Annotated in this window: 44 protein-coding genes, 2 tRNA genes and 2 pseudogenes (2 of these 48 cut by a window edge); 27 read left to right on the top strand and 21 right to left on the bottom strand. The window is 47.7% G+C overall.

Annotation, left to right across the window (positions count from 1 at the left end; genetic code table 11):
- Nucleotides 1-208, bottom strand: partial view of a DUF4922 domain-containing protein gene (locus KUA49_RS01150; protein ID WP_218412125.1) — the beginning only. It extends 3665 nt beyond the left edge of the window; 208 of the gene's 3873 nt are visible here — the first part of the coding sequence; it begins with the start codon at nucleotides 206-208; the stop codon falls past the left edge of the window.
- A 136-nt stretch (nucleotides 209-344) separates the two neighbouring features.
- Between KUA49_RS01150 and rlmN the strand changes: the two genes are divergently transcribed.
- The 9 genes and pseudogenes from rlmN (at nucleotide 345) to KUA49_RS01105 (ending at nucleotide 7504) form a co-directional block, all read left to right on the top strand.
- On the top strand, nucleotides 345-1412 hold the full coding sequence (rlmN, locus tag KUA49_RS01145) for a 23S rRNA (adenine(2503)-C(2))-methyltransferase RlmN (protein WP_218412124.1): 1068 nt from the start codon (nucleotides 345-347) through the stop codon (nucleotides 1410-1412).
- A 211-nt stretch (nucleotides 1413-1623) separates the two neighbouring features.
- Nucleotides 1624-2598: a DUF4837 family protein gene (locus KUA49_RS01140; protein WP_218412123.1), complete on the top strand. Its 975-nt coding sequence runs from the start codon at nucleotides 1624-1626 to the stop codon at nucleotides 2596-2598.
- Nucleotides 2599-2604: 6 nt separating this feature from the next.
- Nucleotides 2605-3693: pseudogene (locus KUA49_RS01135) on the top strand (PdxA family protein); the annotation flags it as partial.
- A 389-nt stretch (nucleotides 3694-4082) separates the two neighbouring features.
- Nucleotides 4083-5450, top strand: a complete 1368-nt coding sequence (locus KUA49_RS01130) for a sigma-54 interaction domain-containing protein (RefSeq protein ID WP_218412121.1) — start codon at nucleotides 4083-4085, stop codon at nucleotides 5448-5450.
- The gene (gene lptE / locus KUA49_RS01125; RefSeq protein ID WP_203040819.1) at nucleotides 5447-5968 is read left to right on the top strand and encodes an LptE family protein; all 522 of its coding nucleotides are present in this window, start codon (nucleotides 5447-5449) and stop codon (nucleotides 5966-5968) included. The genes KUA49_RS01130 and lptE overlap by 4 nt, the downstream gene beginning before the upstream one ends.
- A gap of 37 nt (nucleotides 5969-6005) precedes the next feature.
- Nucleotides 6006-6803 carry a tetratricopeptide repeat protein gene (locus KUA49_RS01120; protein ID WP_218412120.1) on the top strand — a complete coding sequence of 266 codons (798 nt, stop codon included), beginning with the start codon at nucleotides 6006-6008 and terminating at the stop codon, nucleotides 6801-6803.
- Nucleotides 6804-6832: 29 nt separating this feature from the next.
- Entirely contained in the window at nucleotides 6833-7246 is a 414-nt protein-coding gene (gene secG / locus KUA49_RS01115) for a preprotein translocase subunit SecG (RefSeq protein ID WP_218412119.1), read from the top strand.
- A gap of 75 nt (nucleotides 7247-7321) precedes the next feature.
- Nucleotides 7322-7397, top strand: a tRNA-His gene (locus KUA49_RS01110).
- Between the two features lie 31 nt (nucleotides 7398-7428).
- Nucleotides 7429-7504: transfer RNA gene (locus KUA49_RS01105), tRNA-His, on the top strand.
- A 204-nt stretch (nucleotides 7505-7708) separates the two neighbouring features.
- Here KUA49_RS01105 and KUA49_RS01100 read toward each other — a convergent pair.
- Nucleotides 7709-8878 carry an ATP-binding protein gene (locus tag KUA49_RS01100; protein ID WP_218412118.1) on the bottom strand — a complete coding sequence of 390 codons (1170 nt, stop codon included), beginning with the start codon at nucleotides 8876-8878 and terminating at the stop codon, nucleotides 7709-7711.
- Between the two features lie 549 nt (nucleotides 8879-9427).
- Here KUA49_RS01100 and KUA49_RS01095 point away from each other — a divergent pair.
- Entirely contained in the window at nucleotides 9428-10876 is a 1449-nt protein-coding gene (locus KUA49_RS01095) for an AAA family ATPase (protein WP_218412117.1), read from the top strand.
- Nucleotides 10877-11318: 442 nt separating this feature from the next.
- On the opposite strand, the gene KUA49_RS01090 is transcribed toward KUA49_RS01095, so the two are convergent.
- Nucleotides 11319-11900 carry a type IV toxin-antitoxin system AbiEi family antitoxin domain-containing protein gene (locus KUA49_RS01090; RefSeq protein ID WP_218412116.1) on the bottom strand — a complete coding sequence of 194 codons (582 nt, stop codon included), beginning with the start codon at nucleotides 11898-11900 and terminating at the stop codon, nucleotides 11319-11321.
- Between the two features lie 610 nt (nucleotides 11901-12510).
- Here KUA49_RS01090 and KUA49_RS01085 point away from each other — a divergent pair.
- From KUA49_RS01085 to KUA49_RS01075, 4 genes and pseudogenes are all read left to right on the top strand, one after another.
- Nucleotides 12511-15705, top strand: a complete 3195-nt coding sequence (locus KUA49_RS01085) for a SusC/RagA family TonB-linked outer membrane protein (RefSeq protein ID WP_218412115.1) — start codon at nucleotides 12511-12513, stop codon at nucleotides 15703-15705.
- Nucleotides 15706-15754: 49 nt separating this feature from the next.
- Nucleotides 15755-17509, top strand: a complete 1755-nt coding sequence (locus KUA49_RS01080; RefSeq protein ID WP_218412114.1) for a RagB/SusD family nutrient uptake outer membrane protein — start codon at nucleotides 15755-15757, stop codon at nucleotides 17507-17509.
- A gap of 56 nt (nucleotides 17510-17565) precedes the next feature.
- A pseudogene (locus tag KUA49_RS17595) lies at nucleotides 17566-17676 on the top strand (DUF5018-related domain-containing protein); the annotation flags it as partial.
- Nucleotides 17677-17753: 77 nt separating this feature from the next.
- Complete coding sequence (locus KUA49_RS01075; protein ID WP_218412113.1) at nucleotides 17754-19847, top strand: hypothetical protein; 2094 nt, start codon at nucleotides 17754-17756, stop codon at nucleotides 19845-19847.
- Between the two features lie 184 nt (nucleotides 19848-20031).
- On the opposite strand, the gene KUA49_RS01070 is transcribed toward KUA49_RS01075, so the two are convergent.
- Complete coding sequence (locus tag KUA49_RS01070) at nucleotides 20032-20484, bottom strand: hypothetical protein (protein ID WP_218412112.1); 453 nt, start codon at nucleotides 20482-20484, stop codon at nucleotides 20032-20034.
- A gap of 556 nt (nucleotides 20485-21040) precedes the next feature.
- Between KUA49_RS01070 and KUA49_RS01065 the strand changes: the two genes are divergently transcribed.
- The 5 genes from KUA49_RS01065 to KUA49_RS01045 all read left to right on the top strand — a co-directional run bounded on the left by KUA49_RS01065 (nucleotide 21041) and on the right by KUA49_RS01045 (nucleotide 25305).
- Nucleotides 21041-23272: a VapE domain-containing protein gene (locus KUA49_RS01065; RefSeq protein ID WP_218412111.1), complete on the top strand. Its 2232-nt coding sequence runs from the start codon at nucleotides 21041-21043 to the stop codon at nucleotides 23270-23272.
- A 126-nt stretch (nucleotides 23273-23398) separates the two neighbouring features.
- Nucleotides 23399-23605, top strand: a complete 207-nt coding sequence (locus tag KUA49_RS01060; RefSeq protein WP_203040826.1) for a DUF4248 domain-containing protein — start codon at nucleotides 23399-23401, stop codon at nucleotides 23603-23605.
- 465 nt (nucleotides 23606-24070) lie between these two features.
- Entirely contained in the window at nucleotides 24071-24631 is a 561-nt protein-coding gene (locus KUA49_RS01055) for a DNA-binding protein (protein ID WP_218412110.1), read from the top strand.
- Nucleotides 24632-24682: 51 nt separating this feature from the next.
- Nucleotides 24683-24781, top strand: coding sequence for a smalltalk protein (locus tag KUA49_RS01050; RefSeq protein WP_218412109.1), 99 nt, complete (start codon nucleotides 24683-24685; stop codon nucleotides 24779-24781).
- Nucleotides 24782-24870: 89 nt separating this feature from the next.
- Complete coding sequence (locus KUA49_RS01045) at nucleotides 24871-25305, top strand: N-acetylmuramoyl-L-alanine amidase (protein WP_203051369.1); 435 nt, start codon at nucleotides 24871-24873, stop codon at nucleotides 25303-25305.
- A gap of 92 nt (nucleotides 25306-25397) precedes the next feature.
- Here KUA49_RS01045 and KUA49_RS01040 read toward each other — a convergent pair whose 3' ends face one another.
- The 8 genes from KUA49_RS01040 to KUA49_RS01005 form a co-directional block, all read right to left on the bottom strand.
- Nucleotides 25398-25733, bottom strand: a complete 336-nt coding sequence (locus KUA49_RS01040; protein ID WP_218412108.1) for a transposase — start codon at nucleotides 25731-25733, stop codon at nucleotides 25398-25400.
- Between the two features lie 149 nt (nucleotides 25734-25882).
- Nucleotides 25883-26035 carry a hypothetical protein gene (locus tag KUA49_RS01035; protein ID WP_203049026.1) on the bottom strand — a complete coding sequence of 51 codons (153 nt, stop codon included), beginning with the start codon at nucleotides 26033-26035 and terminating at the stop codon, nucleotides 25883-25885.
- A gap of 547 nt (nucleotides 26036-26582) precedes the next feature.
- Nucleotides 26583-27155, bottom strand: a complete 573-nt coding sequence (locus KUA49_RS01030; RefSeq protein WP_218412107.1) for an L-threonylcarbamoyladenylate synthase — start codon at nucleotides 27153-27155, stop codon at nucleotides 26583-26585.
- A 20-nt stretch (nucleotides 27156-27175) separates the two neighbouring features.
- Nucleotides 27176-28252, bottom strand: coding sequence for a methionyl-tRNA formyltransferase (fmt, locus tag KUA49_RS01025; protein WP_218412106.1), 1077 nt, complete (start codon nucleotides 28250-28252; stop codon nucleotides 27176-27178).
- A 12-nt stretch (nucleotides 28253-28264) separates the two neighbouring features.
- Nucleotides 28265-30070 carry a chloride channel protein gene (locus KUA49_RS01020; RefSeq protein WP_218412105.1) on the bottom strand — a complete coding sequence of 602 codons (1806 nt, stop codon included), beginning with the start codon at nucleotides 30068-30070 and terminating at the stop codon, nucleotides 28265-28267.
- A 15-nt stretch (nucleotides 30071-30085) separates the two neighbouring features.
- Complete coding sequence (locus tag KUA49_RS01015) at nucleotides 30086-31672, bottom strand: peptide chain release factor 3 (protein WP_203040833.1); 1587 nt, start codon at nucleotides 31670-31672, stop codon at nucleotides 30086-30088.
- Nucleotides 31673-31756: 84 nt separating this feature from the next.
- On the bottom strand, nucleotides 31757-32311 hold the full coding sequence (locus KUA49_RS01010) for a DUF4924 family protein (RefSeq protein WP_218412104.1): 555 nt from the start codon (nucleotides 32309-32311) through the stop codon (nucleotides 31757-31759).
- Nucleotides 32312-32366: 55 nt separating this feature from the next.
- Nucleotides 32367-33044 (bottom strand): LysE family translocator, encoded by a 678-nt coding sequence (locus KUA49_RS01005; RefSeq protein ID WP_218412103.1) that lies wholly within the window; start codon nucleotides 33042-33044, stop codon nucleotides 32367-32369.
- 595 nt (nucleotides 33045-33639) lie between these two features.
- Here KUA49_RS01005 and KUA49_RS01000 point away from each other — a divergent pair.
- Nucleotides 33640-34617, top strand: a complete 978-nt coding sequence (locus KUA49_RS01000) for an ROK family protein (protein WP_203051359.1) — start codon at nucleotides 33640-33642, stop codon at nucleotides 34615-34617.
- 100 nt (nucleotides 34618-34717) lie between these two features.
- Here KUA49_RS01000 and KUA49_RS00995 read toward each other — a convergent pair whose 3' ends face one another.
- The 7 genes from KUA49_RS00995 to trpD all read right to left on the bottom strand — a co-directional run bounded on the left by KUA49_RS00995 (nucleotide 34718) and on the right by trpD (nucleotide 42480).
- Nucleotides 34718-35281 carry an anthranilate synthase component II gene (locus tag KUA49_RS00995; protein WP_218412102.1) on the bottom strand — a complete coding sequence of 188 codons (564 nt, stop codon included), beginning with the start codon at nucleotides 35279-35281 and terminating at the stop codon, nucleotides 34718-34720.
- Nucleotides 35282-35373: 92 nt separating this feature from the next.
- Nucleotides 35374-36831, bottom strand: a complete 1458-nt coding sequence (locus tag KUA49_RS00990; RefSeq protein ID WP_218412101.1) for an anthranilate synthase component I family protein — start codon at nucleotides 36829-36831, stop codon at nucleotides 35374-35376.
- A 103-nt stretch (nucleotides 36832-36934) separates the two neighbouring features.
- A complete protein-coding gene (gene trpB, locus KUA49_RS00985) occupies nucleotides 36935-38134 on the bottom strand; it encodes a tryptophan synthase subunit beta (RefSeq protein WP_218412100.1) in 1200 nt (399 codons plus the stop codon).
- Nucleotides 38135-38652: 518 nt separating this feature from the next.
- Nucleotides 38653-39429 (bottom strand): tryptophan synthase subunit alpha, encoded by a 777-nt coding sequence (gene trpA / locus KUA49_RS00980; protein ID WP_218412099.1) that lies wholly within the window; start codon nucleotides 39427-39429, stop codon nucleotides 38653-38655.
- Between the two features lie 133 nt (nucleotides 39430-39562).
- The gene (locus KUA49_RS00975; RefSeq protein WP_218412098.1) at nucleotides 39563-40282 is read right to left on the bottom strand and encodes a phosphoribosylanthranilate isomerase; all 720 of its coding nucleotides are present in this window, start codon (nucleotides 40280-40282) and stop codon (nucleotides 39563-39565) included.
- A 342-nt stretch (nucleotides 40283-40624) separates the two neighbouring features.
- On the bottom strand, nucleotides 40625-41434 hold the full coding sequence (trpC, locus tag KUA49_RS00970; protein ID WP_218412097.1) for an indole-3-glycerol phosphate synthase TrpC: 810 nt from the start codon (nucleotides 41432-41434) through the stop codon (nucleotides 40625-40627).
- A gap of 44 nt (nucleotides 41435-41478) precedes the next feature.
- Nucleotides 41479-42480 (bottom strand): anthranilate phosphoribosyltransferase, encoded by a 1002-nt coding sequence (gene trpD, locus KUA49_RS00965; protein WP_412178591.1) that lies wholly within the window; start codon nucleotides 42478-42480, stop codon nucleotides 41479-41481.
- A gap of 481 nt (nucleotides 42481-42961) precedes the next feature.
- Between trpD and KUA49_RS00960 the strand changes: the two genes are divergently transcribed.
- Together KUA49_RS00960 and rpe are read left to right on the top strand one after the other, a co-directional pair.
- Complete coding sequence (locus KUA49_RS00960; RefSeq protein WP_256624782.1) at nucleotides 42962-43090, top strand: hypothetical protein; 129 nt, start codon at nucleotides 42962-42964, stop codon at nucleotides 43088-43090.
- A 42-nt stretch (nucleotides 43091-43132) separates the two neighbouring features.
- Nucleotides 43133-43798 carry a ribulose-phosphate 3-epimerase gene (gene rpe / locus KUA49_RS00955; RefSeq protein ID WP_217763783.1) on the top strand — a complete coding sequence of 222 codons (666 nt, stop codon included), beginning with the start codon at nucleotides 43133-43135 and terminating at the stop codon, nucleotides 43796-43798.
- Between the two features lie 134 nt (nucleotides 43799-43932).
- Here rpe and KUA49_RS00950 read toward each other — a convergent pair whose 3' ends face one another.
- The gene (locus tag KUA49_RS00950; RefSeq protein ID WP_218412095.1) at nucleotides 43933-44529 is read right to left on the bottom strand and encodes a sigma-70 family RNA polymerase sigma factor; all 597 of its coding nucleotides are present in this window, start codon (nucleotides 44527-44529) and stop codon (nucleotides 43933-43935) included.
- Between the two features lie 272 nt (nucleotides 44530-44801).
- Here KUA49_RS00950 and KUA49_RS00945 point away from each other — a divergent pair, with 272 nt between their 5' ends.
- Nucleotides 44802-47438, top strand: a complete 2637-nt coding sequence (locus KUA49_RS00945) for a glycoside hydrolase family 88 protein (protein ID WP_218412094.1) — start codon at nucleotides 44802-44804, stop codon at nucleotides 47436-47438.
- Nucleotides 47439-47494: 56 nt separating this feature from the next.
- Nucleotides 47495-49318, top strand: coding sequence for a pectate lyase (locus KUA49_RS00940; RefSeq protein ID WP_218412093.1), 1824 nt, complete (start codon nucleotides 47495-47497; stop codon nucleotides 49316-49318).
- Nucleotides 49319-49486: 168 nt separating this feature from the next.
- Here the strand turns inward: KUA49_RS00940 and KUA49_RS00935 are convergent, their stop codons facing one another.
- Complete coding sequence (locus tag KUA49_RS00935; RefSeq protein WP_218412092.1) at nucleotides 49487-50149, bottom strand: hypothetical protein; 663 nt, start codon at nucleotides 50147-50149, stop codon at nucleotides 49487-49489.
- A gap of 348 nt (nucleotides 50150-50497) precedes the next feature.
- Between KUA49_RS00935 and KUA49_RS00930 the strand changes: the two genes are divergently transcribed.
- The 3 genes from KUA49_RS00930 to KUA49_RS00920 all read left to right on the top strand — a co-directional run.
- Entirely contained in the window at nucleotides 50498-53743 is a 3246-nt protein-coding gene (locus KUA49_RS00930) for a pectinesterase family protein (protein WP_218412091.1), read from the top strand.
- Nucleotides 53744-54079: 336 nt separating this feature from the next.
- The gene (locus KUA49_RS00925; RefSeq protein WP_203051429.1) at nucleotides 54080-57316 is read left to right on the top strand and encodes a SusC/RagA family TonB-linked outer membrane protein; all 3237 of its coding nucleotides are present in this window, start codon (nucleotides 54080-54082) and stop codon (nucleotides 57314-57316) included.
- A gap of 19 nt (nucleotides 57317-57335) precedes the next feature.
- Nucleotides 57336-57671: the 5' portion of a RagB/SusD family nutrient uptake outer membrane protein gene (locus tag KUA49_RS00920; RefSeq protein ID WP_203051428.1), read on the top strand. The gene runs 1602 nt beyond the window's last position; the window shows 336 of its 1938 coding nt (coding positions 1-336); it begins with the start codon at nucleotides 57336-57338; its stop codon lies beyond the right edge, outside the window.

Below are 57671 nucleotides of genomic sequence, written 5' to 3'. Positions count from 1 at the left end.
CGGCGATGCTCTCCACGGTGTTGCTACTCTCCAGTCGGTCGATAACCACGAAGGTACAGCCGTCTGGCACCTGATGGTGGGCAGCGAAATCGGCGCTCACCATCAGGTTGATATGCTGAACTGTCTTGTTGTCATGAAGTTCTCCGAGTGCTTCTTGGGCCACCTCCAGGTCTTCACATGGCAAGAAAAGGTCTATTTTTTCTCTCATTTCTTTGTTCCTTATTTTCTGTTTTTCACCCCGTTTTGAGGCTTGAAACTATGTTTTTTATCTTTATTTCAACTTATTATCTTAAAATATGTGGCAAAGATAACACTTTTTCGGCAAAAAACACTATCTTTGCAGTATGAATAATGAAAAAAAATATCTTTTGGGCCTTACACTTGCCGAATTGAAGCAGGTGGCTAAGGATCTCGGCATGCCTGCCTTCACAGGCGGACAGATGGCGAAGTGGCTCTATGAGCAGCATGTGAAGAGCATTGATGAGATGACCAATATCTCGAAGGCCAACCGTGCCAAACTCGCTGCCGAATACGAAATAGGATGCGCAGAATATTCTGACGCACAACATTCCGTGGATGGTACCATCAAGTATCTCTTCCCTACCCGAAGCGGAAAGTTCGTGGAAACGGTGTATATTCCTGATAAGGACCGCGCCACGCTCTGCGTCTCTTCGCAGGTGGGCTGCAAGATGAACTGCCTCTTCTGCCAGACCGGAAAGCAGGGATTCGAGGGGAGTTTGCCTGCCGGCGACATCCTGAACCAGATTTACTCGCTGCCTGAGGTGGATAAGCTCACCAACATCGTGTTCATGGGACAGGGCGAGCCGATGGATAATCTCGACAATGTGCTTCGTGCCACCGAGATTCTCACCGCCGATTACGGTTGGGCGTGGAGTCCAAAGCGCATCACGGTAAGTTCTGTGGGCGTGAAGAACAAGCTGAAGCGATTCCTGGAAGAGAGCGAGTGCCATGTAGCGATTTCGATGCACGACCCTATTCCATCGGAGCGTGCCGAACTGATGCCTGCCGAAAGGGGCATGAGTATCGAGCAGGTGGTGGAGTTGCTGAAGAACTACGATTTCTCCCATCAGCGCCGCCTGAGTTTCGAGTACATCGTGTTCAAGGGCGTGAACGACAGCATGCAGCATGCCAAGGCCATCATCAAACTGGTGAAGGGTCTGGATTGCCGTTTCAATCTCATCCGTTTCCATCAGATTCCCGACATCCCGTTGCAGGGTGTGAACGACGAAAAGATGGAGCAGTTCCGTGATTACCTCACCCAGCATGGTGTTTTCACCACCATCCGTGCCAGCCGCGGCCAGGACATCTATGCCGCCTGCGGCTTGCTCAGCACCTCGAAGAAGATTGGAGAAATCCGACAGCACGAGGATGAGGAGCAGAAGCATAAATAAAAGGAGGGGGAGTATGGACATGTTTACATTTACAATGGTTACGAGTTGCATCATCTCATTATGCATATTGGGATGGTTATACACAAAACCTGGTCAAAAATGGCTTGATGGATTTAAATAAGATCATGAATTTGTTTACATTTACAATGACGATAAGTCTCATCATAGCTCTCAGCTTTCTGGCTTGGCTTTATACAAAACCAGGAAAGAAATGGTTAGAGAATCTTTAAAGACTCTTCTTGCTGGCTGCCTCCTGTTACTCTTCCTGGCAAGCTGCAGCACAGGAGGGCGAAATGGGAAACTGCCCAAAAGCACGGGAATGCCTTACGAGGTGGTGCTTGAGGGAGATACCGACAGCATCGTAACCAAGATGCTGACGGAGGATGTGACAGGACTGCCCCAACCCGAACCACTCTGCCGACTGATTCAGGTAAAGAAGGGCAAGACCCGGGGAAACTATCTGCTCGTAAGAACCCGAATCGTCGTGAATATCGGAGAACGGGATTTCGGAGAACAGAATATCGGAGAGCGGGATTTCTCCGTCACACTTCACCACGACGAGAATGCAGCGCCACAGAATATCATTCGCATAACCGCCCAATCGGCACAGCAGTTGCGGGAAAGGCTCAATGGCGAGAAACTCCGCCACATCGTGGATGAAGTGGAACTGAAACATCTGGCAGATATCATCTCCGGCAACCCCAGCAAACAAAACAGGGAGATGCAGGACGAAATCAAAAAGATGTTCGGCATCGACATGAAGATTCCTGCAGCGATGAACGCCAGCAAAAAGGCGAAAGACTTCATCTGGATCTCGAACAACGCCAGTTCGGGCATGCAGAACCTGCTCATAATGAAAGTGAAGAGTGAAGAACGAAGAATGAAGAATTCAAATGCTTTTCATGTAAATGACAAGGCTTTGATTGATAGCATTCTCCGAACCAATATGCCGGGTGAAACCGACAGCATGTATATGGTGATTCCTCATCTCTCAGAAAGAGGACTCTGGGAGATGAAAGGAGATGCCATGGGAGGGCCTTACGTAATGCATCGCATTCATAGGCAAACAAGCCAGGCAGCAAAGCAAGGCTATAACCTCTACATCATCGCCTTTGTCTATGCACCCGAAATGAAAAAGAAAATATTAATCAAGCAGCTCGAAGCTGCGATTTCTACTATAAAATAAAATTTCATGGACAACAAAAGAATCAAAGTGGCTATCACCCACGGCGATACCAACGGTATCGGATATGAACTCATTTTTAAGGCATTCAACGAACCGGAGATGCTGGAGTATTGCACCCCTATCATCTACGGCTCGCCAAAAGTGGCAGCCTACTATCGCAAGGCGATGAACCTGCCAGCCCAGTTCTCCATCATCCAGAAAGCTGAAGATGCTGAGGATGGAAGAATCAACCTCCTCGCTGCCATAGAAGAGGAAGTGAAAGTGGATATGGGTATGCCTACTCCGGAATCAGGAGCAGCAGCAGTCAAGGCTCTCGACCGTGCCATGACCGACTATCGCGACGGTCTCTACGATGTGCTCGTCACTGCCCCGGTAAGCAGTCAGAACATCAAGATTGAAGGCTACACCTTCGTGGATCACAAAGACTACATCGAAACCTGTCTGGGCGACGGCAGCCATGCCCTGAGCCTGCTCGTAGGCGACGACCTGCGCATTGCCTCCGTCACCGGCAAGACACCACTCACCCAGGTGGCCAAGTCAATCACCCAGGAAAGCATCGTGGAGAAAACCACCCTGCTCTGGCACACCCTGAAGCGCGACTTCCTCCTCACCAACCCACGCATCGCTGTGCTCGCCCTCAACCCAAGCATCAACGAGGAACAGAGCTGCGGCACCGAGGAGCGCAACATCATCATCCCAGCCATCGATGCACTCGCCGAGAAGGGCATCCAGGCATTCGGTCCTTACCCAGCCGACGATTTCTTCGGCAACGGATACTACAACGAGTTCGATGGCGTCATGGCGATGTACCACGACCAGGCAGCCGTGCCATTCCACTCCCTCTTCAACGAGGATGGCGTGCTCTATACCGCCGGCCTCCCTATCATCCATACAGCAGCCAACACCACCCCATGCTACTATATGGCAGGCTACAACGAGGCAGATGCCATCTCGTTCCGCCACGCCATCTTCCTGGCACTCGATGCCTTCCGCCATCGTGAAACCAGCGAAGAGGCCTACCAGAACCCACTGCCAAAGCTCTACCACGAGAAGCGTGATGAGAGCGAGAAGGTTCGCTTCTCCATCCCAAAGAAGCACGTTCCTTCCCCATTCCCTCCAAAGGGCGGAAACAAGCAGAACGGCACCAAGGGAAACAACGAGCAGAATGCCCCTAAGGGAAACAACGGCAACAACAATGGTGGCAACAATGGTAAAGCCAACAACAATGCCAACAACAATGCCCCTCAGCCTGCCCAGCAGACTGATAAAAAGTTGACACAGCAGCCTAATCCTGCCGAAAAACAGGCGCAGCCGGCTCCTCAGAAGCCAGCAGAACAGCCTGCTCCACAACCAGCAGAATAGGCTCGAAATACGTAGAGAATAGGCGAAATATCACATTTTCGCCTATTTTCTACCTTATTATACCCACTTTTTGGGCAAAAAAGGCAGTTAATTCAAAAAAAATGTGTAATTTTGGCAGCTAAATGGATAATTCTGAACTACAGAAAATAAAACAACGCTACAATATCGTCGGAAATAGCGACGGATTGAACCGTGCTCTCGATGTCGCCCTGCAGGTGGCACCGACCGACCTTTCCGTGCTTATCATCGGAGAGAGCGGTGTGGGTAAGGAAATCATCCCACGAGTCATTCACGATAACTCGCCGAGAAGACGCGAAAGATATTTCGCCATCAACTGCGGCAGTATCCCAGAGGGTACCATCGACAGCGAACTCTTCGGTCATGAGAAAGGTTCCTTCACCGGAGCCATCGGCGAAAGCGAAGGATATTTCGGCATCGCCAACAAGGGTACCATCTTCCTCGACGAGGTGGGTGAACTGCCGATACAGACGCAGGCCCGGCTGCTTCGTGTGCTCGAAACGGGTGAATACATCCGTGTGGGCGGCACCGAAATCAGAAAGACTGATGTGAGAATTGTGGCAGCCACCAATGTAAACATGCGCAAGGCTGTGAGCGAGGGAAAATTCCGCGAAGACCTCTACTATCGCTTGAATACCATCCCTATCCAGATGCCTCCGCTGCGTGAACGCGGCAACGACATCCTCCTGCTCTTCCGCCTCTTCGCAATGCAGATGGCTGAGAAATATCGATTGCCTAAGATTTCACTCACCGAGGATGCCAAGGCGCTCATGCTGAAATATAAGTGGCCAGGCAACGTGCGACAGCTCAAGAACATCACCGAACAGATGTCGGTGCTGAGCCGGGAAAGGGAAATCAATCTCGAAACCCTCTCGCAGTTCATCCCAAGAGATGAGGAAACTACCCAGCTCGCCACCATTCCGCAAGCCGGAAACGACCAGCATAGCTACGAAAGCGAGCGGGAGATGCTCTACAAGATTCTCTACGAACTCAGGGGCAACGTGAGCGACCTGCGAAGAGAGATGAAATCGCTGCGCGACCAGCTAGATGAAGCTCGGGGACTCAGCGGAGCCAATGGCTTCAGCCATCCGAAAAACATCTCAGGCATGCCTCCAGCCACGGTTTCAGGCGTACCATCGGTTTCAGGAATGCCAGCATCGGTTTCGGGAATCACATCCCCATCGGTTTCGGGAATGTCTGAACCCCACTACCCTTCCGAATTCGGCAATCTGCAGGAAGGCAGAATCTATGCCGAACCAAGACGGGATGCCGAGGATATCGAGGCAGAGGAAATCAAGGACATGGAGAATGAGAATGAGAGCGAGAACGAATCGCTCAACCTCAGTGAACTGAGCCGACAGATGATAGAGCGTGCCCTGGAACGCAACAACGGCAACCGCAAGAAGGCTGCCGAAGAACTGGGCATCTCCGACAGAACGCTCTACAGAAGAATTAAAAAATACAATTTATGAAGCATCTACGCGCGTACATATATATAATAGGCATCGTCCTGGTGATGGGTGTCACAGCAGCCTGCTCCGTGAGCTACAAGTTCAACGGTGCCAGCATCGACTACACCAAGACCAAGACCATCCAGTTGGCCGACTTCCCTATCCGCAGCTCCTATGTATGGGGTCCGATGGGTCCGATGTTCAACAACGAACTGAAGGATAAGTTTGCCAGCAACACCCAGCTCCGCCAGGTGAGCCGCAATGGCGACCTGAAGATAGAGGGCGAGATTACCCAATACTCACAGCGCAACAAGTCGGTGAGTGCCGAGGGATATTCAGCCCAGACCGAGCTGAGCATCACGGTGAACGTACGCTTCACCAACACCAAGAACCACAACGAGGATTTCGAGCGCCAGTTCACCTCTGCCAAGACCTACGATACCACCCAGAGCCTCGCCTCTGTGCAGGAAGAGTTGGTAACGCAGATGGTAAAAGACCTGGTTGACCAGATCTTCAACGCCACAGTGGCAAACTGGTAGTAGAATTTAGAGTTAATAGTTTAAAGTTAATAATATCGTGGAACTAAACAGATTGATACAACATCCTGAGGAAATGAACCGGGAGACGCTCTATGATTTGCGCGCCCTCCTGGCCCTCTATCCGTACTATCAGACGGCTCGCCTTCTGATGTTGCAGAACCTGTACCTGCTCCACGACCCGAGCTTCGACGAGGAACTGCGGCGTGCCGCCATCTACATCTCCGACCGCAAGGTCATCTTCCAGATGGTAGAGGCAGCCCACTATCAGCTCAAGAGCCAGAACTCAAACCGCCACGAAGCTGTGGAAGGCAAGCCGAAGAGCGACCGCACCAGCAGTCTCATCGACCACTTCCTCCACTCCATCCCAACCGAAGCAGAGGAAAGGGAGAAAGAACCGGAAGAGAAGCGCAAGCCAACGCCAGCCGATGCCGCCGTTGACTACGTGGCCTATCTGATGGAGACGGAGACGGAAACCGAGCACGAGCAGCCATCAAGAACCATCGCCCTCATCGACGACTTCATAGAAGAAGGCGGATTCAAACTCCACAAGGATAAGGAGGAGTATCAGGAGAGCGAGGTAATGGAGAAGAAGGAAGAGAAGGAAGAGAAGAAGGAAACTGCAGAAGCAGATTCTTCCGAAGCCCAAGCTGCCTCAGAAAACGGTGGTATCTTTACGGAGACCCTTGCCCGAATCTACATCAAGCAGGGCAAGTACGAGCGAGCCTATCAGATTATCGACCGCCTGTACAAGCAGCATCCACAGAAGAGTGCGTTCTATATAGATCAGCTCCGCTTCCTCGAAAAACTGATGCTTAACGAGAAGAAAAGAAAATAAATAATAATAATAAAACTAGTTTTAAAAAAATGATTTACACATTATTTGTAGTATTGATCGTCCTGGTATCCATCTTGATGGTACTCATCGTTCTGATCCAGGAGTCAAAGGGAGGTGGATTGGCATCTAACTTCTCTTCAACCAACTCTATCATGGGTGTTCGCAAGACCACCGATGTAGTAGAAAAGATTACATGGACCCTTGCCGGTCTGATGGTAGTAATCAGCGTAGCTTGCGCTTACGTAGCTCCACAGGCTGTGGGCGAGAGCAGCGTAATGGAGGGTGCTACCCAGGAGCAGACCGCTCTTCCTGCTATGCCAGGTGCCAGCAAGGATGCAGCAGCCGGTGCTCAGAAGGCAGCTCCAGCAGCAGCCGGTGCAGAGAAAGCAGCACCTGCAGCAGAAAAGGCAGCTCCTGTAGTGCCAAACAGCCCTGCAAAATAAAAAAAAATGTAAAAAAGTACGGAAATATTTGGTGGAACCAAATTTTTTCCGTACCTTTGCACTCGCTTAAAAAATGGTGGACGTAGTTCAGTTGGTTAGAGCGTCAGATTGTGGTTCTGAATGTCGTGGGTTCGAGTCCCACCTTCCACCCACATTTCTTTAAGCAAACATAAAAATCAAATGGTGGACGTAGTTCAGTTGGTTAGAGCGTCAGATTGTGGTTCTGAATGTCGTGGGTTCGAGTCCCACCTTCCACCCTGAACATTTAAAAAGAGGAAAACAACATTGCTTTCCTCTTTTTTTGCGTTTATTCCCGCAGGCATCAAAAAAAACAAACACATTTAAACACCTGATTTACAATATACTATTAAAAGTTCACAAGGTTGTGGTCCACAAACTTGTGGTCCACAAACTTGTGAACTTTGTTTTTTATCCGAATATTGCAGATACGGAATATAACACCTAATAGAGCATACCAAACATCCATAACGGGATGATGTTTCCATACCCCGTCTCTATATCGTCCTTTACTACATATCCATTTTCTATGTTCTGCAGCTGATTTTGCTTTTTCTTCTTTCCACCAACCTCGAATGTATATTTCCCATCTATCAGGAAATCAGATATAGGTGATACTGTTACAGGTATGAGTGAGCGTGTCTGATTGAAAAAGAAAGTTTCTCTCACAGTTCCTATCTCAACACTCTTTCCTGCAAGAGTATAGATGAGCGTTGGATTATCCAGATAGATCTTATCTACCTTTCCTAGTCCTTGAATACCACCAGTTGAAGTACGAAGCTGCCCTATAAGTCCAGCTTTCTCCAAATAGGTGCAAAGGTCGGCTATATTGTTTCTAGAAACTTCCAGCTGTCCTCCAATCTGGCTCATGTTAGGCTTGAATGGTGCACTTTGAGCGATGATGGCAAGTAGCCTTTTGAGTTTTCTTGCAGTTGAAACCGTAAGGTCTGCATATTGCGGAATATCGGTTTCTATCGTTGCATTGACCACTTGCTGAATATACATCCTGATGTCGCCATCAGAAAAAGGATAATACCCTCGTTGCAGATAGTCTGCGAAATGTTCTAATGGCAAGAAGCCATTCGGTATATTGACATTCTGTTGCAGAAGCTGTTCTAAAGTACATACAGGAAAGTGGATTCCATGAAAGAGTTCCAGATATTCCCGGTATGATAGACCTTGCATCTCGTACATAAGCGCACGACGACTCAAGTCAAATGCCCCCTTTGCTATATCGAGAACAGATGATCCGGTAAACATTACATGGAGTTCGGAATGGTAGTCGTATATTAATTTCAACTCTCTTGCCCAATCCTTGTATTTATGGATTTCATCAATGAAAAGATACTTTCCGCCCATCTTTGCAAATGAATCTGCCAGTTCGGTGAGCCTATGATTGGCAAAATAAAAATCTTCTGCCTGTACATAGAGTGAGTCTTTTCTTGGTAGTTGTTCTTTGATGTGTTGAAGCACCAAAGTTGTTTTACCTACACCTCTTGGTCCCATTAGACCTATCATACGAGCATCCCAATTGATGCGATTATACATATAGCGATGAAACGTGGTACTCGTTTCTCTCAGCAATTTGTCAAATGTTGTTTGTAACTGTTCCATTTTTTTGCCCGATTATGTTGTTCTTTGCTGCAAATATACGAATAAATAGCGAAAGTGCACTGAATTCAGTGCACTTTTTAACAAAAATTGCACTCTACTCAGTGCACTTTGTACCGATTGTGCAGATTGCCGCGAGCATGGGTTGGCAATACAGCCATCAAAAACAAGATAATCAAGTTAATAGATTTCATATTATTATCAGTTAGTTATTATTCATCACATTCTCTCATCTACCTACCGTTTTGCCCCATCAGGCAGCCAATATACTGACAGATTTTGCAAAGATACAGTTTTCATGTTAGAATATAGCATAATAGCCTGCATTTTAAGCTTTATTATCTTTTCAAAAAGACCCCAGTTTCGCACAGATAATTTGCGCTAACATACTTTTTTCATACCATTAGCGCAGATTATCCGCGAATAATTTGCGCTAATGGGTATTTTTTTATATCTTTGCGCAGAAAATAAACTGCACTCGGCAATTTGGAAGCAAGCTTTCATTGCGCTCGCTTGCATTATTCATTGCAAATAGGAAATAACGAAAGATATATGGAACAGAGACTGATAGGAAGAGAAGCAGAACTCAAACTGCTCAATGAATATATAAACTCCGATAAATCAGAGTTTATCGCCGTCTATGGAAGACGACGTGTAGGCAAGACTTTTCTCATCAGAAAAGCCGTAGAGGATCATTTTGCCTTCTTCATGACAGGAATGAACGGAGTTGCCAAAGGCGAACAGCTTGTCAACTTCAGCATTGCCCTGCAAAAATATACCCACTCCACCTCTCTGCAGACGTTCAAGAGCTGGCTGCTGGCATTCTATGCCTTGTCACAATACATAGAAACACTTCCGGAAGGCAAGAAAGTAATATTCATCGATGAATTGCCATGGATGGATACCGCCAAATCGGGATTCATACCAGCACTGGAAAACTTCTGGAACAGTTGGGCTGTACTGCGCAACGACATCAAACTCATCGTTTGCGGATCAGCCACATCCTGGATGATCAACAACCTGATTCGCAACCGTGGTGGCTTGCACAACCGACTGACCCATCATCTGATCGTAAAACCATTCACTCTGCACGAATGCGAAGAATACTTCAAGGCTTACCACTTCGGCTACAGCCGAAAACAGATAGCAGAATGCTATATGATTATGGGAGGAATACCTTATTATCTGTCTATGATGGATAAATCGAAAAGTCTGGCACAGAACATCGACCAGCTGTTTTTCGCAGACAATGCAGAACTGAAAGATGAATTCAACGACTTATACAGAGCTTTGTTTAAGAAATCAGCCGACCATATCGCCGTGGTTACTGCCCTTGCTACCAAAGGAATGGGTATGACCCGACAGGAACTGGTCAAAGCATCGGGAGGAAAAGATAACGGAGCCTTCTCTACAGTACTGGAAGAATTGGAACAATGCGGATTCATCCGTCTGTATGAACCATTCAGCACTACCAACAAGATGACTTCCGACATTCGCCAAAAGCGAAACACCTTATTTCAGTTAGTAGATTTCTATACGCTCTTCTACTTCCGGTTCATCAGACATAACAAGTATCAGGATTCCAGTTTCTGGTCATCCTCCCAGAACAGTCAGCTATACCATACTTGGGCAGGACTGTCGTTTGAGATGCTTTGTCTAAACCATATAGACAAAATCAAGCATGCCCTGGGAATTTCGGGAGTACAGACCTTGGTTTGCTCATGGCGAAGCAGCAACACAGAAAAGGGAGCTCAAATAGACTTGCTGATAGACCGGAAAGATGAAACCATCAACATCTGTGAGATGAAATTCTACAAGAGCGAATTCGAAATCAGCAAGGAATATGAGGAGAAGTTGCTAGAGAAACTGCGTATCTTCACAGAAGAGACGAAGACTTCCAAATCGCTTCTCCTCACATTGATTACTTCTTTCGGATTGAAGCAGAACAAACATAGCGACATCGTACAGAAACAGATTACGATGAACGAATTGTTTGTTTAAAACTCAAGTTTCGCATGTAAGCTCCAAACACCCTGCGAAGGTTCAGTATCTGATTTACAATATACTATTAAAAGTTCACAAGGTTGTGGTTCACAAGTTTGTGAACTTTGTTTTTTATATCATACATCTAACAAAAGCGGTGTACTTATTCATTTCAAAAGCCATTTCTCCTATTACTTTTACATCCTTAAGCTCTTGGATGTTATTAAAATCCACAACAGAGTCTTTTCCTTCTCATTTCACAAGGCGAGTTCCATATTGTGAATCTTCTACCGTAAAATGGCTCTTTCCTTTTGCCAATGAAAGTGTTGGTAACCAACAAAGGCATAGCAGAAATAGTACAGCAACAGAAATCTTACTTTTTATCATAATCTTCTATTTTTAGTGTTCTTTATATTCAAAGACGAAAGAATGATAAAAGGGTAAACTACTTTTTCCAATTTTATTCTATTGCTATTTCAAGATAATTTTTTAATGTGTTGAATACTCTGAGGCGTTTGGCATAATCCTGCAAACGAGTGAGATTGCGGTTTGGCTTTTTCAGATAGGAGCGTATCACTTCAGCACAAATATCTAACCCCAATTTATTCCTGTATTTTACTGCATCGCAAACACTTCGCTCCATATCGGTAATACGAACATGATACCCTGAAATTTCTGCATCCATAATGCCGAACTCCAAGTTCTCCTTCTTCCAATAATACAGCTCTATCGGAAGCGTATCTGGTATCACCACCTTCCGCTTGTTGGCGATGGCTATACAAAAAGCAGGTGGAACAGTTGTCGAAAGCTGATGGTAAGCCCACGCATTGTACAGGCATACAATACCATTAGGTACAATCCGTTCCACATCAATCATTGTATTAAGCAAAGCATCGGGAACGGCATATATGCCATGACGCAACTTTATCAAGTCGCCACGCTCCTTAGCTCTCAACAGTCGTTTATACTCTGACAGATGAGATATATCAGCAGTGGAGATAGTGCCACCAAGTGCTGCTACTTTGCAAACTATATTGTTCATTTCACCTCTTATTAAATGTCATTACAGCTGCAAAAATACAATAAATTTCGAGAATACGGTAAGATTCTACGGATAATTTCATAAAATACCGCACATTTTTGCATATTTTCAGAGTCCTAATTATATTTGAGATGATAATAAACTCTAAAAAACATGCAACAATGCAGTATTCTAAATTTAAAATTGTATTTTTGCCACCAAGATGACAAAGAGTTGTTTGACAATCAAACGTATGCAAATTGTAGAAATTAGAACCGTTGCTAAATCATTACCTCCATTGAGGTGAAAAACTCATAAATCGCTCATTCTAAGCTATTCGGCAGATTTTAGCGTAATTTTCTCTAAAAAAAATACCGAACTATATCCTTTTTTACCCCATTTAATATTTATTAACTATCAAAAATATCCAAGTTTACTAAAAAAGCCATAAATTTGCAAACGGAAATAATAAATGACCTAAGTGTGTAACATAAACAAGACATCATTAATAACGTTTTTAAATAACTATGGCGTAGTTTATAAAACTGCAAAGTAGATAATAGCTAACTATTCATTAGAATGAAAATATTCATCCTATATAATTAAAAATAACATTTAAAACCAAACAATTATGAACAAAAGAAGTCAGTTTGGCATGACCCTATTACTATCTACGATTTTAGTAGGTGCCGCCAATGCGAGTACTGTTCCTAGCTCAAGCACATTCGGAGCAACTATGGTTGCACAGCAGGGTGCTGTTTGCAAAGGTGTGGTAAAGGATGCTACCGGTGAACCTATTATTGGTGCGTCAGTATCAGTGAAAGGCACGAAGAATGCTACAGTTACCGATTTGGACGGAGTGTTCACACTCCAGGGTGTAACTAAGGGTACTACCATCGTTGTTTCTTACATCGGTTTCGTAAATAGCGAAGTAAAGTGGAACGGAACAAGTCTCAATGTAACTCTCGCTGAAGACACACAAGGCTTGGAGGAAGTCGTTGTCGTAGGTTACGGTACACAGAAGAAGGTAAACCTCTCTGGTGCTGTTGCCAACGTAGATGGTAAGGTTTTGGAAAACCGCCCTATTACCAACATCGGACAGGGTCTCCAGGGTGTTGTTCCCAACCTCAACGTATCCATGAACAGTGGTGGTGCTCCTGGTGCCAGCTCTAGCTACAATATCCGTGGTAACACGTCGTTGAACGGCGGTAGCCCATTGGTATTGGTTGACAACGTGCAGATGGATGCCAACCTCGTGAATCCAGACGACGTGGAGTCTATCTCTGTATTGAAGGACGCCTCTTCTGCAGCCATCTACGGTGCGCGTGCAGCATACGGTGTAATCCTCATTACTACCAAGAAAGGTCGCAAGAGCGACAAGCCTAACATCTCATTCAACGCCACAGGTTACTGGCAGAGCCCTGCCAAGTCATACCACAACGTTAACTCTATGCAGTACCTCAAGATGATGGACGAGGCTAACAAGAATGACGGTGGTTCAGGCCGATACTTCAAGGATCAGGTTTATAAATATACAGAGGAATACTTCAACGGAACCCGTAAGGATCCTGTATTCTTCGACGAGGCATACGATAAGGCAAAGTATGGCTACTGCGGCAATACCGACTGGTGGAATGAGCTTTACAAGACTTCATTCTCTCAGATCTACAATGCCAACATCAGCGGTGGTAACGACCGTACTACCTACTATGCATCCATCGCCATGAACGACCAGAAGGGTATCCTTACCGCTGGTGACGATAAATATAAGAAGTACAACGCTAACGTAAACATCTCTTCTAACATTACCAAGTGGCTGAATGTAAGCGCTAAGATTACTCATACCTATACATCAGAGCGCCACCCTACTGGTGGTACCACAGCGATGAACCCTACAGCTTACTCTGGTCTGAGCGCATACTCAGGTATGATGAAGAACGACTTGAGCCCACTGATGCCAGTGAAGCATCCTGATGGCCACTATGCTGGCCAGGGTAGCTACACCAACCCTATCGCCATCATGGAGCAGGGTGGTAACGCCAAGTATCGCCAGAACGACTTGTGGATGACTGGTGCCGTACGCATCACTCCTATCAAGGGTCTCGTCATCAACGCCGACTATACATGGAACTTCTACGGCAGAAACTCTAACGAGCACGTACGCAACTTCTACGACTATACAGCCGTTCCTGGTACAGAGAACTACTATCCTTGGACCAACCCAAGCAGTATCACCGTATCTAACTACGATGACTACTATCAGGCATTCAATGCATTTGCAGAGTACTCACTCTCATTGGCAGAAAAGCATAACTTCAAGGTACTCGTGGGTTACAACCAGGAGAAGAAGCACAACAAGTATCACTGGGTGGGCCGCAAGAACCTCATCGACAACGATACTCCACAGATCAACCTCGCTTACGGTGATATCTCTACCAGCGGTAGCGAAAGCATGTGGTCAACCAACGGTCTCTTCTTCCGCTTGAACTACGACTACATGGGCAAGTACCTCTTCGAGTTCAACGGCCGTGAGGATGGTTCTTCTAAGTTTGCCAAGGGCAACCGCTATGCGTTCTTCCCTTCAGGCTCTGTAGCTTGGCGTGTATCAGAGGAGAAGTTCTTCGAGCCATTGCGCAGCTGGTGGGACAACCTGAAGATTCGTGCATCTTACGGTTCTCTGGGTAACCAGAACGTATCTGGCAACTTCCCTTACCTGGCTACCTACGGCTTGAGCACAAAGGCTGGCGTATTGCTCGGCGGCACACGTCCTGTAGCAGTTTATGCTCCTGGCCTGGTAAGTAGCTCATTTACATGGGAGACCGTGAACCAGTTCGACCTCGGTATCGATGGTACATGGCTCAACAACCGACTGAGTGCATCTTTCGACTGGTATCGCCGTGACACCAAGGATATGCTGACAAAGGGTGCTACCCTGCCTTCTGTGCTCGGTACAGGCGTTCCAAGAAGCAACGCAGCCAACATGAAGACCACTGGTTGGGAAATCTCTGTAGAGTGGAGCGACCGATTGAAGTGCGGTTTGGGCTACCACATCAAGGGTGTATTGTCTGACTACCAGTCTGAAATCACCAAGTATTCTAACGACGCACGCCTCATCGGCGACCACTACGTGGGCGAGAAGCTGGGCGAAATCTGGGGTTTTGTATCTAACGGACTCTTCCAGAGCGACGAGGAAGCAGCCAGCTGGGATCAGAAGGCTATCGACGGCGGCCACTGGAGTGCAGGTGACGTGAAGTTTGAAGACCTCGATGGTGACAAGAAGGTAACCTGGGGTGAAGGTACAGTAGATAAGCCAGGCGACCGCAAGATTCTCGGTAACTCAACTCCTCGCTATGCATACGGTATCACAGCAGGTGCCGACTACAAGGGCTTCGACTTCGAGATGTTTTGGCAGGGTATCGGCAAGCGCGACTACTTCGGTGGTTGGGGTGGTCCATCATTCTGGGGCTTCACTAATGAGTGGTGTACTCCACAGACCACATCTCTCGACTACTGGACAGAGGACAACCGTGGTGCTTACTTCCCAAAACTCCATCACTACAGTGTAAATGGTGCTAACCACAACACCTCTTCTCGCTACATGCTCAATGCAGCATACCTGCGTTTGAAGAATGTGACATTAGGTTACTCTATCCCTTCACACTTGCTGAAGCAGGTGGGCATTGCTCGCCTCAGAGTATTTGTACAGGGTGAAAACCTCCTTACATTCACTCCTATGAAGGTGAAGTTCGCTGACCCAGAGACACTTGGTAACATGACTTACCCTATCAACAAGAAGATCTCTGTAGGTATGAACTTATCATTCTAATATTAGAGAATCGTAAAGTGTGTATTATTAATACTTAAATAGACAGACAATGAAAATTAAAAATATATTCATTTTGAGTATGATGGCTGGTATGACACTTGCATCTTGCAACTATACCGACTTGAGCCCAATGGACTCATTTACAGATAAGTCATACTGGAAGAGTGCCAACGACCTCAAGATGTACGCCAATGGTATCTACAGCAACATGCTGGCAGGTCCTTCATCTACTCTTGATGGCGAGAGTGATAACTTTGTAACCAATAGCCCTAGTGGTTATCTGTTCAACAATTACACCGTTCCTACATCAGACGGTGGCTGGGGCTGGGGCAACGTGCGCAGCTGCAACTACTTCATGAAGCGCTATCATACAGCTTCTGGCTCTGAGGCCGACATCAACAAGTATGTGGCAGAAATCCGTTTCTTCAGAGCACAGGATTACTATAGCAAGATCCGTAATTTCGGTGATGTGCCTTGGTATGAGAGTGACCTCCAGACGGGCGATGACGAAGAGCTCTTCAAGGGCCGTGACCCACGCAACTTCGTATTGAATAAGATCATCGAAGACTTGGAGTTTGCCATTAAGTGGCTCCCAGAGAAGACAATGGCCGAGAAGGGCCGTCTGCACAAGGATGCAGCCCGCACCCAGCTGGCTCGTGTATGCCTCTACTACGGTACTTATATGAAGTATCACAAGGAGACTGGTTCTGAGGGTTTGACAGCTGAAGGCCTCATTACAAAGGCTAAGGAGCTGACCGATGAAATCATCAACAGCGGCAAATATGCCATCGTAAAGGGTACTGACGCCGGTGCCGGCACCAAGTCTTACGAGGGTTATCCACTCAGCTATGCCAACCAGTTTGTTCAGGAAGACCTTGCTGACAACAAGGAGGCTATCATGGTCCGCTTCTACGAGACAGGTATCCTTACCCACGAGACTGGCCGTCAGGCTGGTGGCAACGGTATGGGCTTGAGCAAGGACTTCATCGAGTCGTTCCTGATGAAGGATGGTACACCTATCTACAACCAGGGTTCAGGCTACCAGGGTGACGAAGAGTTGGAGACAGAGATTGCCAACCGTGACCCACGTCTCTATCAGCTCATCGACAACAACCACAAGCCATTCTGGCTCCGCAACAACAAGCAGGTGCAGAACAAGATGCCAGACTGCTCAGTATCTGGTGGTGTAACAGGTTATCCATGTACCAAGTTCCACTCTGCTGACGAGACTCAGTGGCAGGCTCGCAACACCTCTTACGACTGGTTCATCTACCGTTATGCAGAGGTATTGCTCATCAACGCCGAGGCTAATGCCGAGTTGGGTACATGCACCCAGGCTGTTCTTGACAAGACCATCAACCAGCTTCGCGACCGTGTAGGCATGGCTCACCTTACAGTGAACCCTGTTGCTGACCAGAAGCCTATCAACTATGGTTATGAGCTTTCTAACCTGCTCTACGAGATTCGTCGTGAGCGTCGTATCGAGTTGGTTGGCGAAGGCTTCCGTATGGACGACTTGAAGCGCTGGAATGCAATGAAGTTGTTGGAGAATCCTCTTACTACTCTGGGTATCCGTGTTACCGACAAGGTGAAGCAGCAGTACAACGAGATCTACGCCTTCGATAGCAGCAACACTAGAGTATATAACGGCAAGACATACCTCCGCATCTACGCTGAGAGTTATGACAATGCTGCTGGCCGCAAGTGGACTGCTAACGACCGCCGCTGGTTGTATCCATTGCCAATCGATCAGTTGGCACTGAATAAGAACTTGAAGCAGAACCCAGGTTGGGATGAAAAGTAAGAAACTGACTATGTAGATTAGTTTTGTAAGATAAAGTTTAATTACCTGTTGAAGGTTCTCCAAAGTTGGGTGTTCCAGCCGACTGGACTACTCCACACAAGTATGCCGTAAAGGCTGCCAATGGAGAGACCAAGGTATGGACCATAACATGTAAATTAACAAAATAATTTAAGTCACGCAAGGGGAGACACCATAAGCGGATGGTGTCTCCCTTTTTTTCAAGGGGCTTCAACTTACTATCAGTATGAATAAAAACAATTTATTAAAGCTGGCACTTACTCTTATAATGCCACTATCTATGTGTATGGGGAGTTGGGCACAAGCTGTCATCTTTCCCCAGAAAAAGCAACCGGGTGTAGCTAAAATCACCCAGAAGTCAAACAGCTATCAGCTGGCCAACAAGGTATTGAAAGCCTCTTTCATAAATACCGGGGGCAAGCTCTACTTCAACGGCTGTTCTGAACTGGGACTGCAGCCTGACACAGAATTATTTAAGGTTCTATTGGGCGACGGCAGCACCGTGGCCGCATCTAAGATGAAGCTGGAAGATGTAAAGATAGTTACCCTCGGCGAGGATCCATCTGCAGCAACAGCTTCTCTCCGTTATGCAGGCAAGGCTCTAGAAGCCCGTTTTACCTACGGCGACCTCTCTATCACCTGGCGTGCCGTATTGAGGGACGGCTCTCACTACCTGCGCACAGAAATGGATATCAAGGCTGCCCGAGACCTGTCTATGAAAGGTATCGTGGCCATGAACTACCTGGTAGCCAAGAACAGTGCCTACACCGCTCCAGAAGTGGTGGGTAATACCCGTGGTGCCATCCTGGCAAGCAATCATATCTTTGCCGGTTTGGAAACTCCAATGGGTCTGAATTCCTGCAAGGACGAAGGCAATGCTACTCACATAGAAGGCTTATGGAGAAGAAATACCACTTTAAAGGCTGGAAAAACCTGGAACATCAGTTCCGTAGTGGGCTTGGTTGCGCCTAACCAGTTGCGCCGCTCTTTCCTGGCTTACAGCGAGCGTGAAAGAGCTGTGGCTTGGAGACCTTACCCTGTATATATTTCATGGTATGAGTTGAACATCGACCGCAACAATGCACCAGCTCCTTCTTACAAAGGAAACATGACCGTAGAACAATGTGCCGACGTGGTAAGTCACTGGAAGACACATTTCTATGATAAATATCAGATGGCTCCAAAGGCCTTCGTATGGGATGACGGTTGGGACCAGTATGGCACCTGGACCTTCAATCCTAACTTCCCTAACGGATTCGATGAGCCAGCCAACGAGGCCAAGCAGATGGGTACTGGTATCGGTGCCTGGCTGGGTCCTGTGGGCGGCTATGGTCAGTCTGGCGAATATCGCCGTGCTTACTGGCGTTCTAAGGGTGGCATGCAGCTGAGCAATGAAGATTACTACAACTTCTTCATCCGTTGCTGCACCAACATGATTGACCGTTACGACTTCCGCTTCTTCAAGTTTGATGGTATCAGTGCACAGGCTTCTGCCATTGGCCCTGACGAAGGAACCAGAGGCGAGGAGAATGCCGAGGCCATCATCAGCATCGAGCGTGCCGTACGCCAGAAGCGTCCAGACATCTTCCTCAACACCACTGTAGGAACCTGGGCTTCTCCATTCTGGTTCCACTTCACAGATGCAGTATGGCGCCAGGAGGGTGATTACGGCGAGGCAGGTGACCAGGGCACCGATCGTGAGCGCTGGATTACCTATCGCGACCGCTTGGTTTATCAGAACTTCATTCAGAGATCACCGGTATGCCCTATCAACACATTGATGACTCACGGATTCATCCTGAGCCGTTGGGGAGCCGTTTCCAAGAACATGGATTACGACGGAATCGTTCGTGAGATGCGCTGCGCCTTTGCCTGTGGTTCGGGCATGGTTGAGCTGTATAACGACTACAAGCTGATGGACGAAATCAAGGACAACCAGGGCAACGCAGGAGCGTTGTGGAAAGACTTGGCAGAGTGCATCAAGTGGCAGCAGGAGCAGGCCGACGTATTGCCAGATGCCCACTGGGTTGGCGGCAATCCTTGGGATGGCAAGAAGGCAAATGTATATGGCTGGGCTGCATGGAACGGCAAGAAGAGTGTGCTTACCTTGCGTAATCCTTCTGCCAGTGCACAGAGATTCACCACGACCCTGAGAGAGGCGTTGGAGATACCTTCTTATGTTCGTGGAAAGATTACTTTGACCCATGCCTTCAGCCAGGCTGAATTGCAGGGTATGCCAATCAACAAGCCTATCGACATTGATACTCCTCTGACATTGAATCTGCCAGGTTCATCAGTGTTTATCTATAATGGACGTTGATGGTTAATGATATATTGATTAGTTAGTAAGTAAGTAAGATAAAGTTTAAAAAATAGCGAAAATAAATTTGCTTCTTTTGTAAACGCAAGGTTTATAAACGCGATGCTAGTAAACACAATTTTTCTGCCCTTCTGCTGTGAAGCAGAGGGGCAGATTTTTTTGTACAAAGAAGTCAATCAGAATATCAATCCAGCAACAGACCTTTTTTAATCAGCTGCTGATGCAGTTTCTTCATCAATTCCTCATGATCGTAAACCTCTGCCAGTTTCTCTGCCTCTTCAAGAATATATGAATCAAGAATATCCTTGAAGGTGGCAGTAAAAGGAGAACCATCCGGTCCATAGTTCTCAATATCCTGCTCACGCTGTACATCCAACAGCTTGATAACCTGCCGGAATCGCTCTCTTTGCGTAGGAAACTGCTCGAGATAGGCACGACCTATCTTATTCATGTTACCGCTCAACATTTCATGACCATTCTTAAGGTTGCTAAGACAATATTTTGTAATACCATAGTCACGCTTCAAAGTAGCGCCAGTGAGACGCTTTTTACCTTTCACTTTCTCATCAAAAAAATCATTGAAAAAATTACCCACTTTAACCATCGGTCCATTTCCTTCGTTTTGATTTGTTGCCATAATTTAAAATATTTAATTTTGTTTATATAAAAAAATCTTTTTATTCAAGTTTAGTAAGTAAATTCCACACGCCCAGAAAGGGCAGAAGTACTTATCATTGCTCTTCTGTTTATTATCTACGTACAAAGGTACTCTTTCCCTACCAAAATATGGACATTTATAAAATCTATTATTTTCCAAACAACTACAAACAGAACTTAATTTTTCTTAAAACAGGGCATTTTTTTGACCAGTTTGGTCAAGTGGACAGCATGGAACTATTGTGAAACCCGCCGGATTTTCCTACATTTGCAACCGAAATCCTACCCGAGTGACCGCTGATTCGAGAGTGTGATGTGAACCCTAGGGTCCAGAACTTTTGTATATACAGCGTGTTATAAAGGTAAATGAAATGAATATCAGGGTTTTACATAGAGGTTTTTAGTATCGAAAAACTAGTTTTTTGAGACCAAGCCTTCACATCACAGCCTTGCATTCACAGAAAAAATGGCCGACCGAAGAGGCTAAAATCTCCAGCCGACTACTAAATAATTGACAAACAAAAAAAATCAAACCAATGAACAAAAAAACAAATGACGCCGTGATGCCGTCATTATTCGCATCACTCAAGAGCACCGAGAGCATGCCTCTCGCCAGTAGAGAAGCCTTGGAGCAACTTATCACAAAAGACTCCCTGGTAAGTTCATTGACCATGGCCTATCGCAAGAGAATGGCCATCAGCAAGAGCTATGCAGATGAGCTCAAGCCTCTAGGCCCTGCCATCTCTGCCTCACTGCAGTATGACGGCAGAGGAAGAAGCCTCGACAACGTGAAGGCTGAGACCCGAATGATTGCCCTGGACTACGACATCCATGATGCCTCGGCTGAGCAGATTGAGAGCATGTTCAAGGCGGCATGCCAGTCGGCCTATGCCCTAGCCGTCTATCACACCATCAGCGGACAGGGTATCCGCATCATCGTGGGATACGACAGAGCCGAGAACTGCGACCTCACCATCGTGGAACTCTTCAACGCCATGATCAAGAAGGCCATCAGCTTCTACAACACCCTGCTCAACTGGGAGGCCGACCAGCAGGCCACCGACATCGGCAGACTCTGCGGCCTTGCCCACGACCCTGCTGCCTACTTCAACTGGGAGGCAATCCCCCTGAAGCTCACCCCCAGCGAGCTGAAAGTTACCCAGGAACGCATCAAGAACGAGAAGAAGAAAAACAAGGGCGGCAGACCTAAGAGCAGCAAGACCCGCAAGAAGAAGGGCGGCTACACCCCAACCATCGAGGAGGCAGCTCCCCACATCAAGGTGATGATTGAGAGCTGGGGCAAAAGATTCGAGGAGCATCAGCACAACGAGTATGTTACCAGCTTTGCCTACTGCTGCCTGAAATACGGCATCGAGGAGGAGAAGGCACTGCAGTATGCCACCTCCGAGTTCTCGCAGCAGTATGCCGACACGGCAAGCGTGGTGAGAAGTGTGTACAAGAACCATGGCGAACTTGCCGGCAAATGGCACTTCTACGCCAAGGGCGAGGACTATCCGGTTCAGGCTACGCTGAAGCTCATCAGACAGTGGCTCGACCAGAACTACGAGTTCGTTCACAACATGGTTACCGGCAAGTATCAGGTGGTGAGCCGCATGGTGAAGGATGCCAAGTACCTGAAGTATACCGATGTGAGCGACGACATCCTGCACTCCATCTGGATGGAGATGGACCTGAAGGGCATCCATACCAGTGTGCAGAAACTGGGGGATATCGTGACCAGCGACTACAGCCAGCCTTTCAATCCGCTGGATCACTATCTGCGCAGTCTGCCGAAGTGGGATGGCAAGACGGATTACATCAGGGAGTTTGCCATGCGAATCACGGTGGAAGACCGCCCCGAGTATTGCCACACCCAGGAGGAGTTTGTGGAATATTTCCGAAAGTGGTTCGTGTCGATGGTGGTGGCATGGGTGAATCCTCACTTCGTGAACCAGTCGATGCTGATTCTGGTGGGCAAGGGCGGCATCTACAAGACCACCATTCTGGGTGCCCTGCTCCCTCCATGCCTCAAGACTTACTATCTGAACGACAGTACCAGCAACTATCTGGACAAGGATGCCATGGAGGCTCAGGCTACCAAGGCTAGTGTGAACCTGGATGAGTTTGAGGCGATATTCGGCAGAAACCTGAGTGCCTTCAAGAGCAACATGACCAAGGAGGTTTTCTCCTTCCGTCGCCCTTACGACAAGTACCGATCTGAGCTGGAGCACCGTGCTTCGCTCTGCGGAACGAGCAACCAGCAGCACATCATCACCGATGTGGAGAACCGCCGTTTCTCGCCATGGATTGTTACCAAGATTGTGAGCCCTAGAGAGAAGGCTATCAACTACGAGGGTCTCTACTCTCAGGCTTTGGCTCTGGGTCAAAGTGTATCGAAGGGCACCCGAGAGGATGGCTGGGTATACTGGCAGACTTTCGAGGATGTGGAGAAAATGCGTAAGCACAATCGCCTCTTCATGGTTTCCAACTTTGCAGAGGAGCAGATTTTGCGTTTTTTTCGTATCCCGGATGAATCAACAGAGCCCAGGTTCATCAAGTCGGTTACCACAGCAGAGATCATGGAAAAGATCTGCACCAACCCTGCCTTGCGCCAGAACATGTCGAACCAGAGCATCGGCAGCATCATGGCGAGGCTTGGTTTCAAGAGTGAGCACCGACGTACGGGAAATTTTTGGCTCGTGGTGGAAAAGAGCGGTGCGGAAGTGGCGCAGTATTCGAACTACAATCCGAACTACCCTAACCCGTGATTCTATCTAAGTCACTGGGATTTTTATCTTAGTCACTGGGGATTCTATCTAAGTCACTGGGGATTCTATCTAAGTCACTGAGATTTCTATCTTAGTCATTTCTGAACCAGAAACAAGTTAGAGAGTATGCCAAATCAAAATAGCAAGAGAGCCATCGCTCGTCTCTACTTTCCTGATGCCAAACCAAGGAGTGCCGAAAAGCACTTGATGATTTGGATCAAGCAATGCAAGGGACTCATGGAACTGCTTCAGGCAGAAGGTTACAAGAGTTGCAACAAGTTGTTTACTCCGAGGCAAAAGGAGTTGATTTTTGAATATTTGGGGGATCCGTAAGGGTTCCCCAAACTTTTTTCATGTTTTTTTAGATTTTTTTTTGCGAAAGTTCACGAAAGTTCAGAGTGAGTCGAAAAAAAGCCGTATCTTTGCATCGTAATTCAGAAGGAGATGCATCAACTGGAGAGTTACTAACTGAAGTTTCGCAAGTAGCATTCTACCGTCCCCGAAGGGGGCGAATGTGAATAACCGCGGGTAGAATGACCGAAGGGAATGGAACCTGCGGATAGTTACAGATACTCTCTTATCGTCCCCGAAGGGGGCGAACAGGAGCAAGGCTGGATGTGGTTCGCCCCCTTTGGGGACGCTTTCTCCCTACTATTGGTTGTCCGCAGGTTCCATGACCTTTGGTCATTCCACCAGCGGTTATTGAAAGTTGGCCCCCTTCGGGGACCGGAGGTTACTTGCGAAACTTGAGTTACTAAAACTAAATTAACTAACAATTTTAACGCGAAAGGAAAAAGTATGATTCAGGTAGTATTGAAACAGAACAAGAACAAGAAGATGCCGAATGCGTATGGTTTGTACTACGCATATCCAGTGGTTAACGAGACTTATGATCTCGACAAGTTGGCAGAGCACATGTCGTCACACAACACCCCCTTCTCAAAAGGTGCCATCAAGGGTATGCTTACCGATGCCGTGAACTGCATCAGAGAGTTGAATTTGCAGGGCATTGCGGTGAAGATCAACGACCTGGCGATCTTCAGCTTGGGCATCAAGAACAAGATGGGTGCCAAGAGCATTGCCGAGTGGTCGGCAGCCAAGAACATTGCCGGAGTGAAGTCGAGAGCCCGCGCCACGGGTAACTTGATTTCTGCCAGTCTGAACCTCGATGCCACTATCAAGAGAGTGGATAAGGGAGTGACTGTTACTGGTGGCGGTTCGAACGGCGGAGGCAGCAATCCATCGGGAGGTTCCTCAACGGGTGACAACACTTCAGGAGGCACTGACAAGGGTAATACTGGCACCACTGGCGGCAATTCAGGCACCACTGGCGGTGATTCTACAGACGTAACAATCTAATATGGGATAACTAATTAATATGGGATAACTAACGATTAAAAGCGAGAACAAATGAAGAGAGAGACTATTAAGAAAGTGATTAATTTCACCATCACGGTATTGACTGCCATCCTCAGCGCCTTCTGTGTACAGAGTTGCAAGGGCTTGTAAATGAGGTGAGATGGCTTGAGAATAGCCTTGAAAGAAAGGCTTGAGAGAAAAAGAACACTAAGTTGAACCATTAAAAAAAGAAGAAGAAAATGAAATGTAAAAGAACTATCAATTTGATTGTAGTGCACTGCAGCGCTACCCGTGTGAACCAGAACTTCAGCATTGAGGATCTGGAGGCGTGCCACAAGGCTCGTGGCTTCGCAGAGATTGGTTACCACTATTACATCACCAAGGACGGCACCCTGTATCCTGGCCGTCATGAGGACAAGGTGGGTGCGCATGCCCGTCACTACAACCAGCATAGCATAGGTATCTGCTACGAGGGTGGCTTGGATAAGAATGGTCATCCTGCGGATACGCGCACCGAGGCGCAGAAGATTACGCTGGAGGAGCTGCTGTATTCTCTGGCTCAGGATTATCCTGATGCCACCATCCTGGGCCACCGCGATTTGCCTGGTGTCAAGAAGGAGTGTCCTTGCTTTGATACCAAGGCATGGCTCAAGGAAATAGATTTTCATCTGTAGAAGATAGTATCATCATAGGTAAAAAAAATTGAGGTGCATTGCAAGAGAAAGACTTCTTGCGATGCACCTCTTTTTATATTAGGCAAAACTAGCTACGACTGAAGCTGCTTCAACTGTTCTTCTGTCAATCCTGTTGCTTGCATGATTTGAGACCAAGACATCCCCATTGCTAATAAATTACGGGCTATTGCCAAACTTTTAGACAGTTCACCTTTAGCTATACCTTCAACCATTCCTTTAGCAATTCCCTTTTCCTCTCCTTCAATATACGAGCCATAAAGACCGGAGTAGTAATCGTCAACAGCCTTAATACTTTCATCGTATTTTTCCTGCTCCTCACTACTCAGGCAACGAACATCTGCCAATTTTGCAAGATGATCGAATATCTTCTTCTGTGCCGTAAAAGGCAATCTTTCTAATACTTCCATATACTTCAATACTATTCTACCCACAAAGTTTTATACATTGGCCATACATCAGCTTTCGGTAATGGGGTTTGCTTGGCAAAATTACATTTTTCATAAAAGGGAACGGCACTATAACTATCTTTGTGTAATGCTAGTACGGTGACAAATATCTATACCCTCCATTCAAAATTGAACTTTTGATTTTTTTTCTCAGGAACCTTTCCGTTCTTGATAGCTTCGATTGAGTCATGTACGGCTTTACGGATGGCTTTTGCGTATTCACCTTTGGCCACAGCCTTTGGTGCATTCATTCCTAGCATCATGTTATACCTCCTATTTTTTAATTGTTTATACTGAAGTTTCGCAAGTAGCATTCTACCGTCCCCGAAGGGGGCGAATGTGAATAACCGCGGGTGGAATGCCCGAAGGGAATGGAACCTGCGGATAGTTACAGATACTCTCTTATCGTCCCCGAAGGGGGCGAACAGGAGCAAGACTGGATGTGGTTCGCCCCCTTTGGGGACGCTTTCTCCCTACTATTGGTTGTCCGCAGGTTCCATGACCTTTGGTCATTCCACCAGCGGTTATTGAAAGTTGGCCCCCTTCGGGGACCGGAGGTTACTTGCGAAACTTGAATTTATATAATATTGCAAAATTACGCTTTTTCTTTGAAACTACCAAGTGATTTCTCTTATTTAATCTTCGTTTACATTTCTCGGCTAGGCATCCTGCAAAAGTTCATACCTCGGCAAGACACCTAAAGGTAAAAAATTAAGGTGCATTGCAAGAGAAAGACTTCTTGCGATGCACCTCTTTTTTATATATAGAAAACGAACCCCGCTAGGCGATTGCATTTCGCTAGGCGGAACCTTATCTAATTACTTTCACTTCACCATTCTTCGCAATCTTTACGATGCTGGATGGCTGGTGAGGCTTGTGCTCCTGGCGACGGGTCCAGCATACATAATCCACGGCATTCAGAATCTCATCGGAAATGTCACGGTAGTTCTGGGCTGCCGGCTCGCCACTAACATTGGCACTCGTGCTCACGATAGGCTTCTGGAAACGGTAGCAGAGCTGCTTGCTGAACTCCTCGTAAGTTACTCGCATCGCCAAGCTGCCATCCTCGGCTACCAGGTTATGAGCCACGCCATTGGCATCATCCAGGATGATGGTGGTAGGCTTCACCGGCATCGCTGCATCAATGAAATCCCACGCCACCTGAGGCACGTTGCGGAAATAACGCGCCATGCGGTCGGCTGAATCAATGAGACAAATCAGCGCCTTGGAATCATCACGCTTCTTAATCTCGTACACCTTCTTCACAGCCTCCGGATTGGTGGCATCACAGCCGATGCCCCATACGGTATCTGTAGGATAGAGAATCACTCCACCCTTTCGCATGCATTCCACTGCATTCTTAATATCTTCTTCTCTGGTCATATTACTATGATTACTATGAATTAAAAATTATCTTCCTGGCTCTTCTGGCACTCGTAATAGGCGATGTCCTTCATGCCGTTGAGGAAGGCGGCGGCATCCATGCGCTTCTTGCCCGAAAGCTGCAGCTCCTGGATGTTGAGCCAATTATCAAGACACGCTACCTGCAACTTCTTCTCGAAGATTCTCAAAGAACCTACTGGTGCTGCGCCACGAGGTTCTTCAGACTGCTGGGTCTTGAAAATCTTCAACACCTGAACCTTCTCCACACTCTTCTTCTGCGCAGGATGAGACGTAGCCTCTGGCATCTCGCCATCCGTATCCTCAAAGACAACCACCGGTGCCTTCTTCTTGATCTCCGTCCAGGCTCCAGGATATGGCGAAAGACCACGCACGAAATCGTGAACCTGCTTGGCTGGCTTGTGGAAATCAATGCGACAGGTGTCCTTGAAAATCTTTGGGGCTGATTTCAGCTCCACGCCCTCGCCCATCAGTTCTTCCTGGGCAATGGATGCAATGTTGCCGTCGGCTGCTATCAGGGCATCGATGGTTTCCAGTGCCAGTTCGGCACCCAGATGCATCAGACCATCATATACATACTCCACATTGGCTTCTTCCGGAATAGGGAATTGCTTCTGCATGATGATGCGACCGGTATCGATGTCGTGGTCGAGGAAGAAGGTGGTGACACCCGTCTCCTTCTCGCCGTTGATCACAGCCCAGTTGATTGGGGCTGCACCACGATACTGTGGAAGCAGGGCGGCATGCACATTGAAGGTGCCATACTTAGGCATCGCCCATACCACCTCCGGCAGCATGCGGAAGGCTACTACTACCTGCAAATCGGCCTGATAGCTGCGCAACTGCTCCACAAACTCTGGGTCTTTCATCTTCACCGGCTGCAACACTGGCAGGCCCTGCGAAAGTGCATACTGCTTTACCTGAGATGGCTGCAGCGTGTCCTGATGTCTGCCCACAGGCTTATCGGGCTGGGTAACCACAGCCACCACGTTATATCCGCCCTCTACCAGGCGCTTGAGGGATTCCACCGCAAACTCCGGGGTTCCCATGAATATAATTCTTAAATCTTTCTTCTCCATTTTTTCAAAATTTTATTCTGCCGACATATCCGCCACTATCTTGCGATATACCTCGTAAATCTTGGTGCGGCTGATATAGCCCTTCAGCACGCCGTTGACATCTACCACTGGCAGCTGTGCGGCATCGGTTTTATCAAACTTATCCATCACTTCGTCCATGCGTTCGTTCTCGCCCAGGGTTGCCGACGGCTGAATCATCAGCTGGCTCACCGTGAAGTGATTATACAGTTCCGTGCGGAAGATGATGTGGCGCAGACGGGTGATATCTATCACGCCCTTCAGCACACCGGCATCATCCAACACCGGAACAAAGTTGTTGTTACTTCTTGAAATCTCGCTCACCAGCTTGCTCATCGGCAGATCGGGACTGATAGGATGGTAATCCTTCTCAACCATGCTCTGCATGCTCATCAGCGTAAGTGCCGAACGATCTACATGGTGGGTGAGCAACTTGCCCTCTCTGGCCAGACGCAGGGCGTAGATGCTGTGGCTCTCAAAAATGCTGATGGTGAGCAACGAAGAGATGCACACAATCATCAGCGGCATGAAGAGCTGATAGCCACCCGTGAGTTCGGCGATGAGGAAGATGCCCGTAAGCGGGGCATGCATCACGCCCGTAATCAAGCCCGCCATGCCCATGAGCGCAAAATTCTGCTCCGGCACATGAACGCCTACCTGATAGATATTCCACAGGCGGGCAAAAAGGAAGCCTGCAAAACCGCCGATAAACAGCGAAGGCGCAAAGGTTCCACCGCAACCGCCACTACCATTGGTTGCCGAGGTGGCGAATACCTTGGTAAAGGTGACAAACGCTATGTAGAAAATGAGCAGATTATCCTGACCCGAAAACAGCGAACGGTTCATCACCTGCCCCCACTCTGCCTCGTTGCTGCCCTTGAGCAGGATATTGACGGCAGAATATCCCTCGCCATAAAGCGAAGGGAAGAAGAAGATGAGCGTGCTGAGGATGAGTCCTCCAAACAGCAGTTTGGCGTATGGATACTGACCCAGTTTGCCGAAAAAGCCCTCGCAGATGGACATGGTGCGCATGAAATACAGACTCACCAGTCCGCAGAAAACACCCAGCAGAATGCACGCCGGGGTGCGGTCCAGCTCCCATGGGTTGGTGAGCGTGAATTCGAACAGCGAACTGTCGCCATCGAATATATAGGTGAAACAGGTGGCTGTGACACACGAAATCAAGATAGGCAAGAGCGATGCCATGCTCAGATCTACCATCAGCACTTCAAGGGTGAACACCAGTCCGGCTATCGGCGCCTTGAACACGCCTGCAATGGCGGCACTGGCTCCACATCCCACCAGCAGCATCATGGTCTTCTTATCCATGCGGAAAATCTGTCCCAGGTTGGAACCGATGGCTGAACCGGTGAGCACGATAGGTGCCTCGGCTCCCACGGAACCACCGAAACCGATGGTGATGCCTGATGCCACCACTGACGACCAGCAGTTGTGCCCCTTGAGTCGGGAGTTCTTGGTGGAGATGGCATAAAGTACTCTTGTGATACCATGCGAGATATTGTCGCGCACCACATACTTGATGAACAGCGACGTGAGGTAGATGCCCACGATAGGGAACAGCAGGAAGAGCAGATTATAGGTACCCTTCTCGAATCCCGAAGTGAGCAGATACTGTATCTCGTGTACGATGGCATGCAAGAAGAAGCCTGCCACCGAAGCGAGCAGACCGATGAGGAAGGCGAGAATCAGGGTCATCTGCTTGTCAGAGATGTGTTTCTTCTGCCAGGCAACCAGCTTCGCCGTCCTGCTTTGTTTGTATCCTGTTAACTCTTCATCCATTACCATGCTGAAATTTTAGAATTCTGATGTAAAGTGGAACTTGATGTGCTCAAAATCCTGCTGAGCCATGCTCAACACGTAGCCTGAATCGGCGAGGAACACATCGCGGCCCTCGATATCCTTGGCCATATACTGGTACTTGCGCTTCTTGAAGTTCTCCAGCTCCTTCTCGTCATCGGCCTCAATCCAGCATGCCTTGTGCAGGTGAACAGGCTCCCAGCGGCACTTGGCGTTGTACTCGTTCTCCAGGCGATACTGGATAACCTCGAACTGAAGCTGGCCCACGGTACCCACGATGCGGCGACCGTTGAACTGGTTGACGAACAACTGAGCCACACCCTCGTTCATGAGCTGCTCCAATCCCTTCTGGAACTGCTTGCTCTTCATTGGGTCATCGTTCTCGATGTACTTGAAGAGAAGTGGTGAGAACGATGGCAATCCACGGAAGTGAATCTTCTCGCCCTCGGTAAGGGTATCGCCAATCTTGAAGATGCCGTTATCTGGCAGACCTACGATGTCACCTGGATAGGCCTCGTCGATGGTGCTCTTGCGCTGCGCCATAAACTGGGTTGGCGAAGAGAAGCGCACGGTCTTGTCGAGTCGCACGTGGTAGTAAGGCTGATTGCGCACAAACTTACCAGAGCAGATCTTGCAGAAGGCGATGCAGGAACGGTGGTTAGGGTCGATATTGGCGGTAATCTTGAAGATGAAACCAGTGAACTTAGGCTCCTCAGGTTCCACCAGGCGCTCCTCTGCCTGGGTTGGCTTTGGAGATGGGGCAATCTGCACGAAGCAATCCAGAAGCTCCTGCACACCGAAGTTGTTCAACGCTGATCCGAAGAACACTGGGGCTACTTCGGCTGAGCGATAGGTTTCTACATCAAACTCAGGGTAAACGCCATCAACCAGTTCCAGTTCCTCGCGCAACTGGCTTGCCTCACGCTCGCCTACTCGCTCATCGAGTTCCTTTGACTGGATATCCACCTCTACCTTCTCTGTGACACGCTGCTTGTTAGGTGTGAAAAGGTTGAGCTGGTGCTCGTAGATATTGTAAACACCCTTGAATCGGGCGCCCTGACCGATAGGCCAAGACAATGGGCGAACGGAAATCTTCAATTCTTCTTCCAACTCATCGAGTACATCGAATGGGTCACGTCCCTCACGGTCCATCTTGTTGATGAAGATGATAACCGGAGTATTGCGCATGCGGCACACCTCCATCAGTTTGCGGGTCTGTGCCTCCACACCCTTGGCAGAATCCACCACGATGATGGCAGAATCCACGGCGGTGAGGGTACGGTAGGTATCCTCGCAGAAGTCCTGGTGACCTGGAGTATCGAGGATATTCACCTTGTATGGTTCTCCGGTCTGTCCATCTGGCAGGTAATCGAACTCCATCACGGATGTAGAAACCGAGATACCACGCTGTTTCTCGATATCCATCCAGTCGGAAGTAGCAGTTTTACGAATCTTATTATTTTTAACGGCACCAGCCACCTGAATCTGTCCACCGAAGAGCAGGAACTTCTCGGTCAAAGTTGTCTTACCGGCATCAGGGTGCGAAATGATGGCAAATGTTCTTCTTCTTTCAATCTCTTTCATCTGTTATATATCGTTATATATATATTATAATAATGTATATACTAAAAAATTAATCACTGAAAAGTAATCACTAAAAACTAATCACTACATGTCGTCGTCTTCGAACTTCAGGCCTTCGGTGCGGTCCTTGATATAGTAATCGCTCAAGAGGCCGATGAAGACGGTGATTTCCTTGATGGCACGCTCAGTTTCGGGAGTAATCTCCTTTTTCTGCAGGCGGAGCATCATCACGCCATAGAGGGCATCGAGGCAGGTTTCAATCTCGTTGAGTTCCTTGTCGCCACGGTTGCGCAGCTCAACGATGAACGGCAACACCTTGTAGTATTCGGCGTTGTAGATAGGAAACTTGCTGCTCTGGAGCAGTCGGGCATGAAGGTCGATGACATCCTGCAGGAGCACTCGGTTGATATCGAGGTGACCATACTCACGCTTTCCCTCCTCGTTCATCATGCGGATGAGGTTGCCGAACCAGTCGAGTTCCTCATCTTTCTGCTCGGGAGTGAAATTGAATCTTTCGATGTAATTCTTCTTGATGACAGGCAGCGAGCATCCGTAGGCACGGATGATATCCTCTATCTGCCACATATATAAGAGGTATTCTGCAATACTCGTCTTTCTTAATTCTTGTGCTACAAACATATTTACTTTGAAGTTTGAACTATAAACTATTAACTATCAACTTTTAACTCTAAGATTAAAAGCCTGGCAGATGGTACAGATTGAATACTGTGCCGAAGAGGGCAATGACAGAGAAGATGATGACCACGCTTCCTATCACCTTATTAATAATAAGGATGCCGTTGGTATCAAACTTTCCCCTCACCTTGTCGATGAGCCAGGTGAGACCGAACCACCAGAGCAGGGCTCCGAAGACAATGCTGAGATAGCCCACACCCATTTCGATCGGCATATCAGGCACCACGAAGGCAAACTGGGCAAAGGTGGCCATGAAGAGGAAGACGATGAGCGGATTGCTCAGCGTTACCAGGAAAGCCGTAATGGCATTGTGGGTAAGGGTACCCTGCTTGTTGCTGCTCTGGTGCATGTTCTTGGTAGGATTGCTCCTGAAGCAATAGACGCCGAAGATGAGGAGCATCACGCTGCCGAGAATCTGGAGGATGAACTTGTTCTGCGAATTGTTCACGAAATCCATCACGAAGCTCATACCCAAGCCCGTGAAAAGCGCATAGACGATGTCGCTGCACGCTGCACCTATACCCGTGACGAAACCATACCATCGCCCCTTGTTCAAGGTTCGCTGAATACAAAGGATGCCCACCGGACCCATCGGAGCCGAGGCAATCACACCGATAAGAATTCCCTTGAAAACAAAGTCAAGGATGTTAAACTCTATTGGAAATGCTAAATTCATTTTCTCTATTCCATTTTGCCAGTATCCCAACCGGCTAAAAATACAAAATCTAATAACAGCGGGCAAAGTTACAAAAAATCGGGCACATCTAGTAATTTTTTGGGTTAAACTTTCATTTTAGACCCTCTTTTTTTCGGAAGAAGTCTGATTTATTTGATTTCAGTTAAAAAAAAAGAAGAAATTATACTTTTTTATACAAGAAATAGCAACTATTCCAAAACTATTTCTTATCTTTGCAGAGAATTATAATTAAAAAGCTTTCGCAAGTAGCATCCCACCGTCCCCGAAGGGGGCGAATGTCAATAACCGCGGGTGGAATGACCGAAGGGAATGGAACCTGCGGATAACAAGGACTCTCTCCAAACGTCCCCGAAGGGGGCGAACAGGAGCAAGACTGGATGTGGTTCGCCCCCTTTGGGGACGATTCTTCCCTACTATTGGTTGTCCGCAGGTTCCATGACCTTCGGTCATTCCACCAGCGGTTATTGAAAGTTGGCCCCCTTCGGGGACCGGAGGTTGCTGATATTGGGGGACCGGAGGTTACGTGTGAAGCATGAATAATTAAAAACAATTCTAACTAATTTAAAATAAAGACATGACAGAAAATGCAATGAAGCCATACGTAATTGGCTTGGACCTTGGCGGTACTAATTCAGTGTTCGGCATCGTAGATGCACGCGGTGACATTAAGGCTACAACAGCCATCAAGACTGGTGGCTACAAGACAGTGGATGAATATGTAAAAGCTTCTGTAGAGGCTTTGCAGCCTGTGCTTGATACCATCGGCGGCATCGAGAAGATCAAGGGTATGGGTATCGGTGCTCCTAACGGTAACTACTATACAGGTACCATCGAGTTCGCTCCTAACCTTCCTTGGGCTCACGATGGCGTAGTGCCATTGGCTGATCTCTTCAGCAAGGCTTTGGGTATTCCTGTGGCTTTGACTAACGATGCGAATGCGGCTGCCTTGGGCGAGATGACTTACGGTGTGGCTCGTGGTATGAAGAACTTTATCGACATTACTTTGGGTACTGGTGTAGGTTCTGGTATCGTTATCAACGGTCAGATGGTTTACGGTAGCGATGGTTTCGCTGGTGAGTTGGGTCACGTAATCGTGGTTCCTGGCGAGGCTGGCCGCGTATGCGGTTGCGGCAGAAGAGGTTGTCTGGAGACTTACTGCTCTGCTACGGGTGTGGCTCGCACAGCACGCGAGTTCCTGGAGACAAGCGACGAGCCTTCTTTGCTCCGCGAGATGAAGCCAGAGGATATCACTTCTTACGACGTGAGTGTGGCTGCCGGCAAGGGCGATGCTTTGGCTAAGCGCATCTACGACTTCACAGGTAAGATGCTGGGTGAGGCTTGCGCCAACTTTGCTGCTTTCTCTGCACCAGAGGCATTCGTATTCTTCGGCGGTTTGACCAAGGCTGGTGACTTGCTGATGGAGCCTTTGAAGAAGGCATACGATGAGAATGTATTGAAGATTTACAAGGGCAAGGCTAAGTTCCTGGTATCAACTCTTGATGGCAGTTCTGCTGCCGTTCTCGGCGCCAGTGCCGTGGGTTGGGACTTGTAATTCCCATCTGATAATCTGATAATCTGACAATCAGATAAAAATATAAAAAATCCCAGGTGATGGTGAATCGCCTGGGATTTTTTTATATCTCCTATCCTCTTTACAACTCCAGGAAGTTCCTGACGATGGTCTTGCCTTCCGGCGTCAACACGCTTTCGGGATGGAACTGGATGCCATGGATATCGTAGTTCTTGTGCTTCAAACCCATGATGCAACCGTCATCGCTCACGGCGGTGACATCCAAGCACTCAGGGAAATTCGTTCTATCTACTACCCACGAATGGTATCTTCCTATCTCGATTCGCTTCTCCATGCCCTGGAATATCGGGTCGATGCCAAACTGGGTGCATGGGGTGGCTACACCATGATACACCTCCTTGAGGTTGGTGAGCTTGGCACCAAACGCCTCGCCTATCGCCTGATGACCCAGACATACGCCCAGCATCGGCTTGATGCCTGCATACTTCCTGATGACATCCATCAACAACCCCGCCTCGGATGGGATTCCCGGACCCGGACTCAATATGATCTTATCAAATGGCTCCAACTCACGGAGCTGAAACTGGTCGTTGCGATACACCGTAACGTCCACGCCCAATTCCTTCACCAAATGTGCCAGATTGTAGGTGAAGGAATCGTAATTATCTATGATTACTACTTTCACGTTTTGATAATGTTTAATATTTAATGTTTCGTACTTAATGATTACTTGAAGCACATGAATTCTTCACTCTTCGTTCTTCACTCTTCACTTTCTTAAAGTTCTTCTGCAATATGAATCGCCTTGGTGAGGGCGCCCAACTTGTTATTGCACTCTTCCAACTCATACTGGTCGTTGCTCTTCGCCACGACTCCACTTCCTGCCTGGAACCAGAGTTCGCCATTGCGGCTGATGAAGGTTCGGATTACAATCGCCTGGTTCAAATCGCCATTCAAGCCGATAAATCCGATGCAACCGCCGTAGGCTCCACGATTATGAGGTTCCAGTTCGGAGATAATCTGCATCGCCCTCACCTTGGGCGCACCGCTCAGGGTACCGGCTGGGAAGGTATCAATGAACTCCTTGATGTGGTCGGCATCCTTATCGAGGGTTCCGCTCACACGGCTCACCAAGTGGATGACGTGGCTATAAAACTGCATATCCTTATAGAAATCTACCTTCACACCATGGCAGTTGCGGCTCAAGTCGTTGCGCGCCAAATCTACCAGCATCACGTGCTCGGCATTCTCCTTCGGGTCGTTGCGGAGGAACTCGGCAGCCTTTCTATCCTGCTCCATATCGCCTGTGCGACGGGTGGTTCCTGCTATCGGGTCAATAAATGCCTTGTCGCCCACGATGCGGTTGTGGGTTTCAGGAGAAGAGCCGAAGATGCGGAATCCGCCGAAATCGAAATAGAAGAGATATGGCGATGGGTTGATGCTGCGCAGGGCACGATAGAGCTTGAAGTCATCGCCCTCGTATTTCTGGATGAAGCGGCGGCTGACAACAATCTGGAAGACATCGCCCCGCAGACAGTGCTGGATGCACTTGCGGATGTTTGCCTTGTGCTCCTCGTCGGTAAGGGTAGAAAAGGTATCGCCCACCGGATGGAAATCATAAGGCTTCACATTCGCCTTGTTCACGGCCTTGAGCAGGGCATCGAGCTCAGGAAGTGAAGAGTGAGATTCTTCACTCTTCACTCTTCGTTCTTCACTCTCTTGAAGCGCAATCAGCTCCATTGTATTATTGAAGTGATCGAACACGATGATGTCCTTATACATAATATAATAGATATCCGGTGCATCATTCTTCGCCATGGTGGTATCCTTTACGGGGATATTCTCGAAATATCTCACGGCGTTGAAGGTGGTGAAGCCATAGAGTCCGCAGAAATCCTTGCCCTCTCCTTCTACGTGGAAGCTCTGGATGAAATCGTTGATGGCCTTGGAGATGGCGAGCTTGCACTGTTCGCCCTTGCCCTCGCCGAAAGTAGGCAGCGTTTCCTTCTCCACGCTGCCATCAGGATAGGTCTTGATGACCTCGCCATGGCTCACGGCGATGCTTGCCAGCGGATGAACGCCGATGAAGGACCGGGAGTTCTCGGAACCATGATAGTCGGAACTCTCCATCAGAGCCGACTGGGGATAAATATCTCTCAATCGCATATAGACTCCCACCGGCGTATAAAGGTCGGCAAGAATCTTGCGGGTTACTGTATGATAACTATATTTCATTTAGTTTATAATTGATAATTTATAGTTTATAGCATGAACCGCTTTGACAATCTTGCTCAACGGCGCAGCCTCTATTAACTATTAACTTTTAACTATTAACTATTTAAAAGTTGCCGTATTCTCCTGCCATTTCCTTATGGCTCAAATACGTCTCCACATCCTTGTCGCCACGGCCTGAAACAGTAAGGACAACCACATCATCCTTCTTGAACTTCATCTTCTTCAAGGCGGCTACGGCATGGGCACTCTCGATGGCTGGGATGATGCCTTCCATGCGGGTCAACTCATAACCGGCATAGATGGCCTCATCGTCCTTGATGGCAAGCACATGACTTCTGCCTCTTGTTGCCAAATCGGCGTGCATTGGTCCAATGCCCGGGTAATCCAAACCGGCACTGATGGTGAAGGCTTCTTCTATCTGACCATCTTCAGTCTGCATCACCAGGGTGCGGGCGCCGTGGATGATTCCCTCTGTTCCGCAATGCATGGTGGCAGCGGTATAGTTGGTGTCTATGCCATGACCGGCAGCCTCAGCGAGATAAATCTGAACACGGTCGTCGTCGATGTAATGATAGATGGTACCTGCGGCATTGCTTCCGCCACCCACGCAGGCGATGAGATAATCAGGATAATCGCGACCGATTTTCTCCTCCAACTGCCATTTCAGTTCCTCGCTGATGACGCTCTGCATCTTTGCCACGATATCAGGGTAAGGATGCGGACCCATGGTGGAACCTACGATATAGAAGGTATCCTGTGGGTGACAGCACCAGTCGCGGATGGCCTCAGAGCAGGCATCGCTCAGAGTCATATTGCCTGTGCGAACCGGGTTCACCTTGGCGCCCAACATCTTCATACGTTCTACGTTGGTATGCTGGCGCTCCACATCGGTGGCACCCATGAAGATTTCGCACTTCATATCCATCAGGGCACAGACGGTGGCAGTGGCAACGCCATGCTGTCCGGCACCCGTTTCGGCGATGATACGGGTCTTTCCCATCTTCTTCGCCATCAGAATCTGTCCGATGGTGTTATTGATTTTGTGTGCACCGGTATGGTTCAGGTCCTCACGCTTCAGATAGAGCTGGCAGCCATACTTCTCGCTCATGCGCTTGGCATAATAGAGAGGTGAAGGACGGCCCACGTAATCTTTCAAAAGGGCATAGTACTCATTTTTGAACTCCTCGCTCTCAATGATAGGCTTGTAAGCCTGCTGGAGTTCTGTTACACACTTATATAATATTTCAGGAACGTAAGCTCCTCCGAATTTTCCAAAAAATCCTTTATCGTCAACTTGATACATAATACTTAGTTTATAATTTACAGTTTATAGTTTATGATTTATAGTTTGCAGTTTACAGTTTATAATTTATTCAAGTTTCGCAAGTAACCTCCGGTCCCCGAAGGGGGCCAACTTTCAATAACCGCTGGTGGAATGACCGAAGGTCATGGAACCTGCGGACAAACTAATAGTAGGGAGAAAGCGTCCCCAAAGGGGGCGAACCACATCCAATCTTGCTCCTGTTCGCCCCCTTCGGGGACGATAAGAGAGTATCTGTGACTATCCGCAGGTTCCATTCCCTTCGGGCATTCCACCCGCGGTTATTCACATTCGCCCCCTTCGGGGACGGTAGAATGCTACTTGCGAAACTTCAGTAATTTATAGTTTACAGTTTATAATTTATAGTTTACAGTTTACAGTTTACAGTTTATAGGGCAAGCCTGCTATACGCCGAAGCCGCTATTAACTATCAACTATTAACAATCAACTATTAACTATCAACTGTCAACTATTAGCTATTAACTATTATTAACTATTAACTACTTTTTGAGGCACTCAAAAAGCCTATCCAAAGCCTTGTCTGGATTCATGGTTTCATTGAGCAATGTCACAAACTTACTGCCGATGATGGCACCGGCGGCGTTATCCTGTGCACTGGTAAGGGTCTGCTTGTTGCTGATGCCGAAGCCAATCATGCGTGGGTTGCGGAGGTTCATGCTGTTGATATGGTTGAAGTAAGCGAGCTTGGCATCGCCGAAACTGCTCTGAGCACCCGTGATGCTGGCGGAGCTGACCATATAGATGAAGCCATCGGTATGCTCATCGATGAAGCGGATGCGCTCCTCGCTGGTTTCAGGAGTAATCATCATGATGACGCGGATATCGTACTTATCGGCGATAGGCTTAACTACCTTGAGATAATCATCGAAAGGAAGGTCGGGAATGATGGTTCCGCTCACTCCGCTCTCTACACAGCTCTTGAAGAACTCCTCGATGCCATAGTGCATGATGGGGTTGAGATAGCCCATGAGAACGAGAGGGATATTGACTTCATCTTTGATGGCCTTGAGCTGACCAAAGAGGGTTTTGACGGTCATGCCGTTTTTCAGAGCCTTGGTACCTGCACTCTGGATAACGGGTCCATCTGCCAAAGGGTCGCTGAAGGGGATACCTACTTCTATCATATCGATGCCCTTGCGTTCCATCGCCTTGATTACATCGCCGGTGCCTTCTAAGGTTGGGCATCCGGCGCAGAAATACAAGCTCAAAAGCTTGCGGTCTTTGTTGTTTGCAAATAATGCATTTATCTTGTTCATCCTGTGTTGTATTTTAAAATCGTTTTGTGTTTAGAAATGGGGCTTAACCCAAAATCTTTATTGAAATCTCTCTTTATTGTATCTCTCTTTATTGTATTTCTCTTTATTGTATTTCTCTTTATTGTATCTCTCTTTATTGCATCGCATTCAAGAACCCCTTGAGCTTCTCTACATCCTTCACTCCCGGCTCTATCTCGAAACGGGAGTTGAGGTCGATGCCGATGTATTTGGGATGATGGAAGGCATGGAGGCGGGATGCATCTTCCGGTCCGATGCCGCCACTCAAGAGGAATGGGATTTCGCCATCGTATTGCTCCAGAACCTGCCAATCAAACTGCTGGCCACTTCCACCCACCGTCTTGCATTTGGTGTCGAAAAGGAAGAGGTCAACAGCGCCTACATACTCCTTATATTTTTGAATGTCTGAGGCATCAGATACACTGATTGCCTTGATGATCTTGATGCCTGGTCGGATATCGGGATCGAGAGTTAATCTCAAATTCTCGCACATCTCCCGTGGTTCATTGCCATGCAGTTGGACGTAATCCAAATGATAATTCACCACTCGTGTCACGATGTTCTGAACCATATCATCTACAAATACGCCTACTCGGGCTGGAGATTTTGAAGATGTAGAGACAGATTCTGAAGAATTTGAAGAAGAATCTTTTGAAGAATCAGAAGCTCCAATATCCTCTTTTGCATAATCAGGAATGATGCCAGCGTGACTGCTCTGCATCTCCACGTAGCGAGGCGATTTTGGATAGAAGATCATTCCTATCATATCAACGCCCAACTGGCTCACTTCGCGAATATTCTGGGCATCGCGCATGCCACAAACCTTTATTACCATTATTATTGTTATCTATTATTCTATTCAAGTTTCGCAAGTAACCTCCGGTCCCCGAAGGGGGCCAACTTTCAATAACCGCTGGTGGAATGACCAAAGGTCATGGAACCTGCGGACAACCAATAGTAGGGAGAAAGCGTCCCCAAAGGGGGCGAACCACATCCAGCCTTGCTCCTGTTCGCCCCCTTCGGGGACGATAAGAGAGTATCTGTAACTATCCGCAGGTTCCATTCCCTTCGGGCATTCCACCTGCGGTTATTCACATTCGCCCCCTTCGGGGACGGTAGAATGCTACTTGCGAAACTTCAGTTATTCTATTATTCTATCATTAAACGATGAATGCAACTAGCTTAATTGAGCGATGAATTCCGATAGTGCCTGACCAGGATTCTCCTGCTTCATAAACTGCTCTCCCATCAGGAAGCCACGGAAGGCTGCCTCATCACGGAGCCTTTTTACTATCATGGGATCAGAAATGCCACTCTCGCTCACACGGCATACATCCTTCGGAAGTTTCTCTGCCAAGCGGAAGCTATTCTCTACATCCGTAACGAAAGTACCCAGATTGCGATTGTTGATGCCATACATATCCGGTTCCAGTTCCGCATACTCGAAATCTCTTTCGTTATGCATCTCCAACAATACCTCCATGCCCAACTGGTGAGCCATATTCATCAGCCCCTTACACTCCTCCTTACTCAGGCAGGCTGCAATGAGCAGCACGGCAGAGGCACCGCAATATCTCGCCTGCAACAGCTGATACTCCTCTATCACGAAGTTCTTATATAATATAGGTATAGAAACCCCCACATGTCTTGCTTCCTGGATATACTCATCGTATCCGCCGAAGTAATCTATATCCGTAAGGATGCTCAGAGCCGAAGCCCCGTTCTGCTGGTAGCTCAGCGGGATGACACTCGCCTTGCCCGCCTCCTTGATCCAGCCCTTGCTCGGCGACTTTCGCTTGAACTCGGCGATGATACCCGTATCAGAGCCCATCAGTGCCTGCTTCATGCTTCCTCCCATCACCTTTCCCCCATCCTCCTGCATCTTCTGCTCGGTGAGGGTTATCATCTGTCGTGGCTGGATAAAGCGCTTTCGCTGCTCTATCTCCATCTTCTTATGAGCCACAATTTCCTCTAAAATATCAGCCATTTTTTACTTTTTACTTCTTTACCTGTTTAACTTTAAAAGCCCTTTTACCCTTTATTCAGCTCTACGAATTTCTTGAATGTGGCCAGCGCCTTGCCAGAATCGATGCTCTCTCTTGCTATCTCCACGCATTCTTCGATGCTCTTCTTTCCCTTCTCCATCACCTGGATTCCGAAGGCAGCATTGGCGAGAACGATGTTCTTCTGGGCTGGGAGGGCGCGGTTTTCAAGCACGGCATCGAAGATTTCCTTCGCCTCTTCCTCGGTGGCACCACCCTTAATCTCTTCTGGCTTGGCAATCTCGAAGCCCAGATCCTGAGGCTTGAAGATGCGCTCGTAATTATTGGTGGTTACCTTGAAATCGCCGGTAAGCGAAATCTCATCATAACCATCGATGCTGTTCACGATGCCATAGTCGATGCCCAACTTCTGATATACTTGATTATAAAGGCGCATCTGGTCGAGATTGGCTACACCCAGCAACTGGCACGTTGGCTGACTCGGATTCACCAGAGGTCCCAGGAGATTAAACACCGTAGGGAACTGGAGTGCCTTGCGGATAGGACCCACAAACTTCATTGCCTTGGCAAACAACTGGGCATGGAGATAAACGATGCCCGCCTCGTTGATGCTGCGGTTCAGGCGGTCAATATCATCCGTGAACCCCACACCGTGGTTCTTGATGACATTAGATGCACCGCTCACCGATGTGGCTGCGTAGTTGCCATGCTTAGCCACCTTATAGCCGGCACCGGCAATGACGAAGCAGGATGTGGTAGAAATATTGAAGGTGTTCTTGCGGTCGCCGCCCGTACCCACTACATCGATGTAGCGGTCGCAATCGAGGATGGCAGGAACGCCAGTGGCAAGGATGCCATCACGGAAGCCCAACAGCTCATCTACGGTGACGCCTCTCATCTGCAAACCGGTGAGCAGGGCCGTGATCTGCTCCTCAGGGAACTCACTCTGGGTGATGCCGATGATAATCTCCTTGGTTTCCTCGCGAGAAAGTTCCTCGTGGTTCAACATTCTGTTTAAGATGTCCTTCATTTCCATAATCTTAATCTCCTATCTTTTATATCTTTTATTAAATGTAAAAAGGGCCTGTCGTAAGTTACGGCAGGCCCTTAGTATATCAGTTTCATATCTATACACGGCTTCTCGACTCACGACTTTTTGAATCTTGAGTTACGCCACCACCATGCTGTAGATACGAATATTGTCATCATATTGAATTAACTTTATTTGTTATTAATCTTGTTATTGAATTTATTCAGTTGCAAAAGTACACTTTTTCTTTTAAACTACAAACTTTTTTTATGAGAAATTTATCATTTCAACAGAAAAAAGTTATTTTTTGCCCCATATTGTAGACAAAGATTAAGTCTACACCTTATTATATATAGAAGATATTTGGGAAAAACAAAAAAGAAATGAAGAAAATTAGGGTAAAATGTAATAAAGGAAACTTCCCGACGTTATGATAATAGAGAAAGGATTTCAATATTAACAATTTAAAAGATATACGCCTATGAAGCATTTGTTTACTTCAGAAGAAATGAGACCGTCGGCAAAGACCATCTTTTTCATTAAGCAGTTGGCATACACCTACCGTGCCTTCAAGAAGAATGAATCTTGCAAGGCGTATTGGGTCAACTAGGGTCTAGGACCCTGACAAACAAAAAACAGAAAAACGATAAAGATGAAGACGATAGTTTCACCTTCACTCCTCTCAGCCAATTTCATTGACCTGAAGAGCGATGTAGAAATGATTAACAAGAGTGAAGCCGACTGGCTCCACATGGATATTATGGACGGCGTGTTCGTACCTAATATCTCCTTCGGCTTCCCAGTGTTAGAAGCCGTAGCGAAAGCATGCACCAAACCGCTGGACGTGCACTTCATGATTCTGCACCCGGAACAGTATATTGAGCAGACAGCCAAGACGGGTGCCATGATGATGAACGTTCACTACGAAGCATGCACCCACCTGCACCGCACCATACAGCAGATACATGCTGCCGGCATGAAGGCAGGCGTTACCCTGAACCCTTCTACCCCAGTGAGCGTTCTGGAAGACATCATCTGCGATGTAGACATGGTGCTGCTGATGAGCGTAAACCCTGGATTCGGCGGACAGAAGTTCATCGAAAACACCATCCAGAAGACGGCACGACTGCGCAAACTCATCAAAGAGAGCGGCAGCCAGGCACTCATAGAGGTGGATGGCGGCGTGCAGGGAGAGACCGCCCCACGACTGGTGAAGGCCGGGGTAAACGTATTGGTGAGCGGAAGCTATGTATTCAAGAGCAAAGACCCTCTGGCTACCATCCATTCACTGAAGGAACTGGAGCAGATTGAGGATTAACACTTCAGAATCTTTCCATAGGATTTTCAAGTTCCTAGAATCATCTTCTGTTCTTAGAAAAAGAATCTTCTGTTCTCAGAAAAAGAATCTTCTGTTCTCAGAAAAAGCAACAGGCAGCTTGCAGCTGGAAACATTTAGTCCAGCTGCAAACTGATATGGTGCTCCTTAGCCATTCTGCGAAGGTTGAGGATTGCATAGCGCATACGGCCCAGACTGGTATTGATGCTTACATTGGTGGTCTCGGCGATTTCCCTGAACGACATATCCTGGTAATATCGCATGTAAACCACTTCACGCTGGTTGGCAGGCAAGAACATCATGAGCTTCTTCACGTCGCCCATAATCTGCTCACGCACCAGCTCGCGCTCCACGTAGCTATCTATCACACCGTCTCCCTTCAGACCCGACAGGTCGTTGTTGTTCTTCTGGTCAACGATGCGCTGATGCTTCTGGTCACGGTATCCATCAATGATGACGTTATGCGCAATGCGCATGAGCCATGCACCAAACTTACCATTAGGTGAGTAGGCACCATTCTGGAGCTTGACGATGGCTTTGACGAAAGTCTCCTGAAAGATATCATTCGCCACTTCCTCATCGTGTACTACAAACATGATATAGGAAAAGAGCTTCACTTCGTTGTGAGCCAACAAAAGGTCAAAAGCCTTATTGTTGCCCTCGACGTAAGCCAAGGCCAATTCCTCATCTGTCATTTCATTCAGATTTCTCATTTCTTAAATATTTATTAGTATATTAAGTAAATGTCTAATCGATAGGCGAACAGTTTAATTTTTGTATGATTGATGTTAAATTTCGCTACAAAGGTACACTTTTTTATTAAAACCACCAAATTTTTACGGATAAAAAAGCGGCATCTTGCATTTTTAACATTTCAAAGCCCCCTTATTCTAAATAATTTCATTATCTTTGCATCGGTGTATCTTCTTATCAGATAAGGATATAGAACCAACCTATTTAAAAACATATTTAGATAAACAGAACAATGAAAAAAATCTTTAAATTGTTGCTCATCGCCCTGCTGATTCCTGCCTGGATGAACGCCGCAGGATGGGACGAGGCGGAGTACAAGCGGATTGAACAGAGCATTCAACTGCCTGATTTGCCGCAGTCGGCAAAAGTGTATGACATCTCCAAGTATGGTGCCAAACTGTCGAATCCGGCAGCACAGAACCAGAAAGCCATCAACAAGCTCATCGCCCTGGTTTCGAAAAAGGGAGGCGGATGCGTGGTGATTCCTAAGGGTACCTGGAAGACGGGTGCCATAGAGATGAAGAGCCGCGTGAAACTGGAGGTGCAGAAGGATGCTATCCTGCAGTTTGTTTTCGACACCAAGCTCTATCCGCTGGTACGCACCTCATGGGAAGGTCTTGCCTGCTGGAACTACTCGCCTTGCATCTATGCCTACAAGGCTACCGACATCGCCATCACCGGCGAAGGTACCATCGACGGAGGCGGAAACATGGAGACATGGTGGCCGATGTGCGGACACAAGAGATTCAACTACAAGGAGGGAATCACCAAGGAAGCACAGTGCCTGGGTTCGCGTGCCAAACTGCTGAAGCAGGCTGAAGACGGCGTGGATTTCGACCAGCGCAAGTTTGGACTGGGACAGGGATTGCGCCCTCAGCTCATCAACTTCGTACGCAGCGAGCGCATCCTGATCCAAGGTGTCAAACTGCTCAACTCGCCTTTCTGGGTAATCCATCCACTGCTCTGCAAGAACATCACAGTGAAGGGCGTGACCATCTGGAACGAAGGTCCTAACGGCGACGGCTGCGACCCTGAGGCTTGCGAGAACGTGCTCATCGAGGACTGTATCTTCCACACCGGTGACGACTGCATTGCCATCAAGAGCGGAAGAAACAACGACGGCAGACTCTGGAACCAGCCATCACGCAACATCATCATCCGCAACTGCGAGATGCAGGATGGACACGGAGGCGTGGTAATCGGTTCGGAAATCTCGGGCGGTTGCGAGAACGTGTATGCAGAAAACTGCCGCATGGACTCGCCTAACCTGGAGCGCATCCTCCGCATCAAGACCAACAACTGCCGTGGCGGATTGATTCAGAACATCAACATGCGCAAGGTGACCGTGGGTCAGTGTAAGGAAGCCGTGCTGAAAATCAACCTCGACTACGAGCGCAAGGAAATCTGCTACCGCGGTTTCGAGCCTACCGTGAGAAACGTGAGCATGGAAGACGTAACCTGCCAGAAGAGCAACTATGGTGTGCTCATCATCGGCAGAAACGAGGTGGAGAACGTTTACGACATCAACGTGAAGAACTGCACCTTCAACGGCGTGGTGAAGAAGCCTGTGCAGATGACCGGAAAGACCCGCAACGTGAAGTTTGAAAACCTGATGATCAACGGTTCGCTGATTCTCAGCAAGGCAGAACAGCCTTACCAGAACTATTCAGAGTGGCTCACCCACAGCGAGATGCATCGCACCCCACACCCATACAACCTCGACTTCAGTCCGAAGAAACCTCGCTGGAGCTACGTGATGGGCATCGAGATGGAAGGCATGCTCGACACCTATTTATATTATAAGGACAAGAGCACCTTCAACGCCAAGAATGCCTTCAAGGGAACAGAGAGCACTGCCGACCACGAGAGCATCATCGAATATCTGAAGGAATATCCAGCAAAGATGATTGACGAGAAGGGAAACATCACCGGCTATAAATACGAAGATTTCAACCTCGACAACGTGCGCACGGCGAAGTTTATCCTCCGCATGCAGAACCTCTTCCCTAGCAAGGGAAACGAACTGGCGCTGAAGACCCTGTTCAAGCAGCTTCAGAACCAGCCTCGCACCAAGGAAGGCGTTTACTGGCACAAGGCTATCTATGCCAACCAGGTTTGGCTGGACGGTATCTTCATGGGCCTGCCTTTCTACTGCAACTATGCCGTGCAGAACCTGAAGCCTAAGAAGGCGAAGAAGATTCTGGACGATGCCGTAGACCAGATGATCAAGACTGATTACCGCACATACGACGAAAAGACCCAGCTGTGGAAGCATGCCTGGGACGAGACTCACGAGCAGTTCTGGGCTGACAAGGAGAACGGTAAGAGCCAGCATACCTGGGCAAGAGCCTTGGGATGGTATGTGATGGCGATGACCGAGTGCCTGGAGGCGATGCCTGAAGACTATGCCCGCCGTGGCGAGGTAATCACCCTACTGAACAAGGCGATGGAGAGCGTAGTGAAATATCAGGATAAGAAGACGGGCGTATGGTATGACGTGATGGATGTGAAGGATCCACGCAACTATCTGGAGAGCACAGCATCAAGCATGTTTGCCTACGTATTGCTGAAGGGTTACCGCAAGGGTTATCTCAGCGAGAAGTTCCGCGACGCCGGCGTAAAGGCTTACAAGGGCATCATCGACCAGTTTATCCAGGTAAATGCAGATAAGACCATCAGTCTTACCAAGTGCTGTTCTGTAAGCGGCTTGGGCCCTGGCCCTGGTCCATACGTCAAGAAGCCAAACTTCAAGCGTGACGGCAGCTTTGAGTATTACATGAGCGAGCCAATCCGTGACAACGACGCCAAGGGCGTTGGTCCATTCCTCTGGGCTAGCCTGGAGATGGAAATGCAGGGATTGAACAAGTAATTGCAAAGATTTGAATACATCAAATAATGGCTGAATTTTGAATACATCCATATCAAATGAATAACAAGAAGATATTAACAAGCATGGCAGCAGCACTGATGAGTGCTGCTGCTTTGGCACAAGCCCCTGCCTTTCCGGGCGCAGAAGGTCACGGAAGATATGTAACGGGCGGAAGAGGTGGAAAAGTAATCCACGTAACTAATCTCAACGACAAGGGTACCGGATCGTTCCGTTCCGCAGTAACAGGCAACAGCAAGAAGATCATCGTCTTTGATGTGGCTGGCGTCATTCCGCTGGCTTCCGACCTCACCATCGGAGCCAACACCACTATCTTAGGTCAGACTGCTCCTTCTCCGGGCATCACTCTGAGATATTACACGGTTCGTCCGGAAGACAACTGCATCATCCGCTTCATCCGTCTGCGCCGCGGACAGGAAAAGGACATCAATGATGGTGCTGATGCTATCTGGCAGCGCAACAAGACGGGCATCATCTTCGACCACTGTTCCTTCAGCTGGAGTATCGACGAGGTGGCATCTTTCTACGACAACAACAATTTCACCATGCAGTGGTGTACCGTTGCCGAGAGTCTCACCAATCCGGGGCACTCCAAGGGAGCACATGGCTACGGAGGCATCTGGGGTGGCAAGCTCGCCAGCTTCCACCACAACTTCGTAGGACATCTCATGAACCGAGGTCCACGCTTCAATGGTGCCAGATACGGATGGACAGGATACACCAGCAACAAGGAATACGATACCTATAAGTGGGAGAACCCCGTACAGGCAGAAAACGTTGACTTCCGAAACTGCGTGATGTATAATGCGCAAGGAACCTGCTACGGTGGTCCTGGCGGCGGACAGATCAACATCGTGAACAACTACTACAAGGCAGGACCTAGCCAGAGTCTGACGAGCAAAACCCTGAATGGCATCAAGGTAAGCGTAAGCACCGGAAAGGAACGTGGCAGTCAGAACCGAATCACGCAAGTTACCGTATCCAGCAGCAGAAATTCCGACAAGAAGCATCCTGAGTTCTACGAGATGACCAGCCGTTATTTCATCAGCGGCAACACCACCGAAACCACCAAGGGAACAGTTACCAAGAACCAGGACTGGAAGGGCGTGGTATACGACAAAGGTACTTATACTTATAATGGCGAGAACTATTCTGCTGACAAAAAGAATTTCTACGGAGATGCTGTAGCCCACCAAACCATTGACGGTGTTTCGTGCGTGAAGATCAAGATGGATAATCCTGCTCCTACGGGAGAGGTTACCACCCACTCTGCAGCCGAAGCATTCAACAAGGTACTGGCATACGGCGGAGCCTCGCTCTACCGCGATGAGATTGATGCACGCTACATGGAAGAGGCTAAGACGGGAACGGCACAGTATAAGGGAAGCATCACTCTGTCGCCAGGTATCATTGATAAGGTATCAGACGTAAACGGCTACACCGAGTCTACTTTCGGCACCGCTTACCGTCCTACCGACTTCGATACGGATAAAGACGGAATTCCGGATGCATGGGAGCTTGCCAACGGTTTGAATCCAAACGATGGCAGCGATGCCCTCACCTACTCGCTCGACGGCAAGGGTTACTACACCAACGTGGAAGTATATGCCAATTCGCTGGTAGAGGACATCATGAAGCAAGGTAATGCTAATGCAGAGAACAAGGTAGATGAATACTATCCAGAATGCAAGAATCCCACTGGTATCTCGCAAGTAATCACCACCAACCCAGGCGAAATAGCGAAAGTAACGTATTACAGCCTCAACGGCCCCCTTCTTTCTGCTCCTCAAAAAGGAATCAACATCCGCAAGATGTTGTTTCAGAACGGAAAGACCATAGTGGATAAGGTTATAAAGAAATAAAAGAGAAAGAGGAATTAAAGATTAAAGGAATAAAAGAGAAAGAGGACGCAACCATCGGAATGATGGAGCGTCCTCTTTTTTATTGCAATATGATTAAACCTGAAAAGTCTAACTATTGATTAATTTTGGTATGAAGTCTAACTATTGATTAATTCTGGTATAATCAGATTACTTCACGAACTTCTTGCCGTTCTTGATTACCAAGCCCTTGAAAGAGCCAGAAACCTGCTGACCAGCCATGTTGTATGTCTTGCCTGCCTTTGCAGAATCAACGTTTATGTTAGAAATGCCGTTAGAAACCTTAGCAGGAGTGAACTTAATATCATAGATATTCATACCGCTCTTTCCAGAATAAATCAAAATCTTTGCAGCTTTATTCTGATTATAGTTCGCTGTGAAAGATTTGATTTCACTTGCATCAAAGGAAACATCTTCCAAAGGAGTTATATCATTATCTACAACAGCAGCAACCTTTAATACTCTAGGATCACCACTGCTACTTGCATGAGCAGCAACAACATAAATATCACCAGGTCCCTCTACATCAAACGATACTACTCGAACCAAGTTTTCTAAATCAGAAACAGAACCTGAACCAGACAACTTAAGACGCTGAGTATACTTAACATCGTCAACAGTCTTCTTACTACCATCAATAGTCATAGGAGCATCCTCTCCCTTGCTATTCTTATTAATATTCAAAGTCAATCCATCTTTGGTAAAAGTCTCTGAATATGTTTTAGCATCCCAGTTGCTAAAGTTCCACTCAGACTGAGCGTTCATACTTGCTGCCATAGCGACAGCTGCAATAAGAGTAAAAAATTTCTTCATAATTTTTAAAGTTTAAGTCGTTTATATTGTTTTTATTGTTTAATTTGTAATATCTATATATAAAATAGGTATGAATATCTAAATTAAAAATAGGTATGTACGTTTAAGTATTAATTTGTAATTGTTTACGGCAGCAAAAGTAATCAATTATTCGCCATTAACCAAGAAAATGAACTGAAAATCTCCGAGATTTTGCGAAAACGTTTACGTGAAAGTATCACCCCCCAACTCTTGTCTATCCCAAATAATATGCGTACTTTTGCCACCGAATAAACAAGTTCACAACTTAACAAACAAGTTCACAACTTATAAACAAGATTTTTTAATAGACCTAAAAGAATATAACAGATGAAAAGAAATCTACTAAGATTCGGGCTGCTATGCCTGATGATGGTCTTTGCTTTCATAGCTAAAGCACAAGACGTTACGGCAGAATGGAATTTCAAAGCCAATTTGCCGAAAGGTATCCAAAGTATCCAGGTGGAAAAGAGCGTCAGCGCTATCGCCTCTACCGTGGAAGGTATCGAAATGACCGTGGATGCAACCAACGGCAAGCTGAAGGGCCGCTCTGCAGATGCCCAGATTAACAAGGGCACCATCCTGAAGGTTCCAGTGAAATCATCCAGAGACATCGTTAGCATCATGAACTATGGCAACGAGAAGTATCGTGCTACCTTCACCATCGGAGAAACTACTTCGGCTGATGAAATCATTGAGCACAACGCTACTGTAGATGAAGCTACTCAGGGCTATGTACAGATTGAAGTAGCAGAGAACGGTTACTTCTACGGCATCAAGCTCGTTCAGGCAAGTGCCTTGCAGGAGAAGACACTCTACTCTACAGATTTCACCAACTGGGAGGCCATCGATCGTGCCAAGGCTACCGACGAGGTGGTAAAGGTGAAGACCCTCTACAGTAAGGAGGAACTCAGCTTTACATTCAATGGTGTGGGTGTTTATCCTGCAGGTACCAATGCTAAGTTCCCAGAGATTACCGGTTTCATGCAGACTGCCAAATACACTGGCGAATACAAGGCTGCAGAACCTAGCGTAGTAACATCTCCATTGGCTAGCATCACTAAGATTACCCTGCACCAGGCTGCTACAGGTGGCAAGCGTGGTATCAAGGTATCAGTAAAGGGCGACGGCGATGCAGACTGGGTAGCAATCCACAATGTAGCTATCGCAAATGCGAAGGGCGAGGACCTGACACTCGAGGTAAACCGCACCAACTGTCAGATTAAGTTCGAGAACTTTGCTCTCGGTCAAAACGCTTACGTTACCGACCTCGCTATCTATGGCAACGTAGATATGAGCAAATCGCCTATGCTCGGCAGCTTCCTCCTGAACGGTGAGAAGTATCATGCAGCCGACCTCTTTGCAGAGGGTGCAGATGGCAAGCAGATGGCTACCGTGCTCATCTCAAAGAAGGCGAATCTCATTTCAGAGACCAACCCGCTGACAGAAATCACCGCAGACAACGGCAACATCAAGAGCATTACTTATGCTACTACTGGCGAAGGCGCTGAGCAGAAGACCGTGGCTACCATCGTGGTAGAGGCAAACGGCGACGAGGCTACCTACGAACTCACCGTAGGTTTCAAGCCAGACTTCACCCTTACCTATTATGATGTAGATGGCAAGACTGTTCTCGGCACACAGGCTGTGGAGCAGGATGCAGAAATAGAGAAGTTCCTGGATGGTACAACCGAGAAGGTAACCGTAGCCGACGGTAAGAAGTTCCGTGGCTGGGCTAGCGACCAGAAGAAGGACAGCCAGAAGTTTACAACATCTTCTGTCATCACAGAGAACGCAGCCCTCTACGCTCTGGTAACAGATATCGAGACAGCCAGCGGCACAGCCCGCTATGACTACGACCTGCAGAAGGAAGGTTTCGACATCAACGACCACGAGGCTATCGAGGTAGAAGGCGGCAAGTGGCACGACGCTACTCACGGCTGGACCTTCAATGCCGACAGCAAGGTGAAGGTATTGATGGGCGGCAAGGGTTACATCAAGATGGCCCTCTGCCAGTATTCAGGCTCAGGCAAGATCATCCTCTCAGACCCTCAGGGCAATGAGGTAGCAAGCATCGACGCCAAGGCTAGCAAGGACGGCAACTCTGGCATTCTCCAGAACCCATCAACAGAGAGCGGCATCTACACCCTCTCATTCGAAGGCACAGCTTATCTGCACAACCTCAGCATCGTGAACATGACTGAGCCTGCCTTCGCACAGAACGGCAACTGGTACAGCGTGAAGGCTGGTGACGCACAGAGCTTCATCACCACACTGGAGGTAGTAAACGGCGCCAACGCTGCTGCCGATGCAGCCCGCTCGTTCATCTTCCTGCCTAACGGCACATACAATCTGGGCGACCAGTGTCTCACCAACATCAGCGGAAACAACATTTCCATCATCGGTGAGAGCATGGACAAGACCATCATCGTAAACAAGCCTGCCGTAGAGAACGAGGGAATCGGTACCACCGCTACTCTTCTCAACACAGGTAACAACCTCTATATGCAGGACATCACCCTGCAGAATGCACTGGAATATTACAAGAGCGGTTCAGCCGGTCGTGCAGTCTGCCTCCAGGATAAGGGTACCCAGACCATCTGCAAGAACGTGAAGATGCTCTCTTACCAGGACACCTATTATAGTAATGAGCCAAACGGCAAGGGCCAGTTCTACTTTGAGGATTCAGAGATTCACGGCACCGTGGACTATGTTTGTGGTGGCGGCGACGTATACTTCAACCGTGTACTCTTCGTAAACGAGAGTCGCAAGGAAGGCGAAAAGAACGGTGAGGATGTGATTGCAGCTCCTAACAGCAAGAGCGAATGGGGCTACATCTTCAAGGATTGCACCATCGAGAACAAGGCAAAGGCATTCAGCCTTGGACGCTCATGGAACAACATCACCCGCCTTACCTGGCTCAACACAACCGTGAACCAGAAGGATGAAATTCTGAACGACGACAAGAAGTATGCTTACTTCACCATCAACGCCATGGGCGATGCGATGGCAGACAAGTTCCGCCTCGACGTATTGAAGGATGCAGAAGGCAACGTATTCTCTCCTGCAGAGAAGAAGGTAGTGTTCAAGGCATCAGACGGCAAGGTTTTGAAGGACGAGGAGAACATCATCCTCACTGCCGATGAAGCTGCAGCTTACACTCTGGAGAATGTATTCGGCGAGTGGGAACCTGCTAAGTTGGCTGCCCAGCAGACCGCAGGTGCAGCAACAGAAGTTGACGGCAAACTTTCATGGACTGGTGATGCACAGATGTACATCGTATTGAAGGATGGCGAGTTCTTCGCTCTGACCAGCGAAAAGAGCCTCGACCTGGAAGGTGCTACTGGCAAATTCACAGTTCGTGCTGCAAACCAGATGGGTGGCTTCGGCGAGGTAACATCTGTAGCTACAGGCATCAAAGACATCCATGCTGCCACAGAAAACGGTGCAGCCGTAAAGACTGCCATCTTCTCTGTAAGCGGCACACAGCAGAGCCGTCTTCAGAAAGGCATCAACATCGTGGTAAAGACCCTGGCTGACGGCAGCAAGGAGACAACCAAAATGGTAGTGAAATAATCGCATCATAGAGCTGGAAAGCTGAAAGAAAACATGTAGAAATCTCAGGTAAGATCCTGAAACCTTCATCCCCTAAAGAATAGCCCCGAAAAGGCATTCTTTAGGGGATTTTATGTTAAAATACACATTTTAGCAAACGTTTACGTAATCTTTTCGCCGATTTATACAACGTAATTCATTTTTTTTATCTAAATTTGCACACGTAAATAATAACCCGTGCATGAATCGATGCCACAAAGGCAGACATTTTTTGCATAGTAGTTTTAATCTACTTAAATGTATAAATCGAGATTAAGAAACAAATTTTTAATAAGTATAATCTAACCTTATAAGTGTATGTCTGGTAATTATAACAGAAAAAAGATTGCGCTTGCAGGTGCGCTCATGTTCATGGTAACAAGCGTCTCAGCGCAAACGGTAAAGGGAGTTGTTACTGACAATACGGGCGAGCCAATCATCGGCGCATCTGTCATGGAGGTAGGTGTAGCTGGCAATGGTGGCGTGACCGACATTGACGGTAACTTCACAGTAAACTTAAAAGGCAAAAGCAAGAAACTGAAGATTTCATACATCGGTATGAAAGCGAAGGAAGTAAGCGTTGCTGGTAAAGAAACGATTGACATCAAGCTCGAGGATGACAATACCACCCTCAATGATGTGGTTGTAATCGGTTATGGTACGATGAAGAAGAAGGACCTTACTGGTTCTGTGGCTTCCATCGGTTCCAAGGAGCTTGCAGACATCCCTGTCTCAAGTGTAGGCGAAGCCATGACAGGTAAGCTTGCCGGTGTAAACATCACAACTACAGAAGGTTCGCCTGATGCAGACATCAAGATCCGCGTGCGCGGTGGTGGTTCTCTTTCACAGGATAACTCTCCCCTCTACATCGTTGACGGATTCCCTGTAAGTTCTATTAGCGATATCGCTCCAAGCGAAATCGAGACTATCGACGTATTGAAGGATGCTTCTTCAACAGCTATCTATGGTGCACGTGGTGCCAATGGTGTTATCATCGTTACTACTAAGAGTGGTAAGGAGGGTAAGACTCAGGTAAGCTTTGGTGCATCTTTAGGTTTCAAGAAGATAGCTAAGGAGACCAAGGTCATGGATCCTTACAACTACGCTCTCTATCAGTATGAAGTAGGTAACACTGAGTATGGTGACTACGATGATATGGAAATCTGGAAGTCTGTAAAGGGTAACAACTGGCAGGACGACCTCTTCGGTCGCACAGGCTTGCAGCAGATTTACAACGTAGCTGTAAATGGTGGTACCAAGGAGACTAAGTACAACATCAGCTATGCCCGTACTGATGACAAGAGCATCATGAAGTCATCTGACTATACCAAGGACAATATCAACGCTAAGCTCAACAGCAAGTTGAACAAGTGGTTGACATTGGACTTCAATGCCCGATTGGCTTATACCAAGATTAACGGTTTGGGTTCTGGTGCTGACACCAACGAGAGCAATGCCTCTAACTCTATTGTAGCCAAGACTGTTACATTCCGCCCAGTAGATCCTCTGTTCATCAGCGGCGATGACGATGATGAAAGCTCAAACAGCACAGAAGCTAGTCCTACACAGCGTATGGATGACACCTACAAGCAGCAGCGCCGTTTCCGTCAGAACTACAATGCCGGCTTGAACTGGAAGCCATTCAAGGGCATCACCTTCCGTTCTGAATTCGGTTACTCCTGGAGCTATGAGAAGACAGACCAGGCTTGGGGTACATACGCATCACGCAACTCTAAGTTCGGTTACTCTGGTCAGCCACAGACTCAGATTATCCGCAAGGACAACAAGAACTGGCGTAATGCCAATACCTTGACATACGATACAAAGAACGCCCTGCTGAAGGGTGACAAGCTCAATGTACTCGTAGGTCAGGAGTGGTCGTCATCTCAGGATGAGAGCTACACATCAACAACCGTAGCCTTCCCTACTACATTCGGTATCAAGGAAGCTTTGGCTAACCAGGCTGCTGGTACAGCTCTCCCTAACGATAATACCATCAGCCGTAAGGACAACCTCTTGTCTTACTTCGGCCGTATCAACTACTCTTACGCAGAGAAGTATCTCTTCACTGCTACACTCCGTGCCGATGCATCTTCTAAGTTTGCTGCAGGCAACCGTTGGGGTTACTTCCCATCAGCAGCCTTCGCATGGCGTGTAAGCGAGGAGGAGTTCATGAAGAGTACAGCCAGCTGGTTGTCAAACTTGAAGTTCCGTCTCTCTTATGGTACTGCTGGCAACAACCGTATCAAGAGCGGTTTGATTGATGCAACTTACTCATTGTCTGATGCTACAGCAAAGGTGCCATTCTTCGATGGTAAATTCACTACCATGCTGGAGCACAAGACTTTGTCTAATCCAAACCTGAAGTGGGAGACAACCATCACCCGTGACCTCGGTCTCGATTTCGGCTTCTTCAACAGCCGAATCAATGGTACCATCGACTTCTATTGGAATACAACCAAGGACTTGCTGATGCAGACCAACATCCCATCTATTTCGGGATATGCTTACCAGTATCAGAACTTCGGTCAGACATCCAACAAGGGTTTCGAGTTCACCATCAATGCTGATATCATCAACAAGAAGGACTTCACACTCGGTTTCACTGGCAACATCTCTTACAACCGCAACAAGATTGACAAGCTGAACAGCCAGGCTGAGTTCCAGGAGTATAAGTGGGCAGGTTCTCTCTGCAATGACAACCAGAACTTCCGCCTCGTAGAAGGTGGCCGACTCGGTGAGGTTTGGGGTTACAAGATGAACGGTTTCTATACTGTTTATAACCCTGAGACCGGCACAGGCGACCTGAAGTGGAACGGTACTGCATGGGAGTTGGCAGATGCCAGCATCGCAAATACCGTAGGTACTATCGGTGGAACATTGGCTCCAGGTGCCATCAAGTTGGAGGCAGACGAGAACGGCAAGGCTATCAAGCAGCGCTTGGGTAACACCATCGCACCTTGGACAGGTGGTTTCGGTTTCAACGCAACCTTCCATGGCTTCGATGCATCTGTATTCTGCAACTACTCATTCGGCAACAAGATTGTGAATGGTACCAAGTTGGCTTCTAGCTTCTATCAGGGTTCTCGCAAGGGCTACAACCTGAACAACGACTTCATCAACCGCTATACATGCGTTGATCCAGCCACAGGTGTCAACCTGACAAAGCCTTCTTCAACTGTCATTGCTCAATATGGCGGTATCGAGAATATCTACAACACCCTGAATGCCATCAATGCCAACGCAAGCGTATTCAACCCTTGTGTAACAGGTACCATGTCAATCACAGACTATGCTGTAGAGGATGGTTCATTCCTCCGTTTGCAGACATTGACATTGGGTTATACCTTGCCAAAGTACCTTATCAAGAAGGTAAACTTGAGCAACGTACGTTTCTACGCAACAGCCTATAACCTGTTAACCATTACAGGCTACTCAGGTTCAGATCCAGAGACAGATACAAGTTCAAAGAAGAATCCAATGTGCCCAGGTATCGACTATGCAGCTTATCCAAAGAGCCGCTCATTCGTATTTGGTATGAACGTTTCATTCTAATTCAAGGGAGGATATAACAATGAAGAATAAGAATATTTTTAAAGCATTATTGATAAGCGGATTGTTGCTCGGTACAACAACATCATGTAGTGATTTCCTCGATCAGCAGTCACCTTCGGAGCACACTCCTGATGCGGTAGCAACTTCACCTTACTATACTAGTCTTGTATTGAACAAGGCATATGGTGAACTGACAGAAGAGGGTATCTACGGACAGTTGATGGGTATCACCCTCGGTACCAACTCAGATATTGAGCTGATAGATGGTCAGGACGCATCTACCACTTCACAGACCAACAGTGAGCGTGGTGTCTGCAACTTCAACATGGTAGCTGGTAGCTGGTCTAAGATTCAG

Source organism: Segatella copri, assembly GCF_019249655.2.
In the GTDB taxonomy this organism is placed as follows: Bacteria; Bacteroidota; Bacteroidia; order Bacteroidales; family Bacteroidaceae; genus Prevotella.
The sequence above is the reverse complement of the archived record's forward strand: the minus strand, read 5'-3'. Positions and strand labels throughout refer to the sequence as shown.

What these genes read in the sequence shown, in the direction of transcription:
- trpD (WP_412178591.1), bottom strand. Translation starts at nt 42,480, where the DNA reads ATGAAGGACATCTTAAACAGAATGTTGAACCACGAGGAACTTTCTCGC.
- KUA49_RS00945 (WP_218412094.1), top strand. Translation starts at nt 44,802, where the DNA reads ATGAAAAAAATCTTTAAATTGTTGCTCATCGCCCTGCTGATTCCTGCC.
- KUA49_RS01005 (WP_218412103.1), bottom strand. Translation starts at nt 33,044, where the DNA reads ATGAATTTAGCATTTCCAATAGAGTTTAACATCCTTGACTTTGTTTTC.
- secG (WP_218412119.1), top strand. Translation starts at nt 6,833, where the DNA reads ATGATTTACACATTATTTGTAGTATTGATCGTCCTGGTATCCATCTTG.
- KUA49_RS00930 (WP_218412091.1), top strand. Translation starts at nt 50,498, where the DNA reads ATGAAAAGAAATCTACTAAGATTCGGGCTGCTATGCCTGATGATGGTC.
- KUA49_RS01080 (WP_218412114.1), top strand. Translation starts at nt 15,755, where the DNA reads ATGAAAATTAAAAATATATTCATTTTGAGTATGATGGCTGGTATGACA.
- lptE (WP_203040819.1), top strand. Translation starts at nt 5,447, where the DNA reads ATGAAGCATCTACGCGCGTACATATATATAATAGGCATCGTCCTGGTG.
- KUA49_RS01015 (WP_203040833.1), bottom strand. Translation starts at nt 31,672, where the DNA reads ATGAAAGAGATTGAAAGAAGAAGAACATTTGCCATCATTTCGCACCCT.
- KUA49_RS01010 (WP_218412104.1), bottom strand. Translation starts at nt 32,311, where the DNA reads ATGTTTGTAGCACAAGAATTAAGAAAGACGAGTATTGCAGAATACCTC.
- KUA49_RS00950 (WP_218412095.1), bottom strand. Translation starts at nt 44,529, where the DNA reads ATGAGAAATCTGAATGAAATGACAGATGAGGAATTGGCCTTGGCTTAC.
- KUA49_RS01020 (WP_218412105.1), bottom strand. Translation starts at nt 30,070, where the DNA reads ATGGATGAAGAGTTAACAGGATACAAACAAAGCAGGACGGCGAAGCTG.
- KUA49_RS00935 (WP_218412092.1), bottom strand. Translation starts at nt 50,149, where the DNA reads ATGAAGAAATTTTTTACTCTTATTGCAGCTGTCGCTATGGCAGCAAGT.
- KUA49_RS01100 (WP_218412118.1), bottom strand. Translation starts at nt 8,878, where the DNA reads ATGGAACAGTTACAAACAACATTTGACAAATTGCTGAGAGAAACGAGT.
- KUA49_RS01095 (WP_218412117.1), top strand. Translation starts at nt 9,428, where the DNA reads ATGGAACAGAGACTGATAGGAAGAGAAGCAGAACTCAAACTGCTCAAT.
- trpA (WP_218412099.1), bottom strand. Translation starts at nt 39,429, where the DNA reads ATGAACAAGATAAATGCATTATTTGCAAACAACAAAGACCGCAAGCTT.
- KUA49_RS01075 (WP_218412113.1), top strand. Translation starts at nt 17,754, where the DNA reads ATGAATAAAAACAATTTATTAAAGCTGGCACTTACTCTTATAATGCCA.
- KUA49_RS01055 (WP_218412110.1), top strand. Translation starts at nt 24,071, where the DNA reads ATGATTCAGGTAGTATTGAAACAGAACAAGAACAAGAAGATGCCGAAT.
- KUA49_RS01070 (WP_218412112.1), bottom strand. Translation starts at nt 20,484, where the DNA reads ATGGCAACAAATCAAAACGAAGGAAATGGACCGATGGTTAAAGTGGGT.
- rpe (WP_217763783.1), top strand. Translation starts at nt 43,133, where the DNA reads ATGAAGACGATAGTTTCACCTTCACTCCTCTCAGCCAATTTCATTGAC.
- KUA49_RS01140 (WP_218412123.1), top strand. Translation starts at nt 1,624, where the DNA reads ATGGTTAGAGAATCTTTAAAGACTCTTCTTGCTGGCTGCCTCCTGTTA.
- trpC (WP_218412097.1), bottom strand. Translation starts at nt 41,434, where the DNA reads ATGGCTGATATTTTAGAGGAAATTGTGGCTCATAAGAAGATGGAGATA.
- KUA49_RS01035 (WP_203049026.1), bottom strand. Translation starts at nt 26,035, where the DNA reads ATGATGCTAGGAATGAATGCACCAAAGGCTGTGGCCAAAGGTGAATAC.
- fmt (WP_218412106.1), bottom strand. Translation starts at nt 28,252, where the DNA reads ATGGAGAAGAAAGATTTAAGAATTATATTCATGGGAACCCCGGAGTTT.
- KUA49_RS00925 (WP_203051429.1), top strand. Translation starts at nt 54,080, where the DNA reads ATGTCTGGTAATTATAACAGAAAAAAGATTGCGCTTGCAGGTGCGCTC.
- rlmN (WP_218412124.1), top strand. Translation starts at nt 345, where the DNA reads ATGAATAATGAAAAAAAATATCTTTTGGGCCTTACACTTGCCGAATTG.
- KUA49_RS01050 (WP_218412109.1), top strand. Translation starts at nt 24,683, where the DNA reads ATGAAGAGAGAGACTATTAAGAAAGTGATTAATTTCACCATCACGGTA.
- KUA49_RS00990 (WP_218412101.1), bottom strand. Translation starts at nt 36,831, where the DNA reads ATGAAATATAGTTATCATACAGTAACCCGCAAGATTCTTGCCGACCTT.
- KUA49_RS01065 (WP_218412111.1), top strand. Translation starts at nt 21,041, where the DNA reads ATGAACAAAAAAACAAATGACGCCGTGATGCCGTCATTATTCGCATCA.
- KUA49_RS01000 (WP_203051359.1), top strand. Translation starts at nt 33,640, where the DNA reads ATGACAGAAAATGCAATGAAGCCATACGTAATTGGCTTGGACCTTGGC.
- KUA49_RS01045 (WP_203051369.1), top strand. Translation starts at nt 24,871, where the DNA reads ATGAAATGTAAAAGAACTATCAATTTGATTGTAGTGCACTGCAGCGCT.
- KUA49_RS01030 (WP_218412107.1), bottom strand. Translation starts at nt 27,155, where the DNA reads ATGACCAGAGAAGAAGATATTAAGAATGCAGTGGAATGCATGCGAAAG.
- KUA49_RS01040 (WP_218412108.1), bottom strand. Translation starts at nt 25,733, where the DNA reads ATGGAAGTATTAGAAAGATTGCCTTTTACGGCACAGAAGAAGATATTC.
- KUA49_RS00960 (WP_256624782.1), top strand. Translation starts at nt 42,962, where the DNA reads ATGAAGCATTTGTTTACTTCAGAAGAAATGAGACCGTCGGCAAAGACC.
- KUA49_RS00975 (WP_218412098.1), bottom strand. Translation starts at nt 40,282, where the DNA reads ATGGTAATAAAGGTTTGTGGCATGCGCGATGCCCAGAATATTCGCGAA.
- KUA49_RS01085 (WP_218412115.1), top strand. Translation starts at nt 12,511, where the DNA reads ATGAACAAAAGAAGTCAGTTTGGCATGACCCTATTACTATCTACGATT.
- KUA49_RS01060 (WP_203040826.1), top strand. Translation starts at nt 23,399, where the DNA reads ATGCCAAATCAAAATAGCAAGAGAGCCATCGCTCGTCTCTACTTTCCT.
- KUA49_RS00940 (WP_218412093.1), top strand. Translation starts at nt 47,495, where the DNA reads ATGAATAACAAGAAGATATTAACAAGCATGGCAGCAGCACTGATGAGT.
- trpB (WP_218412100.1), bottom strand. Translation starts at nt 38,134, where the DNA reads ATGTATCAAGTTGACGATAAAGGATTTTTTGGAAAATTCGGAGGAGCT.
- KUA49_RS01090 (WP_218412116.1), bottom strand. Translation starts at nt 11,900, where the DNA reads ATGAACAATATAGTTTGCAAAGTAGCAGCACTTGGTGGCACTATCTCC.
- KUA49_RS01130 (WP_218412121.1), top strand. Translation starts at nt 4,083, where the DNA reads ATGGATAATTCTGAACTACAGAAAATAAAACAACGCTACAATATCGTC.